At 71.2% G+C, this 55,227-nt stretch carries 56 protein-coding genes (1 of these 56 only partly in view); 27 read left to right on the top strand and 29 right to left on the bottom strand.

Translation table 11 applies throughout. From position 1 onward, the window contains the following. Positions 1 to 327, bottom strand: the 5' end (the start) of a protein-coding gene (gene dusB / locus OKJ99_RS39455) for a tRNA dihydrouridine synthase DusB (protein WP_326023264.1). It extends 801 nt beyond the left edge of the window; only the first 327 of its 1,128 coding nucleotides appear in the window; its start codon is at positions 325 to 327; its stop codon lies off the left edge, out of view. A 62-nt stretch (positions 328 to 389) separates the two neighbouring features. Beyond that, complete coding sequence (locus tag OKJ99_RS39450) at positions 390 to 1,247, bottom strand: helix-turn-helix transcriptional regulator (protein WP_326023262.1); 858 nt, start codon at positions 1,245 to 1,247, stop codon at positions 390 to 392. Between the two features lie 100 nt (positions 1,248 to 1,347). Between OKJ99_RS39450 and OKJ99_RS39445 the strand changes: the two genes are divergently transcribed. Further along, positions 1,348 to 2,772, top strand: coding sequence for an MFS transporter (locus tag OKJ99_RS39445; protein ID WP_326023260.1), 1,425 nt, complete (start codon positions 1,348 to 1,350; stop codon positions 2,770 to 2,772). A gap of 134 nt (positions 2,773 to 2,906) precedes the next feature. Then, positions 2,907 to 4,376, top strand: a complete 1,470-nt coding sequence (locus tag OKJ99_RS39440) for an MFS transporter (protein ID WP_326023258.1) — start codon at positions 2,907 to 2,909, stop codon at positions 4,374 to 4,376. On the opposite strand, the gene OKJ99_RS39435 is transcribed toward OKJ99_RS39440, so the two are convergent. Continuing rightward, entirely contained in the window at positions 4,371 to 5,255 is an 885-nt protein-coding gene (locus OKJ99_RS39435) for a helix-turn-helix transcriptional regulator (protein ID WP_326023256.1), read from the bottom strand. The two genes, OKJ99_RS39440 and OKJ99_RS39435, sit on opposite strands and share 6 nt — an antisense overlap. Before the next feature lie 101 nt (positions 5,256 to 5,356). Between OKJ99_RS39435 and OKJ99_RS39430 the strand changes: the two genes are divergently transcribed. From OKJ99_RS39430 to OKJ99_RS39420, 3 genes are all read left to right on the top strand, one after another. Then, positions 5,357 to 6,787, top strand: a complete 1,431-nt coding sequence (locus tag OKJ99_RS39430) for an MFS transporter (RefSeq protein WP_326023254.1) — start codon at positions 5,357 to 5,359, stop codon at positions 6,785 to 6,787. Positions 6,788 to 6,855: 68 nt separating this feature from the next. Further along, entirely contained in the window at positions 6,856 to 7,872 is a 1,017-nt protein-coding gene (locus OKJ99_RS39425; protein WP_326023251.1) for an aldo/keto reductase, read from the top strand. 25 nt (positions 7,873 to 7,897) lie between these two features. Beyond that, positions 7,898 to 8,497: a TetR family transcriptional regulator gene (locus OKJ99_RS39420; protein ID WP_326023250.1), complete on the top strand. Its 600-nt coding sequence runs from the start codon at positions 7,898 to 7,900 to the stop codon at positions 8,495 to 8,497. A 346-nt stretch (positions 8,498 to 8,843) separates the two neighbouring features. On the opposite strand, the gene OKJ99_RS39415 is transcribed toward OKJ99_RS39420, so the two are convergent. Beyond that, positions 8,844 to 9,299 (bottom strand): ATP-binding protein, encoded by a 456-nt coding sequence (locus tag OKJ99_RS39415; RefSeq protein ID WP_326023249.1) that lies wholly within the window; start codon positions 9,297 to 9,299, stop codon positions 8,844 to 8,846. A gap of 174 nt (positions 9,300 to 9,473) precedes the next feature. On the opposite strand from OKJ99_RS39415, the gene OKJ99_RS39410 reads away from it, so the two are divergent. The 3 genes from OKJ99_RS39410 to OKJ99_RS39400 are packed head-to-tail and all read left to right on the top strand — an operon-like array spanning position 9,474 to position 10,779. Beyond that, entirely contained in the window at positions 9,474 to 10,331 is an 858-nt protein-coding gene (locus OKJ99_RS39410) for a helix-turn-helix domain-containing protein (protein ID WP_326023248.1), read from the top strand. Then, positions 10,331 to 10,561, top strand: a complete 231-nt coding sequence (locus OKJ99_RS39405; RefSeq protein WP_326023247.1) for a DUF397 domain-containing protein — start codon at positions 10,331 to 10,333, stop codon at positions 10,559 to 10,561. The genes OKJ99_RS39410 and OKJ99_RS39405 overlap by 1 nt, the downstream gene beginning before the upstream one ends. Then, the gene (locus OKJ99_RS39400) at positions 10,558 to 10,779 is read left to right on the top strand and encodes a DUF397 domain-containing protein (RefSeq protein ID WP_326023246.1); all 222 of its coding nucleotides are present in this window, start codon (positions 10,558 to 10,560) and stop codon (positions 10,777 to 10,779) included. The genes OKJ99_RS39405 and OKJ99_RS39400 overlap by 4 nt, the downstream gene beginning before the upstream one ends. A gap of 62 nt (positions 10,780 to 10,841) precedes the next feature. On the opposite strand, the gene OKJ99_RS39395 is transcribed toward OKJ99_RS39400, so the two are convergent. After that, the gene (locus OKJ99_RS39395; protein WP_326023245.1) at positions 10,842 to 12,224 is read right to left on the bottom strand and encodes a glycine--tRNA ligase; all 1,383 of its coding nucleotides are present in this window, start codon (positions 12,222 to 12,224) and stop codon (positions 10,842 to 10,844) included. A gap of 188 nt (positions 12,225 to 12,412) precedes the next feature. Between OKJ99_RS39395 and OKJ99_RS39390 the strand changes: the two genes are divergently transcribed. From OKJ99_RS39390 to OKJ99_RS39375, 4 genes are all read left to right on the top strand, one after another. Continuing rightward, positions 12,413 to 13,369 carry a metal ABC transporter substrate-binding protein gene (locus tag OKJ99_RS39390; protein WP_326023244.1) on the top strand — a complete coding sequence of 319 codons (957 nt, stop codon included), beginning with the start codon at positions 12,413 to 12,415 and terminating at the stop codon, positions 13,367 to 13,369. Positions 13,370 to 13,386: 17 nt separating this feature from the next. Next, positions 13,387 to 14,160 carry a metal ABC transporter ATP-binding protein gene (locus tag OKJ99_RS39385; RefSeq protein ID WP_326023243.1) on the top strand — a complete coding sequence of 258 codons (774 nt, stop codon included), beginning with the start codon at positions 13,387 to 13,389 and terminating at the stop codon, positions 14,158 to 14,160. Position 14,161: 1 nt separating this feature from the next. Next, positions 14,162 to 15,043, top strand: coding sequence for a metal ABC transporter permease (locus OKJ99_RS39380; RefSeq protein ID WP_326023242.1), 882 nt, complete (start codon positions 14,162 to 14,164; stop codon positions 15,041 to 15,043). 67 nt (positions 15,044 to 15,110) lie between these two features. Beyond that, positions 15,111 to 15,512, top strand: a complete 402-nt coding sequence (locus OKJ99_RS39375; protein WP_326023241.1) for a Fur family transcriptional regulator — start codon at positions 15,111 to 15,113, stop codon at positions 15,510 to 15,512. A 78-nt stretch (positions 15,513 to 15,590) separates the two neighbouring features. Here the strand turns inward: OKJ99_RS39375 and OKJ99_RS39370 are convergent, their stop codons facing one another. From OKJ99_RS39370 to OKJ99_RS39360, 3 genes are read right to left on the bottom strand one after another with little or no spacing between them, the layout of a single operon-like run. After that, positions 15,591 to 16,421: an isoprenyl transferase gene (locus tag OKJ99_RS39370; RefSeq protein ID WP_326023240.1), complete on the bottom strand. Its 831-nt coding sequence runs from the start codon at positions 16,419 to 16,421 to the stop codon at positions 15,591 to 15,593. Between the two features lie 38 nt (positions 16,422 to 16,459). Continuing rightward, on the bottom strand, positions 16,460 to 17,209 hold the full coding sequence (recO, locus tag OKJ99_RS39365) for a DNA repair protein RecO (protein WP_326023239.1): 750 nt from the start codon (positions 17,207 to 17,209) through the stop codon (positions 16,460 to 16,462). Then, positions 17,193 to 17,645 (bottom strand): DUF1016 N-terminal domain-containing protein, encoded by a 453-nt coding sequence (locus OKJ99_RS39360; RefSeq protein ID WP_326023238.1) that lies wholly within the window; start codon positions 17,643 to 17,645, stop codon positions 17,193 to 17,195. The genes recO and OKJ99_RS39360 overlap by 17 nt, the downstream gene beginning before the upstream one ends. On the opposite strand from OKJ99_RS39360, the gene OKJ99_RS39355 reads away from it, so the two are divergent. Then, complete coding sequence (locus OKJ99_RS39355; RefSeq protein WP_326023433.1) at positions 17,569 to 17,730, top strand: hypothetical protein; 162 nt, start codon at positions 17,569 to 17,571, stop codon at positions 17,728 to 17,730. The two genes, OKJ99_RS39360 and OKJ99_RS39355, sit on opposite strands and share 77 nt — an antisense overlap. 67 nt (positions 17,731 to 17,797) lie before the next feature. Here the strand turns inward: OKJ99_RS39355 and OKJ99_RS39350 are convergent, their stop codons facing one another. Further along, entirely contained in the window at positions 17,798 to 18,013 is a 216-nt protein-coding gene (locus OKJ99_RS39350) for a hypothetical protein (protein WP_326023237.1), read from the bottom strand. A 360-nt stretch (positions 18,014 to 18,373) separates the two neighbouring features. Between OKJ99_RS39350 and OKJ99_RS39340 the strand changes: the two genes are divergently transcribed. Both OKJ99_RS39340 and OKJ99_RS39335 read left to right on the top strand, forming a co-directional pair. Further along, positions 18,374 to 19,207: a helix-turn-helix domain-containing protein gene (locus OKJ99_RS39340; protein WP_326023234.1), complete on the top strand. Its 834-nt coding sequence runs from the start codon at positions 18,374 to 18,376 to the stop codon at positions 19,205 to 19,207. Beyond that, entirely contained in the window at positions 19,189 to 19,470 is a 282-nt protein-coding gene (locus OKJ99_RS39335) for a DUF397 domain-containing protein (protein ID WP_326023233.1), read from the top strand. The genes OKJ99_RS39340 and OKJ99_RS39335 overlap by 19 nt, the downstream gene beginning before the upstream one ends. 427 nt (positions 19,471 to 19,897) lie before the next feature. Here OKJ99_RS39335 and OKJ99_RS39330 read toward each other — a convergent pair whose 3' ends face one another. Then, positions 19,898 to 21,013 (bottom strand): MFS transporter, encoded by a 1,116-nt coding sequence (locus OKJ99_RS39330; RefSeq protein ID WP_326023232.1) that lies wholly within the window; start codon positions 21,011 to 21,013, stop codon positions 19,898 to 19,900. A 238-nt stretch (positions 21,014 to 21,251) separates the two neighbouring features. Here OKJ99_RS39330 and OKJ99_RS39325 point away from each other — a divergent pair, with 238 nt between their 5' ends. Continuing rightward, positions 21,252 to 22,187 (top strand): LysR family transcriptional regulator, encoded by a 936-nt coding sequence (locus tag OKJ99_RS39325; protein ID WP_326023231.1) that lies wholly within the window; start codon positions 21,252 to 21,254, stop codon positions 22,185 to 22,187. 16 nt (positions 22,188 to 22,203) lie between these two features. On the opposite strand, the gene OKJ99_RS39320 is transcribed toward OKJ99_RS39325, so the two are convergent. Then, a complete protein-coding gene (locus OKJ99_RS39320) occupies positions 22,204 to 23,328 on the bottom strand; it encodes a PP2C family protein-serine/threonine phosphatase (protein ID WP_326023230.1) in 1,125 nt (374 codons plus the stop codon). A gap of 256 nt (positions 23,329 to 23,584) precedes the next feature. Here OKJ99_RS39320 and OKJ99_RS39315 point away from each other — a divergent pair, with 256 nt between their 5' ends. Together OKJ99_RS39315 and OKJ99_RS39310 are read left to right on the top strand one after the other, a co-directional pair. Continuing rightward, on the top strand, positions 23,585 to 25,657 hold the full coding sequence (locus OKJ99_RS39315) for an ATP-binding protein (RefSeq protein ID WP_326023229.1): 2,073 nt from the start codon (positions 23,585 to 23,587) through the stop codon (positions 25,655 to 25,657). Between the two features lie 30 nt (positions 25,658 to 25,687). Beyond that, positions 25,688 to 26,035: a VOC family protein gene (locus tag OKJ99_RS39310; RefSeq protein ID WP_326023228.1), complete on the top strand. Its 348-nt coding sequence runs from the start codon at positions 25,688 to 25,690 to the stop codon at positions 26,033 to 26,035. Here the strand turns inward: OKJ99_RS39310 and OKJ99_RS39305 are convergent. The 5 genes from OKJ99_RS39305 to leuA form a co-directional block, all read right to left on the bottom strand. Next, the gene (locus tag OKJ99_RS39305; protein ID WP_326023227.1) at positions 26,032 to 26,703 is read right to left on the bottom strand and encodes a response regulator transcription factor; all 672 of its coding nucleotides are present in this window, start codon (positions 26,701 to 26,703) and stop codon (positions 26,032 to 26,034) included. The two genes, OKJ99_RS39310 and OKJ99_RS39305, sit on opposite strands and share 4 nt — an antisense overlap. Next, positions 26,700 to 27,953 (bottom strand): sensor histidine kinase, encoded by a 1,254-nt coding sequence (locus OKJ99_RS39300; protein ID WP_326023226.1) that lies wholly within the window; start codon positions 27,951 to 27,953, stop codon positions 26,700 to 26,702. Before OKJ99_RS39300 ends, OKJ99_RS39305 begins: the two co-directional genes overlap by 4 nt. Before the next feature lie 60 nt (positions 27,954 to 28,013). Beyond that, positions 28,014 to 30,089, bottom strand: coding sequence for an MMPL family transporter (locus OKJ99_RS39295; RefSeq protein ID WP_326023225.1), 2,076 nt, complete (start codon positions 30,087 to 30,089; stop codon positions 28,014 to 28,016). A gap of 208 nt (positions 30,090 to 30,297) precedes the next feature. Beyond that, entirely contained in the window at positions 30,298 to 30,993 is a 696-nt protein-coding gene (locus OKJ99_RS39290) for a tellurite resistance TerB family protein (RefSeq protein WP_407700851.1), read from the bottom strand. A 187-nt stretch (positions 30,994 to 31,180) separates the two neighbouring features. Next, complete coding sequence (gene leuA / locus OKJ99_RS39285; protein WP_326023223.1) at positions 31,181 to 32,902, bottom strand: 2-isopropylmalate synthase; 1,722 nt, start codon at positions 32,900 to 32,902, stop codon at positions 31,181 to 31,183. Between the two features lie 289 nt (positions 32,903 to 33,191). Here leuA and OKJ99_RS39280 point away from each other — a divergent pair, with 289 nt between their 5' ends. The 4 genes from OKJ99_RS39280 (at position 33,192) to OKJ99_RS39265 (ending at position 37,223) form a co-directional block, all read left to right on the top strand. Then, positions 33,192 to 34,277: a M4 family metallopeptidase gene (locus OKJ99_RS39280; protein WP_326023222.1), complete on the top strand. Its 1,086-nt coding sequence runs from the start codon at positions 33,192 to 33,194 to the stop codon at positions 34,275 to 34,277. 26 nt (positions 34,278 to 34,303) lie between these two features. Next, positions 34,304 to 34,570, top strand: a complete 267-nt coding sequence (locus OKJ99_RS39275; RefSeq protein ID WP_326023221.1) for a protealysin inhibitor emfourin — start codon at positions 34,304 to 34,306, stop codon at positions 34,568 to 34,570. 71 nt (positions 34,571 to 34,641) lie between these two features. After that, a complete protein-coding gene (locus OKJ99_RS39270; protein ID WP_326023220.1) occupies positions 34,642 to 35,973 on the top strand; it encodes a GH1 family beta-glucosidase in 1,332 nt (443 codons plus the stop codon). Next, entirely contained in the window at positions 35,970 to 37,223 is a 1,254-nt protein-coding gene (locus tag OKJ99_RS39265; RefSeq protein WP_326023219.1) for an MFS transporter, read from the top strand. Before OKJ99_RS39270 ends, OKJ99_RS39265 begins: the two co-directional genes overlap by 4 nt. A 47-nt stretch (positions 37,224 to 37,270) precedes the next feature. Here the strand turns inward: OKJ99_RS39265 and era are convergent, their stop codons facing one another. After that, positions 37,271 to 38,239: a GTPase Era gene (gene era, locus OKJ99_RS39260; protein ID WP_326023218.1), complete on the bottom strand. Its 969-nt coding sequence runs from the start codon at positions 38,237 to 38,239 to the stop codon at positions 37,271 to 37,273. 120 nt (positions 38,240 to 38,359) lie between these two features. Here era and OKJ99_RS39255 point away from each other — a divergent pair, with 120 nt between their 5' ends. Next, complete coding sequence (locus OKJ99_RS39255; RefSeq protein WP_326023217.1) at positions 38,360 to 39,661, top strand: ammonium transporter; 1,302 nt, start codon at positions 38,360 to 38,362, stop codon at positions 39,659 to 39,661. Then, a complete protein-coding gene (locus OKJ99_RS39250) occupies positions 39,658 to 39,996 on the top strand; it encodes a P-II family nitrogen regulator (RefSeq protein ID WP_326023216.1) in 339 nt (112 codons plus the stop codon). Before OKJ99_RS39255 ends, OKJ99_RS39250 begins: the two co-directional genes overlap by 4 nt. Before the next feature lie 198 nt (positions 39,997 to 40,194). Here OKJ99_RS39250 and OKJ99_RS39245 read toward each other — a convergent pair whose 3' ends face one another. The 3 genes from OKJ99_RS39245 to OKJ99_RS39235 all read right to left on the bottom strand — a co-directional run bounded on the left by OKJ99_RS39245 (position 40,195) and on the right by OKJ99_RS39235 (position 42,129). Further along, complete coding sequence (locus tag OKJ99_RS39245) at positions 40,195 to 40,578, bottom strand: transglycosylase family protein (RefSeq protein WP_326023215.1); 384 nt, start codon at positions 40,576 to 40,578, stop codon at positions 40,195 to 40,197. Between the two features lie 347 nt (positions 40,579 to 40,925). After that, positions 40,926 to 41,279: a cytidine deaminase gene (locus tag OKJ99_RS39240; RefSeq protein WP_326023214.1), complete on the bottom strand. Its 354-nt coding sequence runs from the start codon at positions 41,277 to 41,279 to the stop codon at positions 40,926 to 40,928. A gap of 28 nt (positions 41,280 to 41,307) precedes the next feature. Then, positions 41,308 to 42,129, bottom strand: a complete 822-nt coding sequence (locus tag OKJ99_RS39235) for a helix-turn-helix transcriptional regulator (protein ID WP_326023421.1) — start codon at positions 42,127 to 42,129, stop codon at positions 41,308 to 41,310. A gap of 145 nt (positions 42,130 to 42,274) precedes the next feature. Here OKJ99_RS39235 and OKJ99_RS39230 point away from each other — a divergent pair, with 145 nt between their 5' ends. Beyond that, positions 42,275 to 43,687, top strand: coding sequence for an MFS transporter (locus tag OKJ99_RS39230; RefSeq protein WP_407700850.1), 1,413 nt, complete (start codon positions 42,275 to 42,277; stop codon positions 43,685 to 43,687). On the opposite strand, the gene OKJ99_RS39225 is transcribed toward OKJ99_RS39230, so the two are convergent. The 5 genes from OKJ99_RS39225 to OKJ99_RS39205 all read right to left on the bottom strand — a co-directional run bounded on the left by OKJ99_RS39225 (position 43,684) and on the right by OKJ99_RS39205 (position 48,192). After that, a complete protein-coding gene (locus OKJ99_RS39225) occupies positions 43,684 to 44,049 on the bottom strand; it encodes an MmcQ/YjbR family DNA-binding protein (protein ID WP_326023213.1) in 366 nt (121 codons plus the stop codon). The two genes, OKJ99_RS39230 and OKJ99_RS39225, sit on opposite strands and share 4 nt — an antisense overlap. Continuing rightward, positions 44,046 to 45,341 (bottom strand): hemolysin family protein, encoded by a 1,296-nt coding sequence (locus OKJ99_RS39220; RefSeq protein WP_326023212.1) that lies wholly within the window; start codon positions 45,339 to 45,341, stop codon positions 44,046 to 44,048. The genes OKJ99_RS39225 and OKJ99_RS39220 overlap by 4 nt, the downstream gene beginning before the upstream one ends. Next, positions 45,338 to 45,835, bottom strand: a complete 498-nt coding sequence (ybeY, locus tag OKJ99_RS39215) for an rRNA maturation RNase YbeY (protein ID WP_326023211.1) — start codon at positions 45,833 to 45,835, stop codon at positions 45,338 to 45,340. The genes OKJ99_RS39220 and ybeY overlap by 4 nt, the downstream gene beginning before the upstream one ends. Positions 45,836 to 45,850: 15 nt before the next feature. Next, entirely contained in the window at positions 45,851 to 46,882 is a 1,032-nt protein-coding gene (locus tag OKJ99_RS39210) for a PhoH family protein (RefSeq protein WP_326023210.1), read from the bottom strand. 152 nt (positions 46,883 to 47,034) lie between these two features. Further along, on the bottom strand, positions 47,035 to 48,192 hold the full coding sequence (locus tag OKJ99_RS39205) for a carbohydrate kinase family protein (protein WP_407700849.1): 1,158 nt from the start codon (positions 48,190 to 48,192) through the stop codon (positions 47,035 to 47,037). A gap of 64 nt (positions 48,193 to 48,256) precedes the next feature. On the opposite strand from OKJ99_RS39205, the gene OKJ99_RS39200 reads away from it, so the two are divergent. Then, positions 48,257 to 49,060, top strand: coding sequence for an IclR family transcriptional regulator (locus OKJ99_RS39200; RefSeq protein ID WP_326023208.1), 804 nt, complete (start codon positions 48,257 to 48,259; stop codon positions 49,058 to 49,060). Between the two features lie 246 nt (positions 49,061 to 49,306). Next, positions 49,307 to 50,668 (top strand): MFS transporter, encoded by a 1,362-nt coding sequence (locus tag OKJ99_RS39195; protein WP_326023207.1) that lies wholly within the window; start codon positions 49,307 to 49,309, stop codon positions 50,666 to 50,668. On the opposite strand, the gene OKJ99_RS39190 is transcribed toward OKJ99_RS39195, so the two are convergent. The 4 genes from OKJ99_RS39190 to OKJ99_RS39175 form a co-directional block, all read right to left on the bottom strand. After that, positions 50,620 to 51,651 (bottom strand): adenosine deaminase, encoded by a 1,032-nt coding sequence (locus OKJ99_RS39190; protein ID WP_326023206.1) that lies wholly within the window; start codon positions 51,649 to 51,651, stop codon positions 50,620 to 50,622. The two genes, OKJ99_RS39195 and OKJ99_RS39190, sit on opposite strands and share 49 nt — an antisense overlap. A gap of 26 nt (positions 51,652 to 51,677) precedes the next feature. Beyond that, the gene (locus OKJ99_RS39185) at positions 51,678 to 52,586 is read right to left on the bottom strand and encodes a ribonuclease Z (RefSeq protein ID WP_326023205.1); all 909 of its coding nucleotides are present in this window, start codon (positions 52,584 to 52,586) and stop codon (positions 51,678 to 51,680) included. 3 nt (positions 52,587 to 52,589) lie between these two features. Next, positions 52,590 to 52,961, bottom strand: a complete 372-nt coding sequence (locus tag OKJ99_RS39180; RefSeq protein WP_326023204.1) for a histidine triad nucleotide-binding protein — start codon at positions 52,959 to 52,961, stop codon at positions 52,590 to 52,592. Positions 52,962 to 53,122: 161 nt separating this feature from the next. Continuing rightward, positions 53,123 to 55,227: PDZ domain-containing protein (locus tag OKJ99_RS39175; protein ID WP_326023203.1), on the bottom strand; the 2,105-nt coding region annotated here is incomplete at its 5' end.

Here is a 55,227-nt window from a genome sequence, read left to right as displayed (position 1 = left end):
CGGAACCGGGCAGCCGAAGTTCAGGTCGATGTGGTCGGCCAGATCCTCTTCCGCGATCATGCGGACGGCCTTGCCGACGGTGGCCGGATCGACCCCGTAGAGCTGGATGGACCTGGGCTTCTCACTCTCGTCGAAGTGAATGAGCTGCATGGTCTTCTCGTTGCGCTCGACCAGCGCCCGCGTCGTGATCATCTCGCTCACGAACAGGCCCTTGCCGCCCGAGAACTCCCTGCACAGGGTGCGGAACGGCGCGTTCGTGATCCCCGCCATGGGTGCGAGCACCACGGGGGGCTGCACCTGGTGGGGGCCGATGGTCAGAGCGGACATCTCAGGGCTCTCCGGGACGGACGACGAGTGGGGGCAAGCATCCATTGTCCCTCACTCCCCGCTCAGCCCGGCACGGCCGTCAGGTCCGCCAGCTTCTCCAGGCGCCCGGCGGTCTCCTCGTCCGCGGGAACGTACGCGACCAGGCGGTACGCACTGTTCTCCGGCGACAGCCACAGGTTGCGGTGCTCCAGGCGCAGCAGCCCCACCTCGGGGTGCCGGTACCGCTTGACGTGCGGGACCATCGGCGCGACCTCGTGCCGCTCCCAGATCGCGCGGAACTCCGCCGACTCCTCCAGGAGCCGCGCCACCCGCGCCTTCCAGGCGGGTTCGGCGACATGCTCGGCCATCGACGTGCGGTACTTGGCGGCCAGGTCGCGCAGCATCTCGTCGCGGTCGAGGAACTGCTCGTGCCACCGGTCGCTCATGGCGAGCAGCCACATGCAGTTGCGCTCGTCGGGGGCGAGTTCGGCGGGGTCGCCGAAGACGTCGGCGTAGTGGCGGTTGGCGGCGAGCACGTCGTAACGGGCGTTCTGCAGGGACGCCGGGTAGGGCGCCAGGGTCTCCATGAGGCGCAGCATCGTCGGCGTGACGGCCGGGCAGACGGTCTCCGCGCGCGGGTCGGTGGTGCCGGCGAGCGCGAAGGCGTGGGCGCGCTCGGTCGGATCCATCTGGAGGGCGCGGGCGATCGCGTCGAGCACGGCGGACGAGACGTTGATCGCGCGGCCCTGCTCCAGCCACGTGTACCAGGTGACGCCGACCGCGGAGAGGTGCGCGACCTCCTCGCGGCGCAGGCCGGGGGTGCGACGGCGCGCGGTGCGCGGCAGCCCGGCCCGCTCCGGCGGGATCCGCTCGCGGCGGCTGCGCAGGAACGCGGCGAGTTCCGTGCGGCGCGGATCGTCGGAGACGGGGCGGGTCGACATGCCACCAGGATGCCCCGGTGCCCATCCGGTTGCCAGGTACAGCCTGTAACAGGATGAGGAGACTCTGGTACTAGGCTGAGTGTCCGGCGATGGTCGACCCATGAGCACCCTCACCACCACCGCGCCTCCGACGCGGGACGCACCGCGGCTCGGCCGCGTCGGCCTCCTCACCGTCCTCCTCGGCGCCGCCCTGCCGATGATCGACTTCTTCATCGTGAACGTCGCCCTCCCCAGCATCGAGCGGGACCTGGACGCCTCCCCGGCCGGCCTGGAGATGGTGGTGGCCGGCTACGCGGTCGCGTACGCCGTGCTGCTCGTGCTCGGCGGCCGGCTCGGCGACACGTTCGGGCGCAGGCGGCTGTTCCTCGCCGGGGTCGCCGCCTTCGGGCTCGCCTCGCTGGCCTGCGGGCTCGCCCCGGGCGTGTGGACCCTGGTCGGCGCCCGGGTCGCGCAGGGCGCCGCGTCCGCGCTGCTGCTGCCGCAGGTCCTCGCCACCATCCACGCCACGACGAGCGGGGCGCGCCGGACCCGGGCGGTGTCCCTGTACGGGTCCGTGAGCGGCGTCGGCATCGTGCTCGGGCAGGTGGCGGGCGGTCTCCTGGTGGCCGCCGATGTGTTCGGCACCGGCTGGCGCGCGGTGTTCCTGGTGAACGTGCCGGTCGTCGTCCTCGCGCTGCTGCTCGCCGTGCGCGCCGTGCCGGACAGCCGCGCCGAGCGGCCCGCGCGCGGCGACCTCGCCGGCACGGCGCTGCTCGCCGCGTCGCTGACCGCGCTGCTGCTGCCGCTGACGGAGGGGCGGGCGACGGGCTGGCCGGCGTGGTCGGTCCTCTCGCTGGTCGCGGCGCCGTTCCTGGTCCTCGCGTTCGTGGCGGTGGAGCGGCGGGCGGAACGATCCGGCGGGAGCCCGCTGCTGCCGCCCTCGCTGGTGGCGGCGCCCGCGGTGCGGCGCGGCCTCGTACTCGGTCTGCCGATCTTCATCGGGTTCGCGAGCTGGATGTTCGTCACCGCCGTCACCCTTCAACAGGGCCTGCGCTACGGCCCGTTGGAGGCGGGTCTGACGCTGGTACCGATGGGGGTGGCGCAGTTCGCGGCCTCGACGCTCGCGCCCCGGCTGGTGGCGAGGCTCGGCTCGCGGACGCTGGTGGTGAGCGCCGTGTCGCACATCGCGGGGCTCACCGCGTTCGCCCTCACCGCGCTGTGGGTGCCGTGGGACCGGATCACGCCGCTGATGCTCGCGCCGGGGCTGGCCCTGACCGGCATCGGCACCGGTCTCCAGCTTCCGCTCTACTACCGGATCGTCCTCGGCGCGGTGCCGGCCGCTCGCGCAGGGGCGGGCAGTGGGCTTGCGGCGACGGTGCAGCAGGCGTGCCTTGCGGTGGGGGTGGCCACGCTGGGGTCGTTGTTCGTGGCGCTGGTGCCGGGGGTGGGGATGCGGGTGGCGCTTGTGGTTGTGCTGGCGGTGCAGGCGGTGGGGCTGGTCGGGTTGGCGGTGTTGGCGTTGCGGTTGCCGCGAGGGCTTGGCTGAGGTCGCCCGGGGCCTTCCGCCTCGACGCACGGGGCTCCGCCCCGGACCCCGCTGCTCAATCGCCGCAGGGGCTTGAAGTGGCCCGGCCCGCCTCACGTGCTCGCCCCACAGCAGATCCGGCTACCGTCGGACACATGCCCGATGCACGACAAACCCTGACCCACCGCAGGCGGATGCTCGTCCTGGCGATCTGCTGCATGAGCCTGCTGATCGTCAGCCTCGACAACACCGTCCTGAACGTCGCCCTCCCCTCCATGGCGAAGGACTTCGACGCCACGCTCTCGGGCATGCAGTGGACGATCGACGCCTACACGCTGGTCCTCGCGGCGCTGCTGATGCTGGCCGGTTCGACGGCCGACCGGATCGGCCGCCGCAAGGTCTTCAAGATCGGCCTGACCGTCTTCACGGTCGCCTCCGTGGCCTGCTCGCTCGCGCCGACCCTGGAGTCCCTGGTCGCGTTCCGGATGCTGCAGGCCGTCGGCGGCTCGATGCTCAACCCGGTCGCGATGTCGATCATCACCAACACCTTCACGGACCCGCGCGAACGGGCCCGTGCCATCGGCGTGTGGGGCGGCGTCGTCGGCATCTCGATGGCCGCGGGCCCGCTGGTCGGCGGGCTGCTCGTGGACTCGGTCGGCTGGCGCTCGATCTTCTGGATCAACCTGCCGGTCGGCCTCGCGGCGCTCCTGCTCACCATCCGCTACGTCCCCGAGTCCCGCGCCCCGAAGGCCCGCCGCCCCGACCCGGTCGGCCAGCTCCTGATCATCACGCTGCTCGGATCGCTCACGTACGCGATCATCGAGGCGCCCGACGCGGGCTGGACCTCGGTGCGGATCCTGCTCTTCGCGGCGCTCGCGGCCGCGTCCCTGATCGGCATCCTGCTCTACGAGCCGCGCCGCGAGGAACCCCTCATCGACCTGCGGTTCTTCCACTCGGCGCCGTTCAGCGGCGCCACGGTCATCGCCGTCTGCGGCTTCGCGGCGCTCGGCGGCTTCCTGTTCCTCTCCACCCTCTACCTCCAGGACGTACGCGGCCTCGACGCCCTGCACGCGGGCCTGTGGATGCTGCCGATGGCGGCGATGACGCTGGTGTGCGCCCCGCTCTCCGGCCGCCTCGTCGGCAGCCGCGGCCCGCGCCTCCCGCTCCTCGTCGCGGGCGTGATGATGACGGCGAGCGGCGTCCTCTTCGCGGCGTTCGACGCGGAGACCTCGAACGTCACGCTCTTCATCGGCTACGTCCTGTTCGGCATCGGCTTCGGCTTCGTGAACGCCCCGATCACCAACACCGCGGTCTCCGGAATGCCCCGCGCCCAGGCGGGCGTCGCGGCGGCGGTCGCCTCCACCAGCCGCCAGATCGGCCAGACCCTCGGCGTCGCGGTGATCGGCGCGGTGCTCGCCTCGGGCGTCGCGGAATCCTCGTACGCGAAGTCCTTCGTCGAGGCCAGCCGCTCCTGCTGGTGGATCATCGCGGGCTGCGGCCTCGCGGTCCTCCTCCTCGGCGCGCTGACCAGCGGCCACTGGGCCCGGGAGACGGCACGCCGGACGGCGGAGCGCCTGGAGAACGCGGAGGACGCGGCGGTGACCAGGGCGGCCACCGGCTCATGACCGGGCGGCCGCCAACTTCCCGAGCGCTTCGAGGCGTTCGCCGCTCACGGCGTCCGCGGGTGTGTACGTGACCATGCGGGCGCCGCGGTCCCGGCCCAGCCACAGGTCGGTGTGGACGACGGAGACCGGACCCACGTGCCGGTTGTGGAAACGCTTCACCTTGCTGGGCACGGACTGCACCACCTCGTGCCGCTCCCAGAGCTCACGGAACTCGGCGGACTCCTCGGTGAGCCGCTTGAGGACCAGTTTCCAGGCGGGCTCGGCGAGGTGCTCGGCCATGCCGGAGCGGAACTTGGCGGCCATGGTCCGCAGCACGTCGTCGAGGCCGACGATCGAGGAGCGCCATTCCTCGTGCGTGAACGCCAGCAGCATGCAGTTGCGGTCCTCCGGCGGGATCTCGTCGAGGTCGCAGAGCAGCATCCCGTAGGTGCGGTTGTAGGCGAGGATGTCGTACCTGCTGTTCTGTACGCAGGCGGGGACGGGCTCCAACCGGTCCATCAGGTCCAGCAGTTCGGGGGTGAGGGTGGCGCAGCTCGCCGCCGGTGTCGGGTCGATGGCTCCCGCGAGGCCGAACAGATGGGCCCGTTCACTCGCGTCCAGCCGCAGCGTCCGGGCGAGCGCGTCGAGGACCTGCGCGGAGACGTGGATGTCGCGGGCCTGCTCCAGCCACGTGTACCAGGTGACACCGACCGCGGAGAGGTGCGCGACCTCCTCGCGGCGCAGCCCGGGAGTGCGGCGGCGCCGGCCGCGCGGCAGCCCCACTTCCTCGGGCGGGATCCGCTCGCGCCTGCTGCGCAGAAAGGCCGCCAGTTCGTGCCGCCGGATGTCGGCCGAACCGCTGTCCCGCACATCCGGTACGTCCCGTGTCATCGTGGCCATTCCCCCAGGATGGACCCGGCCGGATCCTGTTTCCAGGTAGCGCTTCTACCAGGATAAGGACACTCTGGTACCCGTCTGCGGACCGGACAAGGCTCGTTGGCATGACGACCCACACCCGGCCACCGCAGCTTCGCGCCGCCGCGCAGACCCCGCCGGCACTCGGTGCCCTTGGCCTGTTCACCGTGCTGCTCGGCGCGGCCCTGCCCCTGATCGACTTCTTCATCGTCAACGTCGCCCTGCCCACCATCGGCCGCGATCTGCACGCGAGCGAACCCGTCCTCGAACTCGTCGTCGCGGGCTACGGGATCACGTACGCGGTGCTGCTCGTCCTCTGCGGCAGGCTCGGCGACCTCCTCGGGCGCCGCCGCCTGTTCGTCCTCGGCACGGCCGCCTTCGGCCTCACCTCGCTGGCCTGCGGACTGGCGCCGACCGCGTGGGCCCTGGTCGCGGCCCGGATCGCGCAGGGCGCCGCGTCCGCGCTGATGCTGCCGCAGGTCCTCGCCACGATCCAGGCCACGACGAGCGGCCCGCACCGCGCGAGGGCCATGAGCAAGTACGGGGCGACGGCCGGCCTTTCGATGGTGGCGGGCCAGGTACTCGGCGGCCTGCTCGTCTCGGCGGACCTCCTCGGCACCGGCTGGCGCTCGGTGTTCCTGGTGAACGTGCCGGTGGTGCTCCTGGCCCTGGTGCTCGCCGCCCGTACGGTCCCCGAGACCCGCTCCGAGAGGCCGGAACCGGTCGACGTGCCCGGCACGGTACTGCTCGCGCTCGCCCTGATCTCGCTGCTGGCCCCGCTGACCGAGGGCCGGGCGGCGGGCTGGCCGCTGTGGACGTGGCTGTGCCTGGCGGCGTTCCCGTTCCTCGCGTACGCCTTCTACGCGGTGGAGCGCGCGGCTGACCGCGCGGGGCGCACCCCCCTCGTGCCGCCGCCCCTCTTCCAACTCGCATCGCTGCGGCGCGGGTTGGTGATGGTGGTGCCCTTCTCCGCCGGCTTCAGCGGGTTCATGTTCGTGATCGCGGTGGCGCTCCAGCGCGGCGCGGGCCTCGGCGCGACGGAGGCCGGGCTGACGCTGGCACCGGCGGCCGGGGTCTTCTTCGTGACCTCGCTCGCGGGGCCGCGCCTGGTGGCCCGCTGGGGCGCGCGGGTCGTCACGGCGGGTGGTCTGCTCCAGGCGGCCGGGGTGGCGCTGATCGCGCTCGCCGCGTGGCGCGCGTGGCCGGACCTCGGGATCCTGGAGATGCTGCCGGGCGCGGTGCTCCTCGGGGTGGGCCAGGCCCTCCAGCTCCCGATCCTCTTCCGGATCATCCTCTCCGAGGTCCCCGCGGCGAGGGCGGGCGTCGCCGGCGGAGTGCTGACGACGACGCAGCAGGCGGCGCTCGCGCTGGGCGTGGCCACGCTGGGTTCGCTGTTCCTCTCCCTGGCCCCCGGCCTGGGCATGCGTGCCGCCCTGGTGCTGACACTGCTGGTCCAGCTCGCGGCGGTGGCGCTGACGACGCTGCTGAGCGTGCGACTGCCGCGCCGGATCGCATGACAGATGACAGATATTGAAATCTGTCAGTTGTCATGCGACGCTGGAGGCACCCACCCGAAGGAGCCCTCATGAGCACCGCCCTCCCCACCCGCACCCTCGGCACCACAGGCACCCGCACCGCCACCCTCGGCCTCGGCTGCATGGGGATGTCCGCGCTGTACGGCGAGGCCGACCGCGCCGAGTCCATCGCCACGGTGCACGCCGCGCTCGACGCCGGGGTCACGCTCCTCGACACCGGCGACTTCTACGCCATGGGCCACAACGAGATGCTGCTCGGCGAGGCCCTGCGCACGGCCCCCGCGGCGGCCCGGGAGAACGCGCTGACCAGCGTGAAGTTCGGCGCCCTGCGTGGCCCGGACGGCGCGTGGAACAGCTACGACGCCCGCCCCGAGGCGGTGAAGAACTTCGCCGCGTACTCGCTGCAGCGCCTCGGCGTCGACCACATCGACATCTACCGGCCCGCCCGCCTCGACCCGGAGGTGCCGATCGAGGAGACGGTCGGCGCCATCGCCGAGCTCGTCGAGCAGGGCTACGTACGCCACATCGGCCTGTCCGAGGTCGGCGCGGACACCATCCGCCGGGCGGCGGCGACGGCCCCGATCTCGGACCTCCAGATCGAGTACTCGCTCATCTCGCGCGGCATCGAGGACTCGATCCTGCCGACGGTCCGCGAGCTGGGCATCGGCGTGACCGCGTACGGCGTGCTCTCGCGCGGTCTGATCTCCGGCCACTTCACCCGCGACCGCGAGCTCGGTGCGGGCGACTTCCGTGCCTTCAGCCCGCGCTTCCAGGGCGAGAACCTCCAGCACAACCTGGACCTGGTCGAGCAGTTGCGCAAGATCGCCGAGCAGAAGGGCGTCAGCGTCGCGCAGATCGCGATCGCGTGGGTGGCCGGTCGCGGCGAGGACATCGTCCCGCTGATCGGCGCCCGCCGCCGCGACCGCCTGACCGAGGCCCTGGGCTCACTCAACGTGACACTGGATGCCACCGACCTCGCCGCCATCGAGGAGGCCGTGCCCGCCGACGCCGCGGCCGGCGACCGTTACCCGGCGGCCCAGATGGCACACCTCGACAGCGAGCGCTGATCAGCGGCCCGGTAGCTTCGTAGCCATGGCCCCCGAGACCCTGACCCCCGAGCGCATCCTCGCCGCGACCGAGGACGTGCTGCGCAGGCACGGCCCCGCGAAGGCGACGGTCGTCGACGTGGCGCGCGCGCTCGGGGTCAGCCACGGCTCGGTGTACCGGCACTTCCGGACGAAGGCGGCCCTGCGCGGCGCAGTCACGAAGCGCTGGCTGGATCGCACGACGGCACGGCTCGCCGAGGTCGTCGCGGCCGACGAGCCCCCCGCCGTCAAGCTGCGCCACTGGCTCTCGACCCTCTTCGAGGCCAAGCGCCACAAGGCGGGCGACGACCCGGAGCTGTTCGCCACGTACTCCGTCCTGACGGGCGAGCAGAACGACGTGGTGGACGCCCATATCGCGGAACTCACGAGCCAGTTGACCGCGATCCTCCAACAGGGCGTGGCCTGCGGAGAGTTCGATATTTCCGACCTCCCCGCGACGGCCCGCGCCGTCTTCGAGGCGACCGCCCACTTCCATGACCCGGTCTACGCGCCCGAGTGGTCGCGTCCGGACGCGGGGCCCGCCTTCGACGCGGTGGTGTCCCTCGTCGTGCGCGGGATCGTGGCCTGTCGGCCAGGGGTCTCCTGACCGACCGGCGCGTGCTCTCGGCCATGCTTTGCGAACAATTTCGGCACAACCGGAAGGCCGTCGTCGGTACTCACCGTCGGGTATACGGCGCGCACCAGCAGTAATACCGTTGGCCATGGGTCAAGTTCGGCCGGGAGGCCCTGCCAAACATCTGACCGAATCCATATTGCTGCCACTGTGATGTTTTCGCAGCCGCTCGTACTCTCCGAACGAGGGCGGGACCACGCACCGTACCCGCCCCTCGACTTCCGGCTCGTACGGAAGCAGCGCCCCGGACCCCGGCGCGGCCCCGCGTGCACCCGACGCGACCACGCAGAGGATTCGGTTGGACACCCACAGACTCACGTCAGTCAACCCCGCCCGAGTCGACGTCACCGAGGGCCAGTTCGGCCCACACGACCTTCCCGGTGGACGTCGGCAGCACTCCGACGGCGGAGGCGTAGACCGAGACCAGGAACAGGCCCCGGCCTCCGGTCTCGAGGAAGTCCGGTGGCTCCGTGGGGATGACCACGAGCCCGGGGGACGTGTCCGTGACTTCGAGGCGGACACCGTCGACGGTTCGCCTGATGGCGAACTCGAAGGTGCTGTCGTCACAGTGCCGCACATTGCTGCACAGCTCCGTGGCCACGAACGAGGCGTCGTACACCAGCTCGTGCAGGCCCCAGCACCGCAGGCGGGCGCCGATGATCCGGCGAATCTGCTCCAGGCGGTGCGGGCTGTACTCCATACGGATCGAGCACGGCTGATCGAGCACCTCGATCGTCTGGATCGCCTCGATCTGGTCCGTCGACTGATCCTGCATTACCCCTCCGGGGGTCCCATGGCGGTGAACTCGCTTGCGGACAAAGGGCGTTGCATCACTATCTTGGCGCCGAAACTATGCCTTAGGCAAGTATTACGCGCGAGTCACCATATCGATGGGGTGGTTAGGCATATGACAGTTGTGTGGCCTGAAGGCGCGGGACATCATGTGCCCATGCCCCAGAGCGAGATGCCCACCATGCGCAGCCGTCGCCTCGGAGCGGAGCTGCGACGACTGCGCTCCGAAGCCGGCCTGAAGGTCAACGACGCGGCACTGGCACTCGAATGCGGGCAACCGAAGATCAGCCAGATCGAGACGGGGAAGCGGGGCATCCGCCAGCTCGATCTGACGACCCTCCTCAATCTGTACGGAGTCGAGGACGACCGGCAGCGCACCAATCTCAAGCGGCTGGCCCGCGACATCCACAAGGTGGACTGGTGGTCGGGCCAAGGACCGCTGCTGAGCGACGACTTGCGCGACTACCTCACCCTTGAGGCCGACTCCTCACTCGTGCGCTCCTTTGAACCTTCGGTACTGCCAGGGCTTTTGCAGACGGAGGCGTACATGCGCGAGATTTTCACCGTGGGGGCCGAAGCGGATCGCGTCGAACCCCTTGTAAAGACTCGAATGAGGCGCAAGGATCTGCTCGACGGACCTGCGGAATTCCGCCTGAGAGTGGTCATCGACACACCCGCACTGCACCGTATCCCGGGCCCGCGGGAATTGATCCGTCAGCAATTTGAATACCTGATGGAATCAGGCGAGTTGCCCAATGTCACCATCCAGGTGCTGCCATTGGACATCACCTTGCCCCTCGCGCAGTACGCTCCGTACACGCTGTTCACGATGCGCGGCGAACCGCCCGTACAGGTCGCGTGGCTGGAGCACATGACCGGCGGCACGCTCCTGGAGCAGCGCCCCGACGTGGAGATGTACGCAAAGTCCTGGGACGACCTGACGGCTGCCGCGCTGTCCCCTGCGCAGTCCCGCCGGTACATCAGTGACCGAATCAAGCAAGAAAGCGGGTCGTGATGCCCCCCACCTCCGCCCCCACCGCCTCGCTCGTCGAAGTCGGGTCAGCGGTATGGCGAAAGAGTACGTTCAGCGGCGCGTCCAATGGATGTATCGAGCACGCCGAACTCACATCGGATCGGCGCGCAATCCGCGACACCAAGCACCGGGAGTTCGGCGCCATCGTCTTCGAATCCTCGGCGTGGCACGCATTTGTTTCAAGCATCAACTCCGGGACCCTGCCGCTATGAAAGAGAAAGAGCTGCTCTATGCGCTCGACCTCTCCGAGGCGCAATGGCTGAGTCCCCCGGGCGACCCCGCCCGGAGCGGTCCCGTGGAAGTCGCCGCGCTCGGCGGCGGCGCGGTGGCCCTACGCAATCCGGCCGACCCGCGAGGGCTCGTGCTGCGCTTCACCGCCCACGAATGGGAGGCGTTCAAACTCGGGGCGCTGCACGGCGAGTTCGACTGAAACGAAACGCCCCGGCCCACCGCTGAAGCGGTGGACCGGGGCGTACGTACGCGTGAAGTCGGTCAGCAGCCGACCAGACGGCTGGCCAGGTAGCCCTCGATCTGGTCGAGGGAGACCCGCTCCTGCTTCATGGTGTCGCGCTCGCGCACGGTCACCGCGTTGTCGTCGAGCGTGTCGAAGTCGACCGTGACGCAGAACGGCGTACCGATCTCGTCCTGACGACGGTAACGACGGCCGATGGCACCGGCGTCGTCGAAGTCGATGTTCCAGTTCTGCCGCAGCGCCTGCGCGAGACCCTTCGCCTTCGGCGAGAGCTCCGGGTTGCGGGACAGCGGCAGCACCGCGACCTTCACCGGGGCCAGGCGGTGGTCGAAGCGCATGACCGTGCGCTTCTCCATCTTGCCCTTGGCGTTGGGCGCCTCGTCCTCGACGTACGCGTCCAGCATGAACGCGAGCATCGCGCGGCCGAGACCGGCGGCCGGCTCAATGACGTACGGCGTGTAGCGCTCGCCCTTCTCCTGGTCGAAGTAGGAGAGGTCCTGGCCGGAAGCCTTGGAGTGCGCGGACAGGTCGTAGTCGGTGCGGTTGGCGACGCCCTCGAGCTCGCCCCACTCGCTGCCGCCGAAGCTGAAGCGGTACTCGATGTCAGCGGTGCGCTTCGAGTAGTGGGAGAGCTTCTCCTTCGGGTGCTCGAACCAGCGCATGTTCTCCTCGCGCATGCCGAGGCCCGTGTACCAGTTCCAGCGCTGCTCCATCCAGTACTCCTGCCACGCCTCGTCCTCGCCCGGCTTGACGAAGAATTCCATCTCCATCTGCTCGAACTCGCGGGTGCGGAAGATGAAGTTGCCGGGCGTGATCTCGTTGCGGAACGACTTGCCCGTCTGGGCGATGCCGAACGGCGGCTTGCGGCGCGAAGTCGTCTGCACCTGGCTGAAGTTGGTGAAGATGCCCTGCGCGGTCTCGGGGCGCAGGTAGGCGACGGAGCCGCTGTCCTGCGTCGGGCCGAGGTGCGTGGAGAGCAGGCCGGAGAACTGCTTGGGCTCGGTGAACGTGCCCTTGTTGCCGCAGTTGGGGCAGGAGAGGTCGGCGAGGCCGTTCTCGGGGAGCCGGCCCTTCTTCGCCTCGAACGCCTCCTCCAGGTGGTCCGCGCGGAACCGCTTGTGGCAGGAGGTGCACTCGGTGAGCGGGTCGGTGAACGTGGCGACATGGCCGGAGGCCTGCCAGACCTCGGTCGCCAGGATCACGGACGAGTCGATACCGACGACGTCCTCGCGCGAAGTGACCATGTAGCGCCACCACTGACGCTTGAGGTTCTCCTTCAGCTCCACGCCCAGCGGCCCGTAGTCCCAGGCGGCACGCTGACCACCGTAGATCTCGCTGCAGGGGTAGACGAAGCCACGGCGCTTGCTGAGGCTGACGATGGTGTCGATCTTGTCGGCGGCCACGGTGCTCTCTTCATTACGACGACGGTGAGCGCGCTGGATACGCGCTCCGGGAGCGAATGCTTCAGGTTACCGGCGGGCCCACCCCCCGAACCAAATCGGTTCAGGGGACAGAGCGGGACCGAGTGTGACGAAGACCTCGACGGACGCCTTGTTGACAACCGTTTCCAGTTTTGTTGAAAATGACTGTCATGAACGTACGACGATCCCGCCGCCTGATACCCGTTGCCGCCGTCACCGCCCTCGGCCTCGGCGCCCTGACCGCGTGCGGCAGCTCCGCCGCCCAGGACAAGGGGAGCGACGGCAAGCTGAGCGTCGTCGCGTCGTTCTATCCGATGCAGTACCTCGCCCAGGAGATCGGCGGCGACCACGTCGACGTCACGAACCTGACCGAGCCCGGCCAGGAGCCGCACGACCTGGAGGTCAGCGCCAAGCAGCGCGCCCAGCTCGAGGAGTCCGACGTCGCCGTCTCCCTGAAGGGCCTGCAGCCCTCCGTGGACGAGGCCATCGACCAGTCGGACATCAAGACGAAGATCGACGCGGGTTCCCTGACCGCCCTTGAGAAGCACGGCACCGAGGTCGACGGCCACGACCACGGGCACGGCGAGGAAACCCACGACGAGGACGCGGCCGACCCGCACATCTGGCTCGACCCGGTGAAGTACGCCGAGGTCGCCGAGGGCGTCGGCAAGGCCCTCCAGAAGGCCGACCCGGACCACGCGGCCGACTACAAGAAGAACACCAAGGCTCTGGTCGGAAAGCTCGACAAGCTGAACACCAAGTTCGAGAAGGGCCTCAAGGACACCAGGTCCTCGACCTTCATCACCACGCACGCCGCCTTCGGCTACCTCGCCGAGCGCTACGGCCTCACCGAGGAGGCCATCAACGGCCTGGACCCGGAGAGCGAGCCCAGCGCCGCCCGCGTCAAGCAGCTCCAGAAGACCGCGAAGGACGACGGGGTGGGCACCGTCTTCTACGAGACGCTCGTCAGCGACAAGACGGCCAGGACCCTCGCGGGCGACGCCAGGCTCAAGACCGATGTGCTCGACCCGATCGAGGGCATCACCGACAAGTCCAAGGGCGACGACTACATCTCGGTCATGGAGTCGAACCTGGCGGCGCTGCAGAAGGCGCTGGGCACCAAGTGACCCCGGAGGAGGGCGACATGGGTGAACGGGAAGCCGTCATCTCGCTGAGCAAGGTGACGGCCGAGCTCGGCGGGCGCCCCGTGCTGCGCGGCATCGACCTCACCGTGCACCGCGGCGAGGTAGTCGCCCTGCTCGGGGCGAACGGGTCCGGCAAGTCCACCGCCATCCGCAGCGTCATCGGGCAGGTCCCGACCACCGGCGGCGGGATCCAGATCTTCGGCACGCCGCGGCGGCGCTTCAAGGACTGGGCGCGCGTGGGCTACGTACCGCAGCGCACGACGGCCGCGGGCGGCGTGCCCGCGACAGTGACCGAGGTCGTCTCCTCGGGCCGCCTCTCGCGCGCGAGGTTCGGGCTGATGCGCAAGGCCGACCGGGAGGCGGTGACCCGCGCCCTCGAACTCGTCGGGATGGCGGACCGCGCGAAGGACTCCGTGGACGCGCTCTCCGGCGGCCAGCACCAGCGCGTGCTGATCGCGCGCGCCCTGGCCGCCGAACCCGAGCTGCTGATCATGGACGAGCCGATGGCGGGCGTCGACCTGGCCAGCCAGGAGATCCTCGCGGCGACGCTGCGCACACAGGTCGCGGCCGGCGCCTCCGTCCTGCTCGTGCTGCACGAACTCGGTCCGCTGGAGCCCCTGATCGACCGCGCGGTCGTCCTGCGCGACGGCTGCGTGCTGCACGACGGCCCGCCCCCGAAGGCCCTCGGCCAGCACGCGCTGCCCGGCCACGACCACGTACACCCGCACACGCACGCGGCCGCCGAACCGATCCGCACAGGACTGCTGAGCTGACATGGAACTTCTCTCCTACGACTTCATGCAGCGGGCACTGCTCGCCGCCGTCCTCGTCGGCATCACCGCCCCGGCCGTCGGCATCTACCTCGTACAGCGCCGCCAGGCCCTGATGGGCGACGGAATCGGCCACGTGGCGATGACGGGCGTCGGCCTCGGCTTCCTGCTCTCGACGTCGCCGGTGTGGATGGCGACCCTGGTCTCCGTGCTCGGCGCCGTGATCATGGAGTTGATCCGCTGGTACGGGAAGACGCGCGGCGACATCGCGCTCGCGATGCTCTTCTACGGAGGCATGGCGGGCGGCGTCATGTTCATCAACCTGGCGCCCGGCGGCTCCAACGCCAACCTCAACTCGTACCTCTTCGGCTCGCTCTCGACGGTGTCGCAGGACGACGTCCTCGCCATCTGCCTGCTCGCTGCCTTCGTCGTGCTCGTGACGGTGGGCCTGCGCAAGCAGCTGTTCGCGGTGAGCCAGGACGAGGAGTTCGCGCGGGTCACGGGCCTGCCGGTGCGCGCCCTCAACCTGCTGATCGCGATCACGGCGGCGGTCACGGTGACGGTGGCGATGCGCGTGGTGGGCCTGCTGCTGGTCTCCGCCCTGATGGTGGTGCCGGTCGCCGCCGCCCAGCAGCTGACCCGCAGTTTCAAGGCGACGTTCGTGATCTCGGTGGCGCTCGGCGTCGCGGTGACGCTCGGCGGCACCGCCACGTCGTACTACCAGGACGTGCCGCCCGGAGCGACGATCGTGCTCCTGACCATCGCGGCCTTCATCGTCCTCGCGCTGCTCGCGAAGCCGCTCGCCCGGTACAGGGCACGATCCGTGCCGGTGCCCGCCGAGTGCCCGATCCCGGAGCAGGCGGCGACTCCTTCCCTTCATGGATGACCCACGCTCGGCGCTGCCTGGCACAATGGCGGCCGTACGTACGTGGCAGGGATGTGAGGAGAAACCCGTGGCAGCCCCGGTTCGAGGCAGGTCGACCCGCCAGCGCGCGGCCGTGGCGGCGGCGCTCGACCAGGTGGACGAGTTCCGCAGCGCGCAGGAGCTGCACGACGTCCTCAAGCACAAGGGTGACTCGGTCGGGCTGACCACGGTCTACCGCACGCTCCAGTCCCTCGCCGACGCCGGCGAGGTCGACGTGCTGCGGACGTCCGAGGGCGAGGCGGTGTACCGCCGCTGCTCCACCGGCGACCATCACCACCACCTGGTCTGCCGCGTCTGCGGCAAGGCCGTGGAGGTGGAGGGCCCCGCCGTGGAGAAGTGGGCGGAGGCGATCGCCTCCGAGCACGGGTACGTGAACGTGGCCCACACGGTGGAGATCTTCGGCACCTGCGCGGAGTGCGCCGCCGGTTGAGCCGTTCATGCCCCGCCGGCGAGTGAGGCGCGGGGTCCGGGGCAGAGCCCCGGGACCGCAACGCCGTCCGGGCGAGCCCTACTTGCCGGCCTCCATCTGAAGCAGCACCTCGTTCGGCGTCGCCCCGCCGAACCGCCGGTCACGGGACGCGTACTCGACGCACGCCCGCCACAGATCCCGGCGGTCGAAGTCCGGCCACAGAACGTCCTGGAAAACCATCTCGGCGTACGCGCTCTGCCACAGAAGGTAGTTGGACGTGCGCTGTTCGCCGCTGGGGCGCAGGAACAGGTCCACGTCAGGCATGTCCGCGTAGTACAGATACTTGGCGAAGGTCTTCTCGCTCACCTTCGACGGGTCGAGCCGCCCCGCCTTCACGTCCTCGGCGAGCGCCTGCGCCGCGTCGGCGATCTCGGCGCGGCCGCCGTAGTTCATGCAGAAGTACAAGGTCAGCTTGTCGTTGTCCTTGGTCTGCTCCTGGGAGATCTCCAGCTCCTTGGCGACCGACTTCCACAGCTTGGGCATGCGCCCCACCCACCGCACGCGGACGCCCAGCTCGTCGAGCTGGTCGCGCGTTTTGCGGATGAAGTCCCGGTTGAAGTTCATGAGGAAGCGGACCTCGTCGGGTGAGCGCTTCCAGTTCTCGGTGGAGAAGGCGTACAGCGAGATGGCGCCGACGCCCTGCTCGATGGCGCCCTGGAGGACGTCGAGAACGCGCTCGGCGCCGACCTTGTGGCCCTCGGTGCGCGGCAGGCCGCGGTCCTTGGCCCAGCGTCCGTTGCCGTCCATCACGATCGCCACGTGCTGGGGCACCAGCTCGCCGGGGATCTTCGGCGGCCGCGCGCCCGACGGGTGCGGTTCGGGCGCTGTGTACTCACGGCGGTTTCGTCCGAGGATTCCGCGACGTGCCATGTTCCGGCCTCTCCCCTAGCTCAGCTCTAGCTTCTCAGCTAGCTTTTCTCTACGTAACGCAGGGAGCGCAGCCCGCGCTCCAGGTGCCAGTGCAGGTAGGCCGACACCAGCCCGTTGCCCTCCCGTACGAACCGTGCCTCACACGTGTCCGCCGTCTCCCAGTCTCCGGTGAGCAGCGCACCGAGCAGGACGAGGGCCTGCGGTGAGGGTACGACGCTGCCCGGTACCCGGCAGTCGACGCAAACCGAGCCGCCCGCGCCGACGGAGAAAAACCGGTTGGGACCGGGCATTCCGCACTTCGCGCAGTCGCCGAAGGTGGGCGCGTAGCCGTTCACCGCGAGCGAGCGCAGCAGGAACGCGTCGAGCACGAGGCCCGGGGCGTGCTCGCCGCGGGCGAGCGTGCGCAGGGCGCCGACCAGGAGCAGGTACTGCTGCACCGCGGGTTCGCCCTCGTGATCGGTGAACCGTTCCGCCGTCTCCAGCATGGCGGTCCCCGAGGTGTACCGGGAGTAGTCCGTCACGATGCCGCCGCCGTACGCGGCGATGGTCTCACTCTGTGTGCAGAGCGGGAGCCCGCGCCCGATCAGCTCGCTGCCCCGCGAGAAGAACTGCACGTCCACGTGGGAGAAGGGTTCGAGCCGGGCGCCGAACTTGGACTTGGTACGCCGCACACCGCGGGCGACGGCGCGCACGCGTCCGTGGTTGCGGGTGAGCAACGTGATGATGCGGTCGGCCTCGCCGAGTTTCTGGGTGCGCAGCACAACCCCGTCGTCACGGAACAGACTCATGCCACTCATTGTCCCTTACGGGCGGAGCGCGTTTGCGGGAACGGGGGCAGTGGCTCGGTCGGATCCTCCAGCCCGCCAGGCCCGGTCCGCGTCGTATATGACCTGCGCCACTCCGCAGGGGCCCGTGCACCGCTCGGGCGGGATCGCGCACGCTGTTCTTCACGGCGTCGGGCCCGTCCCTACGGGACGCACGAACCAGCCGGTCGCGCGACCAGCCCTCGCGGGCGGCTTCGGTGACGTAGAAGTCGCGCTCGGCTGCGGTCTTGGTGCGGCTCATGAGGAGGGCGATGTGGCCCCACGGCAATTGTCCAACAGGCTGTTGGACAATTGAGTCCGGCCAGGTGCGGGCCATCTGCTGCATGTACATGAGGTTGCTGCGCGAGAAGCCGCGCTGGTTCGGGAACGTCGTCTTCAGGTCGGCGGCGAGCCGCGCCACGACCTTCGACCCCCAGCCTCTTCGGCCTGCTGCCGCCGGCCCGCTGGGCGCGCAGGCGCGCGCCGTCGACCGTCTGCGCAGGTGAGAGGCGGTCACCCGGCACGGCACACGCGTGCCCGGCACCACCCGGCGCCGGGCGCTTCCTGCCCGCTCTACGGCACCTCGCCCCGGCTCCTTCTGTTCTCGTACGCCGTCGCCGCGCGCACCCGCTCCGTCGTCGACGCCACGCGCAGCACCTCCGGCGGACAGTCCCACTCGCGCCCGCCCCCGAAGGGCCGCAACTGTACGTACGGCCCCTCGTACCCCATCACTCGTCCCACCTGACCCGTACTCGTGTCGACCGCGTACGAACCGATCGGCGGTTTCATGGCGTAGCGCTCCTGTCGTCCGTGTCCGTGCCTGCGAGGAGTACGGCGGCTAGCCGGGCCGCCGCGTCAACCGAACAACGCCCCAATTCCACCAAGGGACACGGGGCACTCCGTGCGATTGACCCGGGATCGAGGCCGAGCGAGGGCAGCACAATTCCCACTCCGGCAAGTGCGGCTCGCAATGTCTCCACCATTTCCTCGGCTTCCTCCACGCACAGCGCGGCGTGCTTCGATTGTTCCGCCACGTGGCTCCCCTGCCTCATTGGATTTCACGCTTTGCGTCTCCACGCTGGCGCGCTGTCCCTACAGTGGGGAGGGGTCTGCGCACTACAACTGCGGGGCTTGACTTGGGGGTTGGCCATGGCCAAGGGTTCGCGCCAAGCGGCGTGGGAGTTCTTCGGGGTGGAGCTGAAGCGGCGCCGCGAGGACGCGGGGCTCACCCAAGTGGAGTTGGGGATACGGGTATTTGTTTCCGGCGGCTACATCGGCCAATTCGAACAGGCAATTCGCAAGCCGCAGTTGGATGTAGCCCGCAGGATTGACGAGTCACTGCAAACCGACGGTATTTTCGAGCGGATGTGGCGCGGCCTGATTCGCGACCAGCGGTATGCGGACTACTTCGCGCACGTTGCGGACCTGGAACGGTCGGCCACCAAGATTTGTGATTACGCCCCAGCCGTCGTACCCGGGCTCCTCCAGACGCCCGCCTACGCGCGGGCGATCTACTTCGCCAGCAACCCGCTCGTCGCGGAGGAGTACGTCGAGGAAATGGTGCAGGCCCGCATGGACCGTGCCGAGGTGTTGGCGGACCCTACGCGCCCGCTGTACTGGGCGATCCTGCACGAGTCCGTACTGCGCATCCCGGTGGGCGCCCCGGCCGCAACGTCCCAGCAGTTGGACGCCCTTACCGCCGCAGTCCGCGCCCGCAGGGCGATGATCCACGTGTTGCCTTTCTCCGCGGGGGCCCACCCCGCCATGGGGAAGATGATGACGCTCATGGAGTTCGACGACGCCCCTCCGGCCGTCTATACAGAGGGCGTGTTGGCGGGGAACTTGCTGGACGATCCGGCCGCCGTGAAGCGCGCACAGGCGCACTACGATCTGCTCAGGGTCGCCGCGCTGCCGCTGGAGGCGTCCCTCACCATGATCGAGTCGGCCGCAAGGGACTTCGAGAGATGCGCACCTACGAACTGAGCAACGCCCGTTGGCGCAAGAGCAGTTACAGCGGTGGCGACGGCGGCGAGTCCTGCGTCGAGGTCGCCTACGACTTTGTGGGCGCCGCTCGTTGGCGCAAGTCGACGTACAGCAACGGGCATGACGGTGACTGCCTCGAAGTCGCCGACGGAGTCCCCGGTGTCGTGCCTGTCCGGGACTCCAAGGTCGTCGACGGCGACGTCGTCGTCATCGGTGCGGACGCGTGGACCGCGTTCGTGGCCGGGGCCAAGACGAAGGCGTGAGCACGGCGACACCCCGCGGGGCCGAAGCCCCCGGAGGGGGCGGGTGGGTGGGAGATGGCGGCGGCGCCACGACCGGCGGCGGAGCTGACGCGGCGCGTGAGGCACGGTGCCGGCCGGAGCCGAGGCGGAGGCGTAAGCGCGGCGACACCCCGTCGGACCGAAGCCCGGTGGGTGGGAGGTGGCGGCGGCGCCACGACTGGCGGCGGAGCTGACGCGGCGCGTGAGGCACGGTGCCGGCCGGAGCCAAGGCGCAGGCGTGAGCACGGCGATACCCCGTGGGGCCGAAGCCCGGTGAGTGGGAGGTGGCGGCGGCGCCACGACCGGCGGCGGAGCTGACGCGGCGCGTGAGGCACGGTTCTGGCCTGGGCGGAGGCGTAAGCGCGGCGACATCCCGTCGGACCGAAGCCCGGTGGGTGGGGGTTGGTGGCTACTTCGGGGGATGCGTCGCGGCCGTGGGTGGGTGGCGGAGCTGGAGTGTCGCGTGGGTGGCCGCCAGGATGGCCACCGCCGCCAGCACCGCAGGTACCGGTGCCGTCCGCGACACCAGCGTGATGACGTACGGCGTGAACATCCCCACGTACGCCGCCGTCCAGAACTTGGCCGTCCAGCGGGCGAGTTGGTGGGGCGGGGCCAGCGCCGCCGTCCGGGTCAGGCCGTACGCGAGGCTCAGGCCGTAGCCCGCGCCGAGAATCGCCGCCGCCAGCAGGGCGAGAGGGACGTTCGACGTGGCCGCCGCGCCTGCCGCCACCCCCGCGCCCACGGCGATCGCGAGGAGGCCCGGTGTCGCGGTGACGCCGGGCCGGCGCGCCGTCAGCAGACCTGCCCCGGGGACCACCGCGGTCGCGACGCCCGTGAGGATCAGGCCCGCGTGCAGGCTTCCGGGGAGCGTGACGAAGCCGATGGTGGGTGCCGCGAAGATCCAGGGGGCCATCGTGAGGACCTGGCGACGGAACGGGCGCGTACCGGGGTGCGGGCCCGATACGGCCCGCCCCGCGTGGGCGGCCGCGGACCGCGTCTCCGGCTCCCGCGCGGCCAGCGCCCCCGCCGCGACGGCGAGCACCACGTGCGGGACGTACGCCGTCACCATCGGCCACGGCGCCCACTGCGCGATGAGCGCCGCACCGAGGCCACCGGTCGCGAAGCCCGCCGAGACGAAGAGGCCCGAGCGGCGCGGCGAACCGGAGAGTTCCTTGATCCACGCACTGCCCGCCGCGAGCAGCGCGCCCGCGCTGACTCCGGTGAGGAAGCGGCCGGGCAGCAGCAGCCACGTGGCCCAGACACCACCGGCCATCAACAGCAATGTGGAGAGGACGTTCAGCGCCAGGGCCGTGAGCGCCACGACCCGACGGCCCTTCCGGTCGGCCATCGGGCCCGCCACGAGGAGTGCCGGGATGAGCCCCACCACGTACACCGCGAACAGGCCCGTCACCGTCGACTCGCTCAGGCCCAGGTGGCTGCGGTAGGCGCCGAGCAGGGCCGAGAACTGGTTGGCGCTCCAGCCGGACGCCAGCATGATCCAGGCTGCCCGGCCACCTCGGGACACCCTTGGCGACTCCTGCCTCCCGCCCCGCAGCATGGAGTGCCCTCCGGAAAATGTCGCAGTCTTACGTATAACTGCGACATTTTCCTGAGCAGGTGCGGTCGGCGGAGAGGTCGCTGGTGGGGTCTCGGGGCGGGTCATGGCCCCAGTGGTACGTCCCCGATCGTTCGGCGCGCACGGGGCCTTCATGAATCGTGAACGGCCCGTGCCGACCACCCCGCTCTCCGCCTACGCTGGGCGTATGGCGCTTGACCTGCGACTTTTGTCGTCGTTCCTGGCGGTCGTCGAAGAAGGGCACTTCGGGCGGGCCGCCGGGCGGCTGTTTCTGTCGCCGGCCGCCGTCACCCAGCACCTGCAACGCCTGGAGAGCCAGGTCGGCGCACGGCTGCTCGACCGGACGGCGACCCCCGTCGTGCCGACAGCCGCCGGAGTGCGCCTGGCCGGGCACGCGCGCGTCCTGCTCGCCGCCGCGAACGCCGCGCTCGACGACGTGGCGGAGGTCACGGCCCGGGAACCGGAGGCCGGTCGCCCGCTGCGGGTGGGGATCATGGGGCACGGCTCGGCCGAGCTGACCCCGGCCGCCATCAACGCGTACCGGCGGGCCCGCCCCGATGTGAAGGTCGAGATCCGGCAGCTGAACTTCACGGAGCACGTGACCGGGCTCCTGGAGGACCGGGTCGACGTCGCGTTCGTGCGGCCGAGCCCGGACGACGAGCGGGTCGTCGCCGATGTGCTCACCACGGAGCAGCGGATCGTCGTGGTGCCCGAGCGCTCACCGCTCGCGGACGCCCGCGCGACCGGTGTGGGCGTCACGGACGTGGCCGACCTGCCGTTCTTCCGGGTGCCCCGGCACACCCCGCACACGTTCACCGACTACCTGTACTTCGACGACCGGGCGCGGCGCCGCAGCACCGAGTGCGCGCTCACCCCGCAGGAGGTGCTGACCGGCGTGGTGACCGGGCGGGCCGCCGGATCGGGTCTGCGGTCCTTCGCGCGGTACTACGCGTGGCCCGGCGCGGTGTTCGTGCCGGTGCTCGACGCCCCGTGGGAGAGCAGTTACCTCGCGGTGCGGGCGGGCGACGACAACCCGGAGGTACGCATCTTCCGGGCGCTGGCAACGGCCTTGGCGAAGGACCTGGGCCCCATCATCAACGCCCACCCACTGCACGCCGGTTGAGTGCCCACGCCCCCAATCAGAGCCCCTGCGGCGATTGAGCAGCGGGGTCCGGGGCAGAGCCCCGTGGCCTCTGGCACGCCGCCCCGCCGGCCCGCGGCCCCGAACCCCACCCCTCAAAAACCGGAGGGCCCGCGTGCGCACCGCTCTCACACAGGACCAGCGCCACGTCATCCCGCAACGGCCCACCCGTGTGCGCGGCCACCTCCCCGTACAAACGGTCGAGCGCCTCCCACGGCAACGCATGCGCCAGCGCCTCGCGGGCGCGCTCGAAGAGCGGGAACTCCCCGCCCGCCGCGTCCCGTGCCTCCACGAGCCCGTCCGTGTAGAGGAGCAGGCGGTCACCGGACTGCAGCCAGTAGCGGGACTGGGTGGGCTCGCAGCCGAGGCCCAGGGGCAGCGAACAGGCCACCGGAGAGAGGAACTTGGGGTGGACGCCCATCCGCAGGGGCGGCGGATGGCCGCAGTTGACGAGCCTGACCTCGCCCGGCGCGAACTCGGCGAACACGGCCGTGACGAAGTCCTCCGGGCCGAGCACGGGGGCGATACGGGCGTCGAGGCGCACGGCGAGTTCCGTGAGGTCCGGGGTGACGTAGGCGAGGTCGCGGAACCCGTCGGCGGCCGCGGCGTTGACGCACATCGCGTCGAGGCCGTGGCCCCGTACGTCGCCGATGAACACCCGTAGCCCGTACGGGGTGTCCGCCACGGCGTAGACGTCGCCGCCGACCGTGGCCGAGGCGACCGCGCAGTGGTGGCGGGTGTGCACGTTGATGTCGCCGAACCGCGCGTCGACCGGGCGCAGGAGCGCCGCCTGGGTCGCCTGCGCGACCTCGCCGAGCTGGCGCAGCCGGGAGGAACGGGCCGCCGCCCCACGGGCGATCCGGACCGCGGCGAGGCCGCCGACGAGCAGCACGAGGTACTCGACCACGAGCTGCGGGCCGACGTCGGCGTGCCGGACGATGCCCACTGCCACCGCGAGGGCCAGGGCCCAGGCAGCCGTGGCGAGCGTGGCCCGCGCGCCGAGCCGGGTACAGGCCAGGACGGGGCCGATGAGCAGGATCGCGACAGCGGGACGGGCTGGCTGCCAGGCGCCGGCGCAGGCCGCGAGTGCGGCGCACAGACCGAGGAGAGAGACCCACAGCACGTGGGCTCCCCACCGACTTCGTAGCATTCCTCGACCTCGCCGCTCCGCCCGCCCCGCGTGAGTGAACGGCCCACTATGGACCAACACGCCGACCGACGCACTCCGTTGAACCCCATCGGACCGGCAAGGACCGGCAAGGACCGGAACTGGTCACTCTCGGTCGCATTCCGTCCGATATCCGGGGCGAGGCGCGCCGCAGGTGCTCAGCTCGGCGGATCCCGGCGAGTCGGCGCGCCGGGCGGAGCAGACTGTGGGCGTGGAAACCCTGCCCGTCGAGGCCACTCAGTTCATCGGTCGCGAGGCCGAACTCGCGTACCTGGACCAGGAGCTGAGCGACCATCGGCTGCTCACACTCACCGGCGTGGGCGGGGTCGGCAAGACGCGGCTCGCCGCGCGCCTGGCCCTGCGCACGGGCCCGCGCCTGGCGGACGCGGTGTGCTTCGTGCCGCTCTCCCCGCTGCACGACCCGACGCTGCTCGGCAACGTACTCCTGGAGGAACTGCGGCTCGCCGACAACTCGAACGAGGACGCCACCGACGTCGTCGCCCAGTGGCTCGCCGACAAGCGGGTGCTGCTCGTCCTCGACACGTGCGAGCACCTTCTGGACGACTGCGGCCGCCTGGTCCGCAAGCTGCTCGACGTCGCGCCGGGCCTTCGCGTCCTGGCGACGAGCAGGCAGCCGCTGGGGCTCGCCGACGAGCACCGGTTCATGGTCGCGCCGCTGCCCGTCACGGCCGAGGGCGACGAGGGGCGGCCCGGCGACGCGGTCGCGCTCTTCGCCGACCGGGCGGCGCTCGCCTCCCCCTCCTTCCGGCTCGGGCCCGCTGAGCGGGGCGTCGCCGAGGCCGTCTGTCGGCACCTCGACGGCATCCCGCTGGCGATCGAGCTGGCCGCGGCCCGGCTCGCCGAAATCCCCCTGGAGCGACTCGGCTCCCTGCTCGGCGACCGCCTGGACGCGCTGACCGCGGCGGACGGGCACACCGGTCCCCCGCGCCATCGCACACTGCGCGCCACCATGGGCTGGAGCCACGAACTGTGCACGCCGCTCGAACGGTTGCTGTGGGCGCGGCTCTCCGTGTTCAGCGGCGGCTTCGACCCGGCGGGCGCGCGGGTGGTGGGCCGCGGCGGGCCGCTCGGCGAGAACGCGGTCTCCGGGGCGCTCGAAGGACTCGTGGCCAAATCACTGGTGCGGCGCAGGCCCGGCGGGCGCTACGACATGCTCGACACGGTCCGCGAGTTCGGGGCGTCGTGGTTGGAGCGGCTCGGGCCCGAGGAGGTGGCGGGGGCGCGGCGCAGGCACCGGGACTTCCACCTGGAGCTCGCGCGGCGGGCCGACGCGGGCTGGATGGGGCGCGAGCAGGAGCAGTGGTACGAGCGCCTCGTCACCGAGCACCCCAACTTCCGGATGGCGCTCGACTTCTGCCTGGAGACCCGCGACGGGCCGGCCGCGCAGCAACTCTGCGGGCATCTGTGGATCCTCTGGTTCCCCTGCGGGTTCGCCCGCGAGGGCCGGCGGTACGCGGAGGCGGCGCTGGCCCTGTCCGAGCGGCCGGGCCCCGAGTACCTGCTCGGCCTGTGGGCCCGGGCGACGGCGGCGCTCTCGCAGGGCGACACCGAGACGGGCCTGAAGGTGGCGGGGATGTTCCGCGAACGCACGCTGCCCGCGCCCTCACCGGCCCAGGTGATGGCGGCGTCCTATCTGGAGAGCACCTCACTGTGCCTGATGGGGCGGCTGTCGGAGGCCGCCGATGTGCTCGACGCAGCGCCGGACCTGCGGGGATACATCGGGCCCTACGACTCGGCCTGGTGTCTCTCGACGGCCGGACGCGCGCTCGTGCATGTCCTGTCGGGCGAGTTCGCGGAGGCCGCCGTGGTGGCGCGCAGGCTCAAGGAGGAGTGCGGCCGACGGGGCGAACAGTGGTCACACACCTGGGCCAGTTGGGCGGCGGCCCTCGCGGCGAACGGCCAGGGCCGCCCCGACGAGGCCGCGCGGCACGCGCTGGCCACCATCGCGGGCAAGTCCCGGTTCCGCGATCGCGTCGGCGTCGCGCTGGCGGTCGAGGCCCTGGCCTCCTCACTGAGTACGCTCGGCGAAACCCGGCGCGCCGCCCGGCTGCTCGGCATCGCCCAGCGCATGTGGCACGGCCTCGGCCGCCCCCAGCTCGGCTCCCCCGACCTCGTGGCCACGCGGCACCGCACCGAGCACCGCATCCGGGAGACGCTCGGCGACCGCGCGTACGACGAGCAGTACGCGGCGGGCCTCGAAATGGACACCGCGGACGGCATCGCCTACAGCCTGGCCACGGAAACCGGTGTCGACACCCGCTGACCGCGCACCCGCCCCGCTACGCTCGCCCGCATGATCACAGGAGCGCACACCGTCCTCTACTCCTCCGACGCGGATGCCGACCGGGCCTTCCTCCGGGACGTCCTCGGTTTCCCGCACGTCGACGCCGGGGGCGGCTGGCTGATCTTCACGGCGCCGCCCTCCGAGATCGCGGTGCACCCGACGGAGGGCGCGCCCAAGCACGAGCTGATGCTGATGTGCGACGACGTGGACCGCACGATCGCCGAACTGAAGGACAAGGGCGTCGAGTTCACGTCCCCCGTCCAGGACCAGCGCTGGGGCCGCCTCACGTCGCTGCGCCTGCCGGGCGGCGGCGAGATGGGCCTGTACGAGCCGCTGCACCCGACGGCACACTCCTAACCCGACGGGGCCACGAGCCCCGACTCGTACGCGGCGATCACCAACTGCGCCCGGTCCCGCGCGGCCAGCTTGCCCATGATCCGGCTGACGTGGGTCTTGGCGGTGAGCGGGCTGAGCCCGAGCGTCTCGGCGATCTCGGAGTTGTTGAGCCCACGCGCGACGAGCGCGAGCACCTGGCGCTCGCGCTCCGACAGTTGACCGAGAGCGCCGGCCGTCGACGGCGCGGGCACCTCCGGGGCGCGCAGCACACGGGCGATGAGCCGGGCGGTGGGCCCCGGCGACAGCAGCGAATCGCCCGCGGCCACGATCCGTATGGCATCGAGGAGTTCGGCGGGTCTGGTGTCCTTCACGAGAAACCCGGAGGCACCGGCGCGCAACGCCTCGACCACGTGCTCATCGGTGTCGTACGTGGTCAGCACCAGTACCTTCACGCCTGCCAGGTCCTCATCGGCGGCGAGCAGCCGGGTCGCCTCGATGCCGTCGAGATCGGGCATCCGGATGTCCATGACGACCACATCGGCCCGCGCTTCCCGAGCCGACGCTACAGCCTCCCGCCCGGTCCCGGCCTGCCCCACCACGTCCATGTCTCCGGCGGACTCGACAAGCATGGCGAAGGCGGCCCGAACGAGCGTCTGATCATCAGCAAGCAGCACACGAATGGAACTCACCGGCCACTCCCTTCCGCGGGGGCCGGGGCGGAGCCGGATGACGTCAACGGCAGGCTGGCCCGAACCTCGAACCCACCCGCGGCCCGCGGCCCCGCCTCCAGCACACCCCCCACACTCCGCGCCCGCTCCCGCATCCCCACCAACCCGAACCCCGGCGCGGCGGCCTCATCCAGATCCACACCGCTCCCCATCCCGTCGTCCACCACGGAAACCTCCACCACCCCGGGAGCCGCGCGCAGCGCAACCCGCACCGACAGACCCGCCCCACCGTGCCGCACCGCGTTGGTCAACGCCTCCTGAACGATCCGGTACGCCGCCGCGCCCACCACCGCCGGCACCGCGGAATCCTCAAGGTCGCACCGCACCGAAACCCCCGACGCACGCGCCGCCTCCGCCAACTCCGGTATCCCGTCCACCCCCGGCAACGGCCCCCGCGCATCGTCCGGCGACGACCGCAACACCTCAAGTGTGGCGCGGAGTTCGCCCCGCGCCGCCCGACACGTGTCCGCGATGTCGTCGAGCGCCTTGGCGACGGTGGCCCGGTCGAGCCGCTCGGGATCCGCGTTCAGGACATGCGCCGCGACGGACGTCTGCACGCCGACCAGGGTGATGCTGTGCGCGAGCAGATCGTGCAGATCGCGCGCCACCCGCAACCGCTCCTCCGCGACCCGCCGCCGCGCCTCCTCCTCCCGCGTCCGCTCTGCCCGCTCGGCCCGTTCCACGACGGAGGCGAGGTACTGCCGGTGCACCCGCGCGTACACGCCGAAGAGGACGACGGTGACGATCCAGCCGGAGACCCGCAGCGCCTGCGCCCCCTCGGCCATGCCGTGGCTGAACTTCACGAGGAGCATCAGCCCGATGACGGCGGAGCCGACGAGCACGGACCGCAGCGGCCGCCCCGTCCGGGCGACGGTGAACAGGCTGACCAGGGAGACGGCCACCGGCGCCGAATCGGTGAAGCCCATCGCGTGGTACGGAACGACGAACGCGGCCACGCCGAGCAGCGACAGGAGCGGGGCACGCCGCCGCCAGAGCGCCGGAACGTGCGCGGCGAGCAGCAACACCCAGCCGACGGCGTTCAGTTGGCGGCCGTCGGCCCGCACGATGAGCGCGAGAACCACGGCACCGGCCGCCAGCACCGCGGCGAGCACCGCGTCCTGGCGGAACACGCGGCCGGGGTCCGGCGGCCCGGCAGGACGCACGGGCCCCGGGACGACCCCGGGCATCAGGAACAGTCGTTGGACGTCCACCGGTTCATCTTCCGTCAGGGAGACGCCCCTCCGGGAGGGAGGAGCGTCCTGGTGTGCGTTTCAGGGGGTGCGGGTGAGGGCGGGTTCCTCGGCCGGCGGGGCGGCGGGCGCCCCGGGCAGCCGCCGGGACAGCGGCCCGGGCCACCACACCTTGCGGCCGAGCGCGTAGGACGCCGACGTCACGAGGTATGTCCGTACGAGGAAGGTGTCGAGGAGCACCCCGACCGCGATCACGAAGCCCAGCTCGACGAGTTGGACCAGCGGCATGCTGGTGAGCACGGCGAACGTGGCCGCGAGCACCAGGCCCGCCGACGCGATGACCGCCCCGGTCGTCCGCAGCGCGGTGAGCGCCGCCGCCCCGGTCGGCGCCCCGCCGAGCACCTCCTCCCGCATCCGGTGCATCAGGAAGATCCCGTAGTCCACGCCGAGGGCGACGAGGAAGACGAAGGACAGCAGCCCGAGCCCCGGATCGGTGCCCTCGAAGCCGAACAGCGGCCCGAAGACGAGCCCGCCGATGCCGAGCGCCGCTCCCCACACCGCGACCACGGCGGCGAGCAGCAGCAGCGGCGCGACCAGGCTGCGCAGCAGGACGACCAGGATCAGCAGCACGGCGGCGAGCACGATCGGCACGACGACGAGCCGGTCGCGGGCGTTGGTGTCCTTCAGGTCGAGTTGCTCGGCGCTCGGCCCGCCGACGTAGGCGCCCCGCCCGTCGAGCCCGTCGCGCAGCGCCTCGATGGTGGCGGTCTCGGCGGCGGTCTGCGGCGCGGCCTTCGCGACCACGTTGATCTCGGTCCAGCCGCTGCCGCTGCGCCCGCGCGTGACGTCGGTGACGCCGTCGGTGTCGCGCGCGGTCGCGACCGCCTCGGTGGCCTTTCCGGTGGGCGCGATGACGGTGATCGGCTGGCTGCTGGCCTCCGGATAGGCGGCGGCGAGGGTCCGCATCGCGACGACCGAGTCCGGCCTGTCGGTGAAGGAGTCCTCCTGCTTGAGGCTGCCGGGCAGCGCGAAGGCTCCCAGCGCGAGCGCCCCGAGCAGTACGGCGCCGACGCCCAGCACGGTGAGCGGCCTGCGCCCCGCCGACGAGCCCATCGCCGTGAACAGCGACCTGCGCTCCTTGGGCCGCGAGCCGAACGCGGGCACCAGCGGCCAGAACACCCGCCGCCCGAGCAGCACGAGCACGGCGGGCAGCAGCGTCAGCATGGCGACGAGCGCGCACAGCACGCCGACGGCCCCCAACGGGCCCATGCCGCGGCTCGAATTGAGGTCGGCGGCGAGCAGGCAGAGCAGCCCGGCGGCGACGGTCGCTGACGAGGCGAGCACGGCGGGCCCGCAGCCGCGCAGAGCCGCCCGCATGGCGTCGTAGGGCCGCTCGAACCTCCGCAGCTCCTCCCGGTACCGGGCCACGATGAGCAGCGCGTAGTCGGTTCCCGCGCCGAAGACGAGGATCGTCATCACGCCCTGGCTCTGCCCGCTGATCGTGGTCCCGAAGGCCTGGTTGAGGCCGTACGCGACGCCCATCGACAGGAAGTCGGCGACCCCGGCGACGGCGAGCGGCACGAGCCACAGGAACGGGCTGCGGTAGATCAGGATCAGCAGCAGCGCGACGACGGCCACGGTGGTGTAGAGCAGCGGCCCGTCGAGCGACTGGTACACCTCGGACGCGTCGGTGGCCAGCGCTCCGGGCCCGCCGACGTCGACGCTCAGCCCGGCGCCGGTGTCATGGGCGAGGTCCCGTACGTCGTTGACGAACGCGTCCCGGGCCTTCTCGTCCTGCCCCGGGCCGGTGCTGGCGACGGGGTACATCACCGTGTCACCGCTCCTGGACGGCACCCCTTCCGGTGTCCGTACGAGGCTCAACTTCCGGTCGATGTCAGCCACTTGCTCCGCAGCTGCCGCGCGGTCGGCGGAGCTGAGCCCGCCTTCCCGGTGGTACACGAGCACCAGCTCGGTGGTCTCGCCGCCCGGCAGCCGGTCCTGGATCTTCGCGACCTGCGTCGAGTCGGCGCTCGCGGGCAGATAGTCGACGGCCCGGTTGTGCTGTACGTCGCCGAGCTTGCCGGCGAAGGGGCCCGCGAGGGCGAGCACGGCGACCCACAACGCGAGCACCCCCCAGGGAACCGCGATCCGCCTCATGGGTTGACCCCTCTCTGGTATCGAAATCCAACGTGTCCAGATTCCGACCCAGGGGGGCCCGATACGTCGACCGCGGGGCCGAGTTGAGGTGTACTGCGCGGGGCGTCATGGCCGGGGCGCTACTCCCCGGGGAGTAGCGCGGGTGGGCAAATCAAGCCCCTGCGGCGATTGAGCAGCGGGGTCCGGGGCGGAGCCCCGAGACGTGGGATCAGCTCGGCGTACGCGCAGCGACAACCAGAAGCTCTCCGACCTCATCCGTGCACAAGGTCAACGCCGCCCCCACCGTGCCAAGAACATCCCTCTCCCCCGCCGAATACATCCCGTCCGCGAGCGCGATCCGCGCTCCCTGCAGCAGGATCGACTCCCGCCCCGCCGGGGCGAGATGCTGCGCGAGCGGATCGAGCGCCTCGTGCAGCTCTATGGCGAGCCCGGCCCCCGCCCCGCACTGCTCGGCGACCCGCCCCGCGTCGGTCACCAAGGCCTCGACGAGCGCGGCGAGTTGCTCCTCGCAGGTGTCCTCGAACCCGGCGTCCCGCAACGTGACCACCGCGCATTCGAGGGCCGAAGGCGACGTGCCGCCGCCCGCGAGCACCGCGAGCACCACCGTGTGCACGGCGTCCCGGAGCATCGCCGAGAAGCGGCGCGTGGTCGGGTGGTCGAGCGCGTCCGTGCCGAACCGGCCCTCGCAGGCCGCGCATTGGACGACCGGGCCCGCCTGGCCGCGCGGCACGACGGGAACACCGAGCAGGACCAACCGACGTTTCCCGGTCCGCCGTTGGTAGTTGCGGTCGCCGCCGCAGCCCGGACAGAAGAACTCGCCGTCGCCCACGGTGGTCCATATGGTGTGCACCCCGAACACTCGCGAGAGCCCGGTCAGTCCCATGCGTCCATGATTCGGCAGCACGTCGCACACCTCCCGTCGTGGCGCCGCATCATCGCGGCGTTGGCGTGATGTTAGCCACATTGTTGATGCGGCGTCAGTACCTTGGTCACGCCGAGGTCACGGAAGTTCTCGCTCCTGGCCGGGACACGACGCGGCCCCGCACACCCACAAAAGGTGTACGGGGCCGAGAAGTTGCAGCTCAGCGGTGTCAGCGGCTCGCGCGGTTGACCGCGGAGACGACCGCCTTCAGCGAGGCACGTGTCGTGTTCGCGTCGGTGCCGATGCCCCACAGAACCTTGTCCCCGATGGCGACCTCGATGTACGAGGCGGCGACGGCGGAGGCGCCCTCGCTCATCGTGTGCTCCTGGTAGTCCAGGAGACGGGCGTCGATGCCGATGCCCTGCAGCGCGTGGAAGAAGGCGGAGATGGGGCCGTTGCCGGTGCCCACCAGCACCTGCTCCTGGCCGTCCACCTCGGCCTCGACGGTCAGCGTGTCGACGCCGTCCGTGTCGGTCGTGGTCTGGCCCGTCTTGACCTGGATGCGGCCCCACGGGTTGGCCGGGTTGGGCAGGTACTCGTCCTGGAAGACGCTCCAGATGTCCTTCGGAGTGACCTCGCCGCCCTCGGCGTCCGTCTTCTGCTGAATGACCTTGGAGAACTCGACCTGCATACGGCGCGGCAGGTCCAGGTTGTGCCCGTCCTTCAGGACGTACGCGATGCCGCCCTTGCCGGACTGCGAGTTGACCCGGATGACGGCCTCGTAGGAGCGGCCGACGTCCTTCGGGTCGATCGGCAGGTACGGGACGGCCCACTCGATGTCGTCGACGGTGACGCCCTTGGCCTTGGCGTCGGCCTCCATGGCGTCGAAGCCCTTCTTGATGGCGTCCTGGTGGGAGCCGGAGAAGGACGTGTAGACCAGGTCGCCCACGTACGGGTGGCGCGGGTGGACCTCCATCTGGTTGCAGTACTCCCACGTACGACGGATCTCGTCGATGTGGGAGAAGTCGATCTGCGGGTCGACGCCCTGCGAGAACAGGTTCATGCCCAGGGTGACCAGGTCGACGTTGCCGGTGCGCTCGCCCTGTCCGAACAGGCAGCCCTCGACGCGGTCGCCGCCCGCCATGACGCCCAGCTCGGCGGCGGCGACGGCGGTGCCGCGGTCGTTGTGCGGGTGGATGGACAGGCACACGTACTCGCGGCGCGACAGGTTGCGGGACATCCACTCGAAGCGGTCCGCGTGCGTGGAGGGCGTCGAGCGCTCCACCGTGGCGGGCAGGTTGAGGATGATCTCGCGGTCCGGGCCCGGCTGGTAGACGTCCATGACGGCCTCGCAGACCTCCAGGGCGAAGTCCAGCTCGGTGTCCGTGAAGATCTCGGGGCTGTACTGGTAGCCGAACGTCGTCTCCGGGCCCAGCAGCTTCTCCGCGTACTCCATGACCAGGCGCGTGCCGTCGACGGCGATCTGCTTGATCTCTTCCTTGGAGCCGCGGAAGACGACGCGGCGGAAGACCGGCGCCGTGGCGTTGTACAGGTGGAGCGTGGCGTTCTTGGCGCCCTTCAGGGACTCCACGGTCCGCTCGATCAGGTCCTCACGGGCCTGGGTCAGTACGGAGATCGTGACGTCGTCCGGGATCGCGGCCGGGTCCTCGATGATCGAGCGTACGAAGTCGAAGTCCGTCTGCCCCGAAGCGGGGAAGCCGACCTCGATCTCCTTGTAGCCCATCTTGACCAGCAGGTCGAACATCGCGCGCTTGCGGGCCGGGGACATCGGGTCGATCAGCGCCTGATTGCCGTCGCGCAGATCCGTGGAGAGCCAGCGGGGGGCGGTGGTGATCCGCTTGCCGGGCCAGGTGCGGTCCGGGATGTCGACCTGGTCGTACTGGCCGTACTTGTGGATCGGCATGCTGCTGGGCTGCTGGCGGTTTGCCATGATGCGTGGGCTCCTCGGAGGTGGCCTTTGAAGGCGGCCGACGGCGCAACACCAAACTCCGCGGGGAGGGAGCCGGCCTTGTCTACAGGCCCTCGCCGCGGCAGCTAAGGAGAAGCAGCCCGAAACGCATGATGCACCGCACCTTAGTCGAGTACCGCCGGAAGCGAAGACCCGTATCAGTATGCGGGACCGTGGACAGGTAACGGGTAAGAGGTGATCAATACCTCTATTTCGCTAATCATGGTGGCAGGTAGTGACAGCGGCATGACCCGGTGCCACATTGCCTCGCATGACCGCCAACCCAACGGGGAACCCAGCGGGGTTCGAGCCCGTTTTCTGCACCATCGTGCCGCCCCACGTCCTCGACAAGGCAGCTCAGAGCGGGGACTCCGCGATCGCTGCCAAGGCCCGCCGCTCCCTGGAGCGCGACGCCTTCGAGCGCACGCACCGCCGGCTGACGACCGTCATCGGCGCGCCCTCCGTCGCCCCGCCCGCGGGCATCGACGGCCAGAAGCCGCACCGCACCATCTACGACGCCCGGCACCGCACGGAGCTGCCGGGGCGGAAGGTGCGCGGCGAGGGGGACAAGCCCGGCAAGGACGCGACCGTCAACCGCGCGTACGCGGGGCTCGGCGCGACGTTCGAGCTGTTCCTGGAGAAGTTCTCCCGCCACTCGATCGACGGCAACGGTCTGCCGCTGAACGCGACGGTGCACTACTCCGAGGAGTACAACAACGCCTTCTGGAACGGCGAGCAGATGGTGTTCGGCGACGGTGACGGCGAGATCTTCCTCGACTTCACCATCCCCGTCGACGTCATCGGCCACGAGCTGACCCACGGCGTCACGCAGTACACGGCGAACCTGACGTACTTCGGTCAGCCCGGCGCGCTCAACGAGTCGATGTCGGACGTCTTCGGCTCCCTGATCAAGCAGTACACGCTCGGCCAGACGGCTGCCGAGGCCGACTGGCTGATCGGCGCGGGCCTGCTCGCGCCGCGCGTCACCGGCGTCGCCCTGCGCTCCATGAAGGCACCCGGCACGGCGTACGACGACGATGTGCTCGGCAAGGACCCGCAGCCCGCCGACATGGACCACTTCGTGAAGACGGGCCGCGACAACGGCGGCGTGCACATCAACTCCGGCATCCCCAACCACGCGTTCTACATCCTGGCCGAGTCGCTCGGCGGGCACGCGTGGGAGCGGGCGGGCCAGATCTGGTACGACACGCTCACCGGCGGCGAGCTCGAGCAGGACGGCCTCTTCGTCGACTTCGCCAAGGCCACCGTGAAGGCGGCGCAGGCCCGCTACGGCGGCGGCGAGGAGTACCAGTCGGTGCTCAAGGCCTGGGAACAGGTCGGCGTTCCTACCCAGTAGGCGCCGGTTGGAGTAGACAGGGACCCATGCGTATTCAGGTATCGCGCACGGGCGGATTCGCCGGCATCGACCGGCACGCCGAGGTGGACACGGCGGGCCGGTCCGATGCCCACGAGTGGCACGCGCTGGCCGAGAAGGCGGTGGCCTCCGGCCGGAGCACGCCGCCGATAGGGGTACCCGACGGCTTCAGCTACACACTCACGGTGGACGGGAAGACCGTGTACTGCGCCGACCCCCGGCTCACCGAGGAACAGCGCAGGCTGATCACGCGGGTGCTCAAGGAAGGGGCGTAGCTGAAGGGGTGTAACTCCCGGCAGCCGCATGGGCGTTGACTTCCTACCAATCGGTACGGATGATCCCGGCCATGGCAGCTACCGAGGACCCGCTCCCGACGTTCCCGCCCGGTTTCCTGTGGGGCGTCTCCACGTCGGCCCACCAGATCGAGGGCGCCGCGAGCGAGCGTGCGCCCTCGGTGTGGGACTCGTTCAGCGCGGAGCCCGGCCGGATCAAGGACGGTTCCACGGCGGCGGTGGCCTGCGACCACGTGGCCCGTTACCGCGAGGACGTGGGCCTCGTCCGCGACCTGGGCGTGGACGCGTACCGCTTCTCCGTCTCCTGGCCGCGGGTGCTCGCGCCCGGTGGCCTCGACTTCTACGACCGGCTCGTCGACGAGCTGTGCGCGCAGGGCGTGCGGCCCGTGCCCACCCTCTTCCACTGGGACCTTCCGGCGGCCCTTGAGGAGGCGGGCGGCTGGCTGGAGCGGGACACGGCGGCCCGGTTCGCCGAGTACGCGGCGACGGTCGCCGCCCGGCTCGGGGACCGCGTAGCCAAGTGGATCACCCTCAACGAGCCCGCGGAGCACACCCTGCTGGGGCATGCGCTCGGCGAGCACGCGCCCGGCCACAAGCTGCTCTTCGACGCGCTGCCGGTGGCCCACCACCAGCTCCTCGCGCACGGTCTCGCGGCGCGGGCACTGCGCGCGGCGGGCGCCGACGACATCGGCATCGCCAATTCGCACGGCCCGACCTGGGCGGCCTCCGACGACCCGGCCGACACGGCGGCGGCCGACCTGTACGACATCATCCTCAACCGGCTCTTCTCCGACCCACTACTGCTGGGCCAGTACCCGGACGGATTCGGCGAGTTGATGCCGGGCGACGACATCGCCGCCGACCTGAAAGTGATCTCCGAGGACACCCTCGACTGGTACGGGATCAACTTCTACCAGCCGACGAAGGTGGGCGCGCCCGGCACGACGGACGTCGAGTTCTCCGGGCTCACCCTCCCCGCCGAACTCCCCTTCTCCGTACGGGAGATAGCGGGCCACCCGGTGACGGACTTCGGCTGGCCGGTGGTCCCGGAAGCGCTCACCTCGCTCCTCACCGGCTTCCGCGACCGCTACGGCGACCGGCTGCCGCCCCTCGTCGTCACCGAGAACGGCTGCGCGTACGAGGGGATCGACGACCAGGACCGGATCGCGTATCTGGACGGCCACATCCGGGCCCTGCACGGGGCTCTCACGCAGGGCGTGGACGTACGCGGCTACTTCGTCTGGTCGCTCATGGACAACTGGGAGTGGGCGGAGGGGTACACGAAGCGGTTCGGGCTCGTGCACGTCGACTACGCCACGCAGGCGCGCACGCCGAAGGCGTCGTACGGCTGGCTGCGAGGCGCGCTGCGGGCCCAGCGGGCATGACGGCGCCCGCGCTGCAGGACCCGCTGCGGGAGCCGACGGAGCGGGTGGGACGGGCCTGGACGAGCGCGCTGTCGCTGGCCAACGGGGCGATCTGGGTGGGCTGGTACGGGCCGCTGCAGATCCTGCTCGCCAAGCAGTCCGAGCACTTCGCGCCGGGCACCGGGATGTCCAAGGAGTCGCTGCTCGCGTGGGTGACGGGCGTCGGCGCGGTGGTGTCGTTGGCCGCGAACCCGCTGTTCGGCGCCCTCTCCGACCGCACCGTGTCGCGGTTCGGGCGGCGTACGCCGTGGATCGTGGCGGGCACGGCGGGCGGTGCGCTCTCGCTGCTGCTGCTCGGCGGCGCGGACGCGGTGTGGGTGCTGTTCCTGGGCTGGTGCCTGGTGCAGCTGACGCTGAACGCGGCGTTCGCGGCGGTCACCGCGGCCGTGCCCGACCGGGTGCCGCGGCTCCAACGGGGCGCGGTGGGCGGCTGGTTGGGGGCCGCGCAGATCCTGGGCGTGGTCGGCGGCACGGGGCTCGCGACGGCGGCGGGCGGGGTCGGCGCCGGATACGCGGCCTGCGCGGTCTTCACGCTGGTGGGCGTGGCCCCTTACGTGCTGCGCCACCGGGACCCGCGCCTCGCGCGGGACGCCCGTCCCCCGTGGTCGTGGCGCGGTTTCGCGCGCGGCTTCTGGCTGAGCCCGCGCCGCTACCCGGACCTCGGCTGGGCGTGGCTGACCCGCTTCCTGATCAACCTGGGCAACTCGCTGGTGCTGCTGTACTTGTTCTACTACCTCCGCGACCAGCTGCGTTACGAGGACCCGGACTCCGGCGTGCTGATCCTGACCGCCGTGAACGGGGTGACGCTGCTCGCGACGGTGGTGGTGAGCGGGGCGTGGTCGGACCGCGTCGGGCGCCGCAAGCCGTTCGTGCTGTGGTCGGGCGTGCTGATGGCGGTGGCGACGGCGGTGCTGTCCGGCTGGCAGACCTGGCCGGGGGCGATCGTCGCGGCGGCCGTCCTGGGCGTCGGCTTCGGGGTGTTCACCTCGGTCGACTTCGCGCTGATGACGGACGTGCTGCCGACGGCCCTGGACCGCGGCAAGGACCTCGGCGTCATCAACATCGCCAACGCCCTTCCCCAGGTGGCCGCCCCCGCGCTCGCCGCTCCGCTGGTGAACCAGCTGGGCGGATACCGGGTGCTGTACCTGGTGGCGGCGGGGGTCGGCCTCGCGGGCGCGATCCTGGTGCGGCGGATCCGGGGCGTCGCGTAGGGACCTGCCGCCCAGCGGCCCGTAAGCCGAGCGGCCCGTAAGAGGAGCTAGAAGCCGAGCTTGCGCAGCTGCCGCGGGTCCCGCTGCCAGTCCTTGGCGACCTTGACGTGCAGGTCCAGGTAGACCGGCGTACCGAGGAGCGCCTCGATCTGCTTGCGGGACTTGATGCCGACGTCCTTGAGGCGCTTGCCCTTCGGGCCGATGATGATGCCCTTCTGGCTGGGCCGCTCGATGTAGACGAACGCGTGGATGTCGAGGAGCGGCTTGTCCGCGGGCCGGTCCTCGCGCGGCAGCATCTCCTCCACCACGACGGCGATGGAGTGCGGCAGCTCGTCCCGCACGCCTTCGAGCGCGGCCTCGCGGATCAGCTCCGCGACCATGACCTGCTCGGGCTCGTCGGTGAGGTCGCCCTCGGGGTAGAGCATCGGTCCCTCGGGCAGCATCGGGATCAGCAGATCGGCCAGCAGGCCCACCTGCTGGTCCCCGACCGCCGACACCGGCACGATCTCCGCCCACTCGATGCCCAGCTCTCTGCCGAGCTGGTCGATGGCGATGAGCTGCTCGGCGAGGGTCTTGCTGTCGACCAGGTCCGTCTTGGTGACGATGGCGACCTTCGGCGTCTTCTTGATCGACGCGAGTTCCTTGGCGATGAACTTGTCGCCGGGGCCGAGCTTCTGGTCGGCGGGCAGGCAGAAGCCGATCACGTCGACCTCGGCCCATGTGGTGCGCACCACGTCGTTGAGGCGCTCGCCCAGCAGCGTGCGCGGCTTGTGCAGGCCGGGGGTGTCCACCAGGATCAGCTGCGCGTCCTCGCGGTGCACGATGCCGCGCACGGTGTGCCGCGTGGTCTGCGGCTGGTCGGCGGTGATGGCCACCTTCTTGCCGACCAGAGCGTTCGTGAGGGTGGACTTGCCCGCGTTGGGGCGGCCGACGAAGCAGGCGAAGCCGGCGCGGTGCGCGGGCTCCGGAGAATTCGACGGCTGGGACGGCTGGGTACGAGCGCTCATGGCGCCCATTGTCCCCGATGGCGGGGGTGCCGCAGCACAGTGAGGCCCAGGTAACCGCCCGGCAACAAGAAACACGGCGGAAACCCACCCGTGCGGTTCCGGAAACGCGGACCCGTGACGCTGATCCGCATGCCTGCCACGACCGTGCCCCTCGCCGCCCCCGCACTCGATACGGGCGACACCGCCTGGCTGCTCGCCGCCACCGCCCTCGTGCTGCTCATGACGCCGGGACTCGCCCTCTTCTACGGCGGCATGGTCCGCACGAAGAGCGTCCTGAACATGCTGATGATGAGCTTCGTGTCGATCGCCCTCGTGACGGTGGTGTGGCTGGTCGCCGGCTACTCGCTCGCCTTCGGCGACGACGCCTTCGCGGGCCTGATCGGTGGCCTGGGGCACGCGGGCATGGCCGGCATCGGCCCGGACTCGGTGACCGGCACCGTCCCCACCTTCCTCTTCACGACCTTCCAGCTGACCTTCGCGATCCTCACGGCCGCGCTGATCAGCGGGGCGGTCGCGGACCGTACGAAATTCGGGGCGTGGCTGGTCTTCGTACCCGTCTGGGCGCTGCTCGTATACGTTCCCGTGGCGCACTGGGTATGGGGTCCCGGCGGCTGGATCGCGAACCACCTGGGCGCCCTCGATTTCGCGGGCGGCCTGGTGGTGGAGATCGCCTCGGGCGCGTCGGGCCTGGCCCTCTGTCTCGTCCTCGGCCCGCGCATCGGCTTCAAGAAGGACGCGATGCGCCCGCACAACCTGCCGATGGTGGTTATGGGCGCGGGCCTGCTGTGGTTCGGCTGGCTGGGCTTCAACGGCGGCTCGGCACTCGGCGCGAACGGTATCGCCGCGGCCTCCATGTTCAACACCCTGATCGCGGGCTGCACGGGGCTGCTGGGCTGGCTGTTCGTGGAGCAGCGGCGGGACGGGCACCCGACGACGTTCGGCGCGGTATCGGGCGCGGTGGCCGGCCTTGTCGCGATCACCCCGGCCTGCGGGGTCGTCGGCGTGCCGGGCGCGGCCGTCGTCGGGCTCGTGGCCGGTGTCGTCTGCTCGTACGCGGTCGCCTGGAAGCTGCGCCTCAACTACGACGACTCCCTCGATGTCGTCGGCGTGCACTTCATCGGCGGCGTGGTGGGCACCGTCCTCATCGGCCTGTTCGCGACGTCCGCGATGACCGGGTCCGCGGCCAAGGAGGGGCTGTTCTACGGCGGCGGGTTCGGCCAGCTCGGCAAGCAACTGCTCGCGGTGCTGGTGGTCGCCGCCTACACCTTCCTCGTCACGTACGGGATCGGGAAGGGCATCGACCGGCTGATGGGCTTCCGGGCCGAGGCCGAGGAGGAGCTGACCGGGCTCGACCAGACGGCGCACGCGGAGAGTGCGTACGATCACGGCGTCCTGAGTGCCGCCCCCGTCGCCCGAAAGGTCGCGCCATGAAGCTGATCACCGCGGTCGTGAAGCCGTTCCGCCTCGACGAGGTCAAGACCGCGCTGCGGGAGCTGGGTGTCGACGGCCTGACCGTGACCGAGGCCAGCGGCTACGGCCGCCAGCGCGGGCACACCGAGGTCTACCGGGGCGCCGAGTACCAGGTCGACCTGGTACCGAAGGCCCGGATCGAGGTCGTCGTGGAGGACGCGGACCTGGAACCCGCTATGGACGCGATCGTTCGGGCCGCACGGACCGGGAAGATCGGCGACGGCAAGGTGTGGGCGGTTCCGGTGGACACGGTCATCCGCGTCCGCACGGGCGACCGCGGCCCCGACGCCATCTGACCTCCGGCCGGACCCGGCGAATCAAGCCCCTGCGGCGATTGAACAGCGGGGTCCGGGGCGGAGCCCCGTGCCGTTGAGCGCGCGGCACCGCCGGGGCCCTGCCCCGGACCCCGCGCCTCAATCGCCGGCGGGGCTTGATGGTGCCCACCCGCCGACGAGGCTTGATGGTGCCCACCCGTCGCAAGGGCTCGAAGTCACTCAGAGGCCGGCCTTGGCGCCGCAGACCGGCCACGCCCCCGGCCCCTGCTCAGCCAGAACATGGTTGGCGACAGCCATCTGCTCCTGCGGAGTGGCCAGATTCGCAGCGGACGCGTACTGCGTACCGCCGTACGCCGCCCACGTGGACGGCGTGAACTGCAGCCCACCCGAGAACCCGTTCCCCGTGTTCGCGGCCCAGTTCCCACTGGCCTCGCACTGGGCGACGGACTGCCACTGGGACGCCGACGCCCCGGTGGCCGCCGAGGCGCTGCCGGTACCCGCGAGCACCAGCATCCCGCCGGCACCGGCCAGCACGGCGGCGGTGCCCAGACGGCGGGTACGGGACATACGGGCGGTGGGACGACGAAGCGCGGTGGAGAACACGAAGCGGAACCTTTGTTTGGGGACGTGGTGGGTCGCCCGGTGCGGCGGCCGGTCGGTCGGCTGCCGCAGCGGGCGACCTCTCCACCGTGAGCCACGCCGAGCCCCGGTCCCATGGGCCGCCCGACCCACCGGCCCACCCTTCGGTCCCCGCCCCGGGTCCCGCTCCACCGGGACCGATGACCCGGGGCGCAGGTCCCGGCGGCCGCTCCCCCGGCCCCCGTGCCCCACGCACGACGCCCGCCGCACCGGGCCGTCGGGCCCTGCTGTGCGGCGGGCGTGAGGGTACTCACAAAGCGGTGCGGAAGGCGTGAGCGTGCTCACAGAACCCCCGCGGCGGACACGGCGGTTCAGCCCGCCGGCAGCGTCTCCTTCACCGTGCCGTCGCCCCCGGCCAGGAACACCGGCGTACCGGCCCCGCCCAGGTCGCGTACGGCCGCGAGGTCCTCCGCCGAAAGCTCGTCGGAGGCGGAGACGACGGCCGCCGCCTCCAGGGACTGCGCGCCGGACGCCACCGCCATGGCGACGGCCGTCTGCAGCGCGCTCAGCTTCAGGGAGTCGAGGGCGACGGTGCCCGCGACGTAGGTGCGCCCGGTCTCGTCACGCACGGCCGCGCCCTCGGGCACACCGTTGCGGGCCCGCGTGGAGCGGGCCAGGGTGACGATCTTGCGGTCCTCGGGGCCGAGGTCGGTGCTCTCAGTCATGGGGTGAGCATAAGGAAGCGGGTCGGGTTCACCCTGCGACGGGGTACATCGCCCCGCGCCGCCCCTGGGGCGAGGCCAGCCACTCCAGCTTCGCGGCGGTGTCCGCCTCGGCCAGCGGGGTGTGCAGCACGACGGTGAGGTCGGGCCGCGCGGGGATCTTCATGGCGGTCGACTCCAGGTGCAGCAGCCCGGCCACGGGATGCGTGAGCTCCTTGCGGACCTGCCCCTGCGGCTTGATGTCGCGGCGCTCCCACAGCTCCACGAACTCCGGGCTCACCGCCTTCAGTTCGGCCACGACCTCCTGGAACCCCTCGTCGTCGGGGCACTCGGAGCAGGCGGCGCGGAACTGGGCGACGACCGTCGCCGCGTTCTGCTCCCAGCTCTCGCTGCGGGCGCGGTAGAGGGAGTCGGTGAAGAAGTCGATGACGCAGTTCTGCCGGTTCTCCGGGCGCATCGCGAGGACGATCGCCGCCGCGTCGTTGTACATCACGCAGTTGTAGTACGCGTCCATGATGTGCGCCGGGTACGGCATCCAGGCGTCGATGAGCCGCTGCAGCCCGTCGCACATCTGCTGGTCGCCGGGGTCCACCTCGTACGCGGGCGGGTTGAGTCCCGCGAGCACGTACAGATGGCGACGCTCCGCGCTGGTCAGCTTCAGGACGCGGGCCACGGAGTCGAGCACCTGCGGCGACACCGAGATGTCCCGGCCCTGCTCCAGCCACTGGTACCAGGAGGCGCCGACCCCTGCGAGCACGGCGACCTCCTCGCGGCGCAGGCCCGGCGTGCGCCTGCGGGCGCCGCCGTCGGGCAGGCCGGCCTCGGTGGGCGAGACCCTCGCCCGGCGGCTCATCAGGAACTCCCGCAACTCACTGAGCCGGTGCTTCTTGAGCGCTGCGCTCTCCGCCACGTGCGACTCCCCCGGTTGTCTGGTGGTGCGACCACCAGCATAAGTTCCCACTCTCCACGGATATTCCGGTCGTACGAAGCTCTTGGCCATGGCGATCGACACCGCAACCTCCACGGCTCCCCTGCCCCAACCACCCACCGCGCCCCGCCTCTCCGGCCGGGACAAGCTCGTCCTGTTCGTCCTCTGCGCCGCCCAGTTCATGGTGGCGCTCGACTTCTCCGTGCTGAACGTGGCGCTGCCGGTGCTCGGTCCCGACCTCGGCATGAGCACGTCCGCGTTGCAGTGGGCGGTGACCGCCTTCGCCCTGCCGTCCGGTGGCTTCCTGCTCCTCTTCGGCCGGATCGGCGACCTGTACGGGCGGCGCCGGATCTTCCTGTCCGGGCTCGCCCTGTTCGGCGCGGCCTCGCTGCTCGCGACGTTCGCCTGGGACCCGGCGTCCTTCCTCGCGGGCCGCGCGCTGCAGGGCATGGGCGCGGCGGCGATCGTGCCGACCGGCATGTCGCTGCTGACCACGACGTTCCCCGAGGGCCCGCAGCGCGACAAGGCGATCGGCATCTCCGGCACCCTGATGTCCCTCGGCTTCACCGTCGGCATGGTGGCCGGCGGGGTCCTCACCGACGCGCTCGGCTGGCGCTCCACGATGGGCCTGCTGACCCTGTTCGCCGTGCTCGTGCTGCCGCTCGCGCCCGGCCTGCTGCCCGAGTCCCGCACCCCGGACCGCCCGCGCCTTGACGTCCCCGGCGCCGTCACGGTCACCGGCGGCCTGCTCGCCCTGATCTACGCGCTGTCCACGGCGGCGGAGGTCGGCTTCGGCCGCGCCGACGTCCTCGTCACGCTCGTCGCGGGACTCGCCCTGCTCGCGGCGTTCGGCTACGTCGAGTCCCGCAGCGCCCAGCCGCTGGTGTCGCTGCCGATGCTGCGCCGCCGCACCATCGCGTGGGGCAACGTGGGCGGCCTGGTCACCTTCTCGATGATGTCGACGATCGTCTTCGTGCTGACGCTGTACCTCCAGGAAGTGCTGCACCTGTCGGCCTTCGAGACCGGCCTCGTCTTCGGCGTCCAGGGCGTCCTGTCGGTGGTCGCGGGGGCGTACACGCCGAAGGTCGTCGGCCGCTTCGGTGCCCGCCGCACCCTGGTCGGCTCGCTCGTCGGACAGGGCGTGCTCATCGCCTCGCTCCTGCAGATCGGCACCGGCGGCGCCTCGGTCTGGCTCGCGACCGCCGGAGTCTCGCTGGCCAGCGCCTTCCACCTGGGCGCGATCATCTCGTACGGCCTCACGGTCACCTCGGGTGTGCCGAACGAGGAGCAGGGCCTGGCCACGGGTCTGGTCACCTCGACGCAGCAGGTCGGCATCACCGTCGGCATCCCGCTGCTCGGCGTCCTCGCGACGACGTCCACGGACCTGCTGACCGGGGTGCACACGGTGATCGCGCTGGACGCGGCGATCGTGCTGGTGGCGGCGGCGCTGGTGGCGCTGGGGCTGCGTACGAAGCGGGGCTAGGACCGGTCGAGGCGCAGCCGCTCCGCCTTCGGAAGGCCCGCCACCACCAGGTCGTAGGAATCCTCGATGAGCTCCCGGACCACCCGGTCCGGGAGCTCTTCGGGCCGGTCCACGGTCACCGTGTTCCAGTGCCGCTTGTTCATGTGCCAGCCGGGCACGATGACGCCCTCGTGCTCGCCGCGCAGCCGCAGCGCGTCCTCGGGGTCGCACTTGAGGTTGACGGTGAGCGGGCGGCCGTCGAGGTGCGAGAGCGCGAACATCTTGCCGAGCACCTTGAAGACGGACGTCTCCGGGTTGAACGGGAAGTCCTCCACCGCCGCGTTGAACGACAGGCAGAACGTTCGCAGCTCCTGTGGCGTCACCCGGCGCTCCCCTCCCGGTCGCCGCCGACCGGCTCCGAGAGCACGGTCACGATCTTGTTCCGGCGGCCCGCGGCGGCCTCCGCGGTCAGCCGCAGCTCCCGCCCGTCGGGCAGCGTCACCATGGACGAGGCCCCGGCGATCGGGACCCGGCCGAGGGCCTTGGCCAGCAGCCCGCCCACCGTCTCCACGTCCTCGTCGTCGAACTCCTCGATGCCGTACAGCTCACCGAGGTCGCCGATGTCGAGCCGGGACGTCACCCGGAACCGCTCGTCGCCGAGCTCCTCCACGTTGGACACCTCGCGGTCGTACTCGTCGGTGATCTCGCCGACGATCTCCTCAAGGATGTCCTCGATGGTGACGATGCCCGCCGTGCCGCCGTACTCGTCGATCACGACGGCGACGTGCGTGCGCAGCTGCTGCATCTCGCGCAGCAGGTCCCCCGCGTTCTTGGTGTCGGGGACGAAGGTCGCGGGCCGCATGGCGGTGGACACCAATTCGGCCTCGGCGTCCCGGTTGATGTGCGTCTTGCGCGCGAGGTCCTTCAGGTAGACCACGCCGACGACGTCGTCCTCGCTCTCGCCGACCACGGGGATCCGGGAGAACCCGGAGCGCAGGGCGAGGGTGAGGGCCTGCCGGATGGTCTTGTACCGCTCGATGACGACGAGGTCGGTGCGCGGCACCATCACCTCCCGCACGAGGGTGTCGCCCAGCTCGAAGACGGAGTGCACCATGCGGCGCTCCTCGTCCTCGATGAGGGACTCCTTCTCGGCGAGGTCGACCAGGGCCCGCAGCTCGGCCTCGGAGGCGAAGGGGCCACGCCTGAAGCCCTTGCCGGGGGTCAGCGCGTTACCGATCAGGATCAGCAGCGGCGGGATCGGCCCCATGATCCGGGCGAGCGGCAGCAGCACGTACGCGGCCGCCGTGGCGGTATTCAGCGGGTGCTGGCGGCCGATGGTGCGCGGCGAGACGCCCACGGCCACGTACGACACCAGCACCATCACGCCGATGGCGACGAGCAGCGCCTGCCAGGTCTCCTTGAACTCCTCCAGGCACGCGTACGTGACGAGCGCGGCGGCGGCCATCTCGCAGGCGACGCGCACCAGGAGCGCCACGTTCAGATAGCGCGTGGGGTCGGCGGCCACCTGGGAGAGCTTGGCGCTGCCGCGCCGCCCGGACCGCGCGGCCTCCTCGGCGCGGAAGCTCGACACCCGCGCGAGGCCGGCCTCGGCGCAGGCGGCGAGCCAGGCGATCACGACCAGCGCGACGGCCCCGGCGATCAGCGAGAAACTCATGACACGGTCGGCGCCGGCGACGGCCCCGTCATTCCCTTCTCCGCACGCCAGCCGTCCACGATGCCCGCCTGGAGACCGAACATCTCGGCCTTCTCGTCGGCCTCCTCGTGGTCGTACCCGAGCAGGTGCAGCACCCCGTGCACGGTGAGGAGCTGGAGCTCCTCGTTCATGGAGTGCTGCGTGGGCGCGTCCTCACCCTGCTTCTTGGCGACCTCCGGGCACAGCACGATGTCGCCGAGCAGACCCTGCGGGGCCTCGTCCTCGTCCTTCATCGGCGGCCGCAGCTCGTCCATCGGGAACGACATGACATCCGTCGGCCCCGGCAGATCCATCCACTGCACGTGCAGCTGCTCCATGGCGTCGCCGTCGACGACGATCACCGAGAGCTCCGACAGCGGGTGGATCCGCATCCGCGCGAGCGCGTAGCGGGCGATGTCGAGGATCGCCTGCTCGTCGACCTCGGTTCCGGACTCGTTGTTGACGTCGATCGACATGGCGCTGTGGGTTCTCTACTTTCCTCTGGGACGGCCGTTGCCCTTTTGGGTGCCGTTCTCCGTACCGTGCTCGGTGTCGTACTTGTCGTACGCGTCGACGATACGGGCGACCAGCTTGTGCCGGACGACATCCTGGGACGTGAGCCGCGAGAAGTGCACGTCGTCGAGGCCCCCCAGAATGTCCTGCACCTGCTTGAGGCCGCTCTTCGTGCCACCCGGAAGGTCGACCTGCGTCACGTCACCGGTGACCACGATCTTCGACTCGAAACCGAGGCGCGTCAGGAACATCTTCATCTGCTCGGGGCTCGTGTTCTGCGCCTCGTCGAGAATGATGAAGGCGTCATTCAGGCTTCTGCCCCTCATGTACGCCAGCGGCGCCACCTCGATCGTCCCCGCCGCCATCAGCCGCGGGATCGAGTCCGGGTCGAGCATGTCGTGCAGGGCGTCGTACAGCGGACGCAGGTAGGGGTCGATCTTCTCGTAGAGCGTTCCCGGCAGGAAGCCGAGCCGCTCCCCCGCCTCCACCGCGGGACGGGTCAGGATGATCCTGTTGACCTGCTTGGACTGGAGGGCCTGGACCGCCTTGGCCATCGCCAGATAGGTCTTGCCGGTGCCCGCCGGGCCGATGCCGAAAACGATCGTGTGCTTGTCGATCGCGTCGACGTACCGCTTCTGGTTCAGCGTCTTCGGGCGGATCGTGCGGCCCCGCGACGACAGGATGTTCTGCGTGAGCACCTCGGCGGGCGTCTCCTGCCCGTCGCTTCCGTCCGCCTTCAGCATGGCGATGGAGCGCTCCACGGCGTCCTCGGTCATCGGTGCCCCCGTCCTCACTACCAGCATCATCTCGTCGAACAGGCGCTGGATGAGGGCGACTTCCCTCGGATCCCCCGACGCGCTGATCTCATTGCCCCGGACATGGATATCGGCCCCCGGGAAGGCCTGCTCGATCACTCGCAGCAGCGCGTCCCCGGATCCCAGAACCTCCACCATGGGGTGCTTGGCCGGGACGGTGAACTGTGCGCGGGCGCTGGATGGTGTCTGCGTCATGAGCCGGGCCTGTGGCCCTTGCGTCCTCCCCGTACGGGACTTTCTCTGCGGTGTGTCCTGCGGTATTGCCCTGCACCGCCAAGGGTACGGCGCGGGTACGACAACGCCGAGTGGGTTTCGTGACGTCACCAGGGCCGGTCAGCGGTTACCGGCTACGCCGACCGTCCGAAACCGATCGTCGGGACCGCTCGTCGCAGCGGCCAGGCCCGGGAGGTGTCGGGGAGCAGTGGGGCCAGGAAGTCGTAGCGGTCCAGGGCGCAGCGGTTCTGGTGCTCGTTCGACCGGACCTCCTTCCACCACACCGCGATCTCCGACCAGCCCGGCGCCGACAGCGAGCCGCCGAACTCCTGGACCGAGAGGGCCGCGGTGAGGCCGGCGAAGGCGAGGCGGTCGGCGAGCGGCCAGTCGGCCAGGGTCGCGGTGACGAAGCCGGCGACGAAGACGTCCCCCGCCCCGGTCGGGTCGAGGGCCTCGACCTCGATGGCCGGTACGGACGCGGTCTCGCCGGTCCGCCCGTCCACCGCGTAAGCGCCCTCCGCGCCGAGCGTCACCACGGCGACCGGCACGTGCTCGGTCAGCGCGTGCGCCGCGGCCCGCGGGCAGGACGTGCGGGTGTAGCGCATGGCCTCTTCGGCGTTCGGCAGGAACGCCTCGCAGTGCCGTAGCCCCGGCAGCGCCGCCAGGTCCCAGCGGCCGGTCTCGTCCCAGCCCACGTCGGCGAAGATCTGCGTTCCGGAGCGCGCGGCCGTCGCGACCCACGGCTCCTCGGCGCCGGGCACGAGCGAGGCGACGGCGGCTCTGGCGTGCGGCGGGCAGTCCGGCGCGGGCTCAACGGGCGGCGGCTCGTGGCCGTGGCTCACCATCGTGCGTTCGCCCTCGTACGCCATGGACACGGTGACGGGCGAGTGCCAGCCCGGCACGGTCCGCGCGTAACTGAGGTCGATGCCCTCGCCGTGTTCGAGGGCGTCCCAGCAGTACTCGCCGTAGTGGTCGTCGCCGAAGGCCGCGGCGAGCGAGGTGCGCAGGCCGAGCCGTGCGAGCGCCGTCGCCATGTTCGCGATCCCGCCGGGGCTCGACCCCATGCCGCGCGCCCACGACTCCGTGCCCCGCACGGGCGCGCTGTCGAGGCCGGTGAAGATGATGTCGAGGAAGACCGTGCCGGTGAGATAGACGTCGTAGGGCGGATCGGCCGTCGTGCGCAGCGCCGCGAGAGGGTCCGTTCCGGGTCGTGTGGAGGTCACGTCGCGCTCCTGAGTGGTACGGGTTTGGACAGTGTGCACGACCCGGTCCCGTGCCACGGTGGACGACATCAACCTGTCACGAAGCGGCGCCGAGGGGCCCCTGGCCTGATCGTGCGCGGATTACGATCGGCGCATGTCAGAGAGCGTCAACAGCGAGCCGCCGCGCGGAGTGCGCGAGGTGAAGTCGGCCGCCCGCACCGTCGACCTGCTCGATGTGCTCGCCGCCCGCGGAGACCGTCCGGCCCGCCTCCAGGAGCTCGCGGACGAGCTCGGGGTGCCGCGCAGCTCCATGTACGCGCTGCTGCAGACGCTCATCGCGCGCGGCTGGGTGCGCACGGACGTGACGGGTTCGCTGTACGGCATCGGCATCCGCGCCCTGCTGACCGGCACCAGCTACCTGGACACGGATCCGTACGTACGCTCCGTGCGCCCGTTCCTCGACGAGGCGTCGGACGCGCTCGGCGAGACGATCCATCTGGGGCGCCTCGACGGCTTCGACGTCGCGTACCTGGCGACCCGTGAGTCGCACGAATATCTGCGCACGATCAGCCGGGTGGGCCGCAGGCTGCCCGCGCACATCGGCGCGCTGGGCAAGGCGCTGCTCGCCGAGCGCCCGGACGACGAGCTGCCGCCGGGCCCGTACGAGCAGTCCACCGGGCGCACGCACACGACGCGCGAGGCGCTCGCCGCCGACCTCGCCGGGATCCGCGAGCGCGGCCACTCGGTCGACCGCGAGGAGGGCGTCGACGGCATCGTCGGCTTCGGCTTCGCGCTGCGCTACGCGGACCCGGCGCACGACGCCATCAGCTGCTCGGTGCCGGTGGTCCGGCTGACGCCTGAGCACGAGGAGCGGATCGTGGCGGTCATGGGCGAGACCCGCGCGAAGATCGAGGCGACGGCTCACCGGGGGACCTCCGGCGTCCCCGACTGGCGCTGACCACGACCGCCGCCCCACACAAAAATTGCTCGGATACCCGGCCGAACCACACACAAACCAAATGTGTCACGCGTCACAGGGCCCCGGCTTCCATGCACCCCCCATGGACTTGATACAAATTGGCGGCGCCCAACGTCCCCGGTTCGGTCCCGTTCGCAAAGACGTCGCGCTCCCCAACTCCCCTGCCTTACCACCCCCTTGCCCAAAACAGCGTCCAAGGCAAGAGGCCCGTCCTCAGGAACGCCCGTGTCCTCGCGCACCTCCCGGCCCGCGCTCGTCGCCCTCTTCACGGCCGGCTATCTCGCCGCCTATCTCCTGCCCACCATCGTCGGCAGAGTCGCGGTCAGCCTGCATCTCTCCCCCACCCAGGCCGGTCTCGTCGGCAGTGCGCTGCTGCTGAGTTCGGCCGCCGCGGGGCTCACCCTCGCGGCCCGCGTCGAACGGATCGGCGCCCGCCGCGCGGCCCGCGCCGGACTGCTGCTCGCCGCCGTCGGATACGGCACCGCGGCCCTCGCCGCCACCACCCCGCTACTCGTCGCGGGTGCGATGGTCGGCGGCTTCGGTTCGGGTACGGCGACGGCGGTCGCGGCCACCGGGATCGCCGCCCAGAAGGACCCGCACCGCGCCTCGACGCTCGGTCTGCTGACCGTGTCCGCACTCGCGTGCGCCCTGTACCTGACCATCCCGCGGATCAGCGAGGGCAGCTGCCTGCCGTTCGCGGCGCTCGCCGCCACCGCGCTCGCCGTGTGGCCGGCGACGCGCGCCCTCGCCGACCCGGCCACCCTGGACAACTGCGCGGCCCCGGCCCCCAAGTCCCCGCTCCCCCATGCCCGTTCGGGCCTGATCCTCGCGGTGACGCTGGTGTGCTGGTCGATGGCGCAGAACGCGCTGTGGGGCGTCAGCAGCCGCATCGGCACCGAACAGGCCGGCCTGTCCGAGGTCGCGGTCGGTTCGGTCTTCGCGGTGGCGCTCGGCGTCGGGCTGCTCGGCGTGATCGGCGCGGGCGCGGTCGGCGTCCGCATGGGCCGCGCGCTGCCCATCGGCGCGGGCACGGCCGCGATCGCCTGCTGCGTCCTGCTCAGCGCCCGCGCGGACGACCTCGCGTCCTTCGCCACGGGCGAGATCGCCTGGAACACCCTCTACCCGGTGGTCCTGTCCTACGTCCTCGGCCTCGCGGCCTCGCTCGACCCGCGCGGCCGCTGGGCGGTCCTCATGGGCTCGGCATCCTCGCTCGGCACGGCCTGCGGCCCCCTGGCCGGCAGCCTGCTGGCCCAGGCGACCGGCTTCCCGGTGATGGGCGTGGTGCTCGCCGTCGCGCTGCTGCTGCTCGCGGTGCCACTCACCGTGGTGACCCTGCACACCGGTGGCCGCCCGCTGTTCGCGGGGGCGGCACGGCGCCACAGCGGCGCCCCGGTCGGCGCGATCGTGCCGCCGTCGGGTGTGCTGGAGCAGCCGGTGGTCGAGCTGTTCGACATCGAGACGACCGTCGAGACGCCCGCGTACACGGTGTTCACCGCGGTGGGCCCCGACGGCGTCGAGCCGGAGCCCCTCGCACAGGATCAGCCGGAGATGTCGTCCAGTTCGTACGCCTCGACCTCGGCGATGTAGCGCGCCCGCAGCGCTTCGTCCTCCGCGCTGCCGTCGAGGAACGACGCCACGAACGAGTTGCGGGCCAGCTCCCGCACTCGTTCGTGGTCGATGCCCAGCGCCTCATGGACGGCGTGGAAGGTGTCGCCGACGTAGCCGCCGAAGTAGGACGGGTCGTCGGAGTTGACCGTGCACAGCAGGCCCGCGTCCATCATCTTGACCAGCGGGTGGTCCTCCAGCATGTCGATGGTGCGCAGCCGCACGTTCGACAGCGGGCACAGCGTGAGCGGGATCCGGTCCCGTACGAGGCGGGTCACCAACTCGGGGTCCTCCAGGGACCGCAGCCCGTGGTCGACGCGCTCGACCCCGAGGATGTCCAGGGCCTCCCACACGTACGAGGGGTCGCCCTCCTCGCCCGCGTGCGCGACCTTGCGCAGGCCGAGCGCGCCGGCGGCCTCGTACACCTCGCGGAACTTGGACGCGGGGTTGCCGACCTCGGCGGAGTCGAGGCCGATGCCGACGATCCGGTCGAGGTACGGCTTCGCGGCCTCAAGGGTCTCCATGGCCGACTCGGCGGACCGGTCGCGCAGGAAGCACATGATGAGCTTGGTGGAGATCCCGTGCCGCGCCTCGCTGCGCGCGAGCGCCCGGTGCAGCCCCTCGACGACGGTGCCCATCTCCACGCCCCGCGCGGCGTGCGCCTGCGGGTCGAAGAAGATCTCGGCGTGCCGCACGCCCTGCTCGGCGGCGCGCGCGAGATAGGCGTCGGCGAGCGCCTCGAAGTCGTCCTCGGTGACGAGAACCGCCATCAGCGAGTAGTAGAGATCGAGGAAGGACTGCAGGTCGGCGAAGAGATACGCCTTGCGCAGTTCCTCGGTGTCGGCGTACGGCAGGGTGATGCCGTTGCGAGCGGCGAGTTCGAAGGCGAGCTCGGGTTCGAGGGTGCCCTCGATGTGCAGGTGGAGCTCTGCCTTGGGGATGCGCGCGAGTGGTGCGAGTGACATCCGACCAGCGTACGCAGGGTGCTGACTCAGCGGCGCTTCGGCACGGGGACGCGGTCCAGGTCGCGGGCGACCGTCAGCTCCCCGTCGAACCCGGCGGCGCGGGCCTGTCGGGCGAACTCCTCCGGGTCGGTGTAGCGCTGGCTGAAGTGGGTGAGGACGAGGTGCCGCACACCGGCTTCCCGGGCGATGCGGGCGGCCTGCGAGGCGGTCAAGTGGCCGTGGTCGGTGGCGAGTCGGGCATCCGCGTCGAGGAAGGTCGACTCGATGACCAGGAGGTCGCAGCCCTCGGCGAGCGCCTCCGCGCCCTCGCACAGCCGGGTGTCCATCACGAACGCGACGCGCTGTCCGCGCCGCACCTCGCTCACCTCGTCGAGCGTGACGCCCCGCAGGGAGCCCTCCTTGTGCAGCCGCCCGACGTCCGGCCCCTTGATGCCGTGCGCGGCGAGCCGCTCGGGCAGCATGCGGCGCCCGTCGGGCTCGACGAGCCGGTAGCCGTACGACTCGACGGGGTGCGAGAGGCGGCGGGCCTCAAGGCGGTACGCGGGGGTGTCGGCCAGCACCGCGCCGTCCCCGCTCACCAGTTCCTCCGCGATGTCGACGTTCTCCCGGTACGCGGTGGAGTACCGCAGCCGGTCGAAGAACCGCTGCCCGGACGCCGGGTAGTGCGCGGTCACCGGGTGCGGCACGCGGTCGAGGTTGATCCGCTGGATGACGCCCGCGAGGCCGAGGGAGTGGTCGCCGTGGAAGTGCGTGACGCAGATCCGGTTGATGTCGTGCGCGGCCACACCGGCGCGCAGCATCTGCCGCTGGGTGCCCTCGCCGGGGTCGAAGAGGATGCCTTCGCTGTCCCAGCGGAGCAGGTAGCCGTTGTGGTTGCGCTGCCGGGTCGGCACCTGGCTCGCGGTGCCGAGCACGACGAATTCACGTACGGACACGGGTTATCCGGGGGGCCACTGCAGGCCACGGCCGCCGAGGACGTGGGCGTGCGCGTGGAAGACGGTCTGGCCCGCGCCGCTGCCGGTGTTGAACACGATCCGGTAGCTGTCCAGCTTCTCCTCCTTGGCGACCTCGCCGGCCTCACGCAGCACGTCGGCGGCGATCTCCGGTTCGGCGGCGGCGAGCGAGGCGGCGTCGGGGTGGTGGACGCGCGGGATGACCAGGACGTGGGTGGGTGCCTGGGGGTTGATGTCCCGGAACGCGACGGTGGACTCCGTCTCGCGGACCAGGGTGGCGGGGACGTCCCCCGCGACAATCTTGCAGAACAGACAGCCGTCCATGTGGGTCCCCTCGGCGGTGGAGTGTGGGTACATCGGCATCGTATCGATCAGCCCCGACGTGGTTGACGCCCCGGACCCCGCTGCTCAATCGCCGCAGGGGCTTAAATGGCTCAGCCGCCGCGGGGGCTTGATTTATCAAGCCCCGCCGGCGATTGAGGCGCGGGGTCCGGGGCGGAGCCCCGGGGGCGCAACCACTACTCCGCCGAAGCCCGCGGCAGCGTCGGCGCCGACTTGGCCGGGTTCTCCGTCAGCGCCGCCAGGGCGATGCGGATGGCCTCGTCGAGCTGGGGGTCACGGCCCGCCGCCGCGTCCTGCGGGGTGAGGACGACCTCCACATCCGGATCCACCCCGTGGTTCTCCAGCCCCCACCCGTAACCCTCCATCCAGGTCGCATACTTCGGCTGCGTGACCAGCGTCCCGTCCACCAACCGGTACCGGCTGTCGATGCCGATGACGCCGCCCCACGTACGGACGCCCACGACGGGACCGATGCCGAGCGCCTTGATCGCCGCGTTGACGATGTCGCCGTCCGAGCCGGAGAACTCGTTCGCCACGGCGACCACCGGGCCGCGCGGCGCGTCCATCGGATACGTGAAGGGGCGGCTGTCGCGCGGCAGGTCCCAGCCCACGACGCGGCGCGCCAGCTTCTCCACGACGAGCTGCGACGTGTGCCCGCCCCGGTTCTCCCGGACGTCCACGACGAGTCCCTCCCGCGCGACCTCCACGCTCAGGTCCCGGTGGATCTGGGCCCAGCCGGGCGCCTGCATGTCGGGGACGTGCAGGTAGCCGAGACGGCCCTCCGAGTGCTCGTGGACGTACGCCCGCCGGTCCGCGACCCACGCGTGGTACCGCAGCGGCTCCTCGTCGTCGACCGGCACGACGATCACGTGGCGCGGGTCGCCGCCACCGGCCGGCGAGACCGTCAGCTCGACCGGTTTGTCGGCGGTGCCGACCAGCAGCGGCGCGGGCCCGGTCACCGGGTCGACCGGCCTCCCGCCCACCGCCACGATCGCGTCCCCCGCGCGCACGGCGACACCGGGCGCGGTGAGCGGGGAGCGGGCGCGCGGGTCGGAGGTCTCGGACGGCAGCACCCGGTCGACGACCCAACCGCCGTCCTCGTGGCGGGAGATGTCGGCGCCGAGCAGCCCCTGCCGGCGCGCGGCGGACCCCCGCCCGCCCGTCGGCGCCACATACGCGTGCGAGGTCCCCAGCTCACCCTGCACCTCCCACAGCAGGTCGACGAGGTCGTCGTGCGTGGCGACCCGGTCGAGCACCGGCCGGTACCGCTCCAACACCCCGTCCCAGTCGACCCCGTTCATGTCGGCGCGCCAGAAGTTGTCCCGCATGAGGCGCCCGGCCTCGTCGTACATCTGCCGCCACTCGGCGGCCGGGTCGACGATCTGGCTGACCCGGGACAGGTCGACGGTGATGTTCGTGTCGCTGTCGTCGTCGTGCGCGGGCCGCCGGTCGCTGGGGACCACCTTCAGGACCTCGCCGGTCCACAGCAGCACCCGCTTGCCGTCCCCTGTGACCTCGAAGTGGTCGGCGTCGGCGCCGATCTCCTCGATGCGCTGCTTGCCCAGGTCGTAGCGTTCCAGGCGGGTCTTGGGCTCCGGCGCGTCGAGACCGGCACGGGAGTCGCCGAGCACGCCGCGCACCGGGTGCCGCAGCCACAGCACGCCGTCCTTGGCCGTACGCAGCCTGGAGTAGCGGGCGGCCTCCACCGGGAACGGCACGATGCGGTCGAGCAGGCCCTCCAGGTCGACCCGGGTCGCGGGCGCGCCCTCGCTGTCGGGCGTCTCGGCCCGCGGGCTGTCCGGGGCGTCGAAGGGGCGGCCGTGGCGCTGCGGCCCGAACGGCGACGGTGTCGTCGCGGCGAGCGTGATCAGGTGCGGCCGCGAGCCGCTGACGAACGCGAGGTCGAAGGCGTGCTCGTCATAGACCGGGTCGAAGGAGCGCGCCGACAGGAACGCCAGGTGCTTGCCGTCGAGCGTGAACGCGGGCGCGTAGTCCCGGAACCGCAGCGGGGTCGCCTCGCTGACGGAGAGGTCGGTGGCGTTGGCGAGCTTGAGCTGGCGCAGATCGTGCGGTCCTGCGTGCGACCAGGCGAGCCACGCCGAGTCCGGGGAGAACGCGAGGCCTGTGGCGTTCCCGTCCTCGCTGCGGTCCACTTCCCGTACGTCGCCGCTGTCCCGCTCGACGAGCAGGACGCGGCCGTCGTGCGAGGCCACGGCGACCCGGCCGCCGTCCGGCGCCACCGTCAGGGCGAGCACCCGGCCGAGCCGGCCCGCCCCGAGCC

Source organism: Streptomyces endophyticus, assembly GCF_035798155.1.
GTDB lineage: Bacteria > Actinomycetota > Actinomycetes > Streptomycetales > Streptomycetaceae > Streptomyces > Streptomyces endophyticus.
This window is presented reverse-complemented; position numbering and strand designations above follow the sequence as displayed.

Bases quoted from the DNA above. Each gene is read 5' to 3' on its own strand.
- OKJ99_RS39450 (WP_326023262.1), bottom strand. From the start codon at position 1,247: ATGTCGACCCGCCCCGTCTCCGACGATCCGCGCCGCACGGAACTCGCC.
- OKJ99_RS39445 (WP_326023260.1), top strand. From the start codon at position 1,348: ATGAGCACCCTCACCACCACCGCGCCTCCGACGCGGGACGCACCGCGG.
- OKJ99_RS39440 (WP_326023258.1), top strand. From the start codon at position 2,907: ATGCCCGATGCACGACAAACCCTGACCCACCGCAGGCGGATGCTCGTC.
- OKJ99_RS39435 (WP_326023256.1), bottom strand. From the start codon at position 5,255: ATGGCCACGATGACACGGGACGTACCGGATGTGCGGGACAGCGGTTCG.
- OKJ99_RS39430 (WP_326023254.1), top strand. From the start codon at position 5,357: ATGACGACCCACACCCGGCCACCGCAGCTTCGCGCCGCCGCGCAGACC.
- OKJ99_RS39425 (WP_326023251.1), top strand. From the start codon at position 6,856: ATGAGCACCGCCCTCCCCACCCGCACCCTCGGCACCACAGGCACCCGC.
- OKJ99_RS39420 (WP_326023250.1), top strand. From the start codon at position 7,898: ATGGCCCCCGAGACCCTGACCCCCGAGCGCATCCTCGCCGCGACCGAG.
- OKJ99_RS39415 (WP_326023249.1), bottom strand. From the start codon at position 9,299: ATGCAGGATCAGTCGACGGACCAGATCGAGGCGATCCAGACGATCGAG.
- OKJ99_RS39410 (WP_326023248.1), top strand. From the start codon at position 9,474: ATGCCCCAGAGCGAGATGCCCACCATGCGCAGCCGTCGCCTCGGAGCG.
- OKJ99_RS39405 (WP_326023247.1), top strand. From the start codon at position 10,331: ATGCCCCCCACCTCCGCCCCCACCGCCTCGCTCGTCGAAGTCGGGTCA.
- OKJ99_RS39400 (WP_326023246.1), top strand. From the start codon at position 10,558: ATGAAAGAGAAAGAGCTGCTCTATGCGCTCGACCTCTCCGAGGCGCAA.
- OKJ99_RS39390 (WP_326023244.1), top strand. From the start codon at position 12,413: ATGAACGTACGACGATCCCGCCGCCTGATACCCGTTGCCGCCGTCACC.
- OKJ99_RS39385 (WP_326023243.1), top strand. From the start codon at position 13,387: ATGGGTGAACGGGAAGCCGTCATCTCGCTGAGCAAGGTGACGGCCGAG.
- OKJ99_RS39380 (WP_326023242.1), top strand. From the start codon at position 14,162: ATGGAACTTCTCTCCTACGACTTCATGCAGCGGGCACTGCTCGCCGCC.
- OKJ99_RS39370 (WP_326023240.1), bottom strand. From the start codon at position 16,421: ATGGCACGTCGCGGAATCCTCGGACGAAACCGCCGTGAGTACACAGCG.
- recO (WP_326023239.1), bottom strand. From the start codon at position 17,209: ATGAGTCTGTTCCGTGACGACGGGGTTGTGCTGCGCACCCAGAAACTC.
- OKJ99_RS39355 (WP_326023433.1), top strand. From the start codon at position 17,569: ATGTACATGAGGTTGCTGCGCGAGAAGCCGCGCTGGTTCGGGAACGTC.
- OKJ99_RS39350 (WP_326023237.1), bottom strand. From the start codon at position 18,013: ATGAAACCGCCGATCGGTTCGTACGCGGTCGACACGAGTACGGGTCAG.
- OKJ99_RS39340 (WP_326023234.1), top strand. From the start codon at position 18,374: ATGGCCAAGGGTTCGCGCCAAGCGGCGTGGGAGTTCTTCGGGGTGGAG.
- OKJ99_RS39335 (WP_326023233.1), top strand. From the start codon at position 19,189: ATGCGCACCTACGAACTGAGCAACGCCCGTTGGCGCAAGAGCAGTTAC.
- OKJ99_RS39325 (WP_326023231.1), top strand. From the start codon at position 21,252: ATGGCGCTTGACCTGCGACTTTTGTCGTCGTTCCTGGCGGTCGTCGAA.
- OKJ99_RS39310 (WP_326023228.1), top strand. From the start codon at position 25,688: ATGATCACAGGAGCGCACACCGTCCTCTACTCCTCCGACGCGGATGCC.
- OKJ99_RS39295 (WP_326023225.1), bottom strand. From the start codon at position 30,089: ATGAGGCGGATCGCGGTTCCCTGGGGGGTGCTCGCGTTGTGGGTCGCC.
- leuA (WP_326023223.1), bottom strand. From the start codon at position 32,902: ATGGCAAACCGCCAGCAGCCCAGCAGCATGCCGATCCACAAGTACGGC.
- OKJ99_RS39280 (WP_326023222.1), top strand. From the start codon at position 33,192: ATGACCGCCAACCCAACGGGGAACCCAGCGGGGTTCGAGCCCGTTTTC.
- OKJ99_RS39275 (WP_326023221.1), top strand. From the start codon at position 34,304: ATGCGTATTCAGGTATCGCGCACGGGCGGATTCGCCGGCATCGACCGG.
- OKJ99_RS39270 (WP_326023220.1), top strand. From the start codon at position 34,642: ATGGCAGCTACCGAGGACCCGCTCCCGACGTTCCCGCCCGGTTTCCTG.
- OKJ99_RS39265 (WP_326023219.1), top strand. From the start codon at position 35,970: ATGACGGCGCCCGCGCTGCAGGACCCGCTGCGGGAGCCGACGGAGCGG.
- era (WP_326023218.1), bottom strand. From the start codon at position 38,239: ATGGGCGCCATGAGCGCTCGTACCCAGCCGTCCCAGCCGTCGAATTCT.
- OKJ99_RS39255 (WP_326023217.1), top strand. From the start codon at position 38,360: ATGCCTGCCACGACCGTGCCCCTCGCCGCCCCCGCACTCGATACGGGC.
- OKJ99_RS39250 (WP_326023216.1), top strand. From the start codon at position 39,658: ATGAAGCTGATCACCGCGGTCGTGAAGCCGTTCCGCCTCGACGAGGTC.
- OKJ99_RS39240 (WP_326023214.1), bottom strand. From the start codon at position 41,279: ATGACTGAGAGCACCGACCTCGGCCCCGAGGACCGCAAGATCGTCACC.
- OKJ99_RS39235 (WP_326023421.1), bottom strand. From the start codon at position 42,129: ATGAGCCGCCGGGCGAGGGTCTCGCCCACCGAGGCCGGCCTGCCCGAC.
- OKJ99_RS39230 (WP_407700850.1), top strand. From the start codon at position 42,275: ATGGCGATCGACACCGCAACCTCCACGGCTCCCCTGCCCCAACCACCC.
- OKJ99_RS39220 (WP_326023212.1), bottom strand. From the start codon at position 45,341: ATGAGTTTCTCGCTGATCGCCGGGGCCGTCGCGCTGGTCGTGATCGCC.
- ybeY (WP_326023211.1), bottom strand. From the start codon at position 45,835: ATGTCGATCGACGTCAACAACGAGTCCGGAACCGAGGTCGACGAGCAG.
- OKJ99_RS39210 (WP_326023210.1), bottom strand. From the start codon at position 46,882: ATGACGCAGACACCATCCAGCGCCCGCGCACAGTTCACCGTCCCGGCC.
- OKJ99_RS39205 (WP_407700849.1), bottom strand. From the start codon at position 48,192: ATGTCGTCCACCGTGGCACGGGACCGGGTCGTGCACACTGTCCAAACC.
- OKJ99_RS39200 (WP_326023208.1), top strand. From the start codon at position 48,257: ATGTCAGAGAGCGTCAACAGCGAGCCGCCGCGCGGAGTGCGCGAGGTG.
- OKJ99_RS39190 (WP_326023206.1), bottom strand. From the start codon at position 51,651: ATGTCACTCGCACCACTCGCGCGCATCCCCAAGGCAGAGCTCCACCTG.
- OKJ99_RS39180 (WP_326023204.1), bottom strand. From the start codon at position 52,961: ATGTACCCACACTCCACCGCCGAGGGGACCCACATGGACGGCTGTCTG.